This is a genomic window from Fluviicola sp. (genome assembly GCF_039596355.1).
Taxonomy (GTDB): Bacteria; Bacteroidota; Bacteroidia; order Flavobacteriales_D; family Crocinitomicaceae; genus Fluviicola.
This window is the reverse complement of record NZ_JBCNJW010000002.1, coordinates 576,715-627,948: the sequence shown is the minus strand read 5'-3', so window position 1 is coordinate 627,948 and position 51,234 is coordinate 576,715. Positions and strand designations below refer to the sequence as shown.

The following is a 51,234-nucleotide window of genomic DNA, read 5'->3' as shown; positions in this document are numbered from 1 at the left end:
GGCGCGCTCGTCTATTCTCCTTTGGCCTATGGAACCGGAAGCGTTTCTCCGAGCGTGATTGCGCAGGGAAGCGTTGATTTCTATGGTGCGGCAGTGAAAGTAAGTTCTGAGAACGTCCTGATCTGTGGTGCCGGCGGACGCATCCAGGAACAGTTTGGAGCCATGGCGCTGATCAACCAGAATGTATTTATCCCGGGAATTGCAGACATACATTTCAAAGACGCTTCATCGGCTACGCTGATTGCGAAAAACTTTGTGGTGCGCTCCACTACGAATGCCGGCGGAAGCTGGAACCTGGTGAAGCCTGCCGGAACAACCATCCCGGCGGCAACTTACAGTAAAGCCTGGACACTTGCCGGAGGGAAATCCCTCTTGTTCGGATCGGGAAATACCCTGCTATACAACGCCAATACGGATCTGACTGTTACTGCTTTTACGGCGAGTGATGTCAAAGCCCTTGCAGCAGGAACCAACGATCAGAATATCTTTTTCGTGGACGGGAACCTGGTGCGCAAAGTCAACCTGACTTCGTTGATTCCCTCAACCGTACACACGCTTTCCGGTTCCAATCCGGTGAATGCCATGCAGGTATTTGCCAACGGAGACCACATTCTGGTGGGAGACGGTGGTTTGTACAAGCACTACACGGCTTCCGGAACGCTGTTGAGTTATTCCACGGGACTTCCTTCGGCCGATTTCAAGGCACTGGCCTTTTTAGACAACCTGAACGGGATCATCGTGGGGAACGGCGGGGTGTATTACAAAAGTACCAACGCAACGATTTCCACTTCCGGTTACCTGGAATCGGCAACCTGGGAAGTGCGTAACGTGGCTTCCAGTGATCCGATGGGTGTATCGGGAGCGAATATCTATGCGCTTGCAGTGACTTCTCCGACCGGCGTGCTGATCGGTGGTGAAAACCCGGTGTCCGGAAGTGCGACCACTCCGTATGTGCGTAGTATTTACGATGCCGGCGGACGTTATTCGAACCGTTTCTGGTATGACCGCCTGGGCCGTTTAGTGGTAAGCAGAAACTCCCGCCAGGAATTGGAAAACAAATACAGCTATATGCGCTATGATGCACTTGGAAGAGTGTACGAAGCAGGGGAAAAAACAGAAAACCCGGATACCGAATTGCAATTTGCAGGAATCTTTGGAACCGCGGTGAGCGGGTATTTCTCCCCTTCTACGATAGACGATGCACGCCTAATAAACTGGATTACTTCCAGTGGAGCACGGAAAGAAATGACCTATTCCTATTATGACAACGTAGCGATCAATGGCATTCCTGGCTTTACTTCTGATCCGCTTACTCAGCGCCTGCGAGTTGTGCATACGACTTATGAGGAAACATACGACGGCGATGACCAGACTTATGATCACGCAACCCATTACAGCTATGACATCCACGGAAATGTGAAAACACTGGTCCAGGACAACCAGAAAATGGCAACCGATTTTGCATCGCTGACTGGAGAACGTTTCAAACGACTGGATTATTCCTACGACCTGTTGAGCGGAAACGTGCACCGCATGAGTGTGCAGGCTGGGAAGGTCGATCAGTGGCACCATGCCTACGTGTATGATGCAGACAACCGCCTGCGCCGTGTATATACGAATACGCACGAGCCTCTTACCCCGATCGGCAGGTTGACGCAGAACAAGGAAAACGAACTGATCGCCAATTCGGATTGGCAGCGTGATGCACAGTACTATTTCTACGACCACGGTCCGATGGCACGCGTAGAGATTGGGCAGAACAACCTGCAGGGCTCAGACTATGTATACAACCTTTTGGGCTGGCTGAAAAGTGTAAACGGCTCCGATTTAAAAGACAACATCACAGATCCCGGAAAAGACAGTGACCCAACCGGAGTAAATGCTTTGTTTGCCAAAGATGTTTACCATTTTGGCTTACATTATTACGAAGGCGATTACACGGCTATTTCCGGTGAGGTTCCATTGGCTCCGGTAAATATCGGAAGTGTTGCGGCAGGCAATAGTTCCAACTTGTACAACAGTAATATCCGCTACATGGAAACCCGGATAACTAACCCAGAAACCCGTGAAGCTATGCCGATGCTCAATGCATATATCTACGATCAGCTGAACAGATTGAAAGAAAGTCGCAGCTTTGAAACAGGGTACACTTCAAACGAATGGAACCCGGATAACTACAAAAATGAATATTTCAACGCGTTTACCTATGATGCAATGGGTAACATCCTTACCCAACAGCGACATAAACGGAACGGAAACCAGATCGAACAACTACGCTACCAGTACCAGCGGGACGATAACGACCGCTTGTTGCGCAACCGCCTGTATCATGTGAACGATGACATCAGTGAGGGTGTCGATAGCACCGATATTGACGACATGGGAACATTTGATTACACGCCGCAGGGTATCAACCTAAACAATAACTATCAATATGATGGCGAAGGGCGTTTGGTGAAAGATCGACAGGAAGAGATCGATTCCATTATCTGGACTGTTAAGGGTAAGGTAAAGGAGATTTTCAGGACACCTGGTTCCGAAAAAAAGAGTATGTCATTCGACTATAATTCAAATGGACAGCGAATTGCAAAACACGTATTTAACAACCAGACATTGATCTTGGAAAAATCAACGTACTACGTTTTGGATCCGCAGGGAACCCAGCTCGCAGTATACGAACAGATAGTTGAAGAAGGAACATCCAAGTATTATCTTGCCGAAAGAAATATCGTTGGTCAACAGCGCCTGGGCACCCTTTCCGATACGATCGATTTAGGTCAAAATTCGCCAAACCCGTCTTATGGATTTTTAGGAAACCGTATGTACGAGTTGGGAAATCATTTGGGGAACGTGCTGACGGTTATTTCCGATATTGTATATCCCATCAGCTCCAACAATACCACAATCGACATGTACTTTGTGGGCATCGAGCAAGTGTCTGATTACAGTCCTTTCGGGGTCCAATTGGATGGCAGGACAGGTGAAGGTGGAGTATCTGCACGTCGATACCGCTATGGTTTCCAGGCACAGGAAAAGGATGATGAGATCAAGGGCGAAGGAAACTCAATGAACTACGAGTTCCGTATGCATGATACTAGACTGGGAAGGTTCTTTGCAGTTGATCCGCTAACGGACAAATTTCCACAATGGTCTCCTTATCAGTTCTCAGGAAACCAGGTGATTTCCACAAAAGAGTTGGAAGGAATGGAACCTGAACAATCGGCGAATGAGGCCGATGAAAATGAAACCCAATATGCAAAGGCTAATACGGCAACAAATGGCAATCGAATATTCGCTTGGACGGTCAACGTATCATCAACCGGATCAAAAATATGGGTACAAGGAGCCGAATATACCGGCCCTTCATTCTCGGAAGCTGCACTGATTACCGAGCACGTTTACAGTATCGATAAACCAGGTGTGGGTCCAGGGGCCGACGATGAAGCCGGAGGATCGGGCGAATGGCGGATTGTGAATGAATATATTGACATCAGATCTGGCTACAAAGCTGCACTGTACAAGAGAACGATCGATAATGTAAACTTCTATGTTTTCGCAACTGCAGGCACCGACGATGTCTTTGATGGCATTGCCGATCTCAAGAATGGGCTAGGTATGCTCGATGAACAAATGAAATATTCCCTTCGCGATGCTAGACACGTATCTGAGTATGTTGCTGGTCTAAAATATGGGAATTATCTTACATTTGTCGGGCATTCTCTTGGTGGTGGTTTGGCAGCGGCAAATGCCAGGGCAACGGGGCACTCTGCAAAGACTTTTAATGCAATGGGACTAAACAAGGTTTGGCGCGAAATCTTGCCCAAATTGCCGGAAACAGAAAAAATTGATGCGTATGTAATCTATGGCGAAATTCTGGATAATTTGCAGAGAACTGTCGGAATGAAATCAGAGGGAGACATACACTATTTCATTTCGCCGGTTAAGGTAATGTCAAAGCAGCAATATGTTAACCAATCGGACAGTCCTAGCAGAAGGGCATTCCTACTTTGGAATTATGCTCATTACGTATTAGGAGAAAGCGGGAAAAAACATATGATGTCCAATTTTCTTAAATTGTTAAAATAACTATCTTATGAAAAACATATTGATTCTATCACTTGCAGTACTCATATTTAGCTGTGGAGTAAATTCCGATTGCAAGAGAAAGTTGTTGACCTCAAGGGAAAAAAACTGGTTCAAAAATTATCAAAATGGAGAGTTGAGGCTTTATAGAAACCAATTTGGGAAGATTGATACCTTCACGGTTGCAATTGGCCCCTCTGAATTCTCCATCTGTAATAAGATCGAACTCAGTGAATACATTTATGAACGACAGTATTTGAAGCTTCGTGCAAAGAATTGCTACAAACAGGTTGCTTCTGACTGCGGGTTCAGTATATCTTTCTTCGTAGATGCAAGGGGGGTAACTGAAAAGGAATGTGCAAAGAAATTCAGACTCTTTGACTTAACAAGTAGTGAGATCACGGATCTATCAAAGTTGAAAGAAAAAAAGGACACTATGTTGCACTTTGGTGAAAGCATAAGCAGTTATCACTTTGACAGCTTCAATGCCAGGGATGCCTATTATGGCTATACCCAGTTCCGCTCATTTGATGTCTCTAAGAAGTATGGCCTGATAAGGTACGAACTGAAAAATGGGGAGCGCTTTGAACTGTGGAAAATTTCATGATCGCTGAGTTCGATACGGTAACATAGACTTGTCTTTTGATCGATCAGGCTTCCAAAAAGGGAGGTAGCAGAATATGCTACCTCCCTTTCTTTTTTTGTCACATTTTTACTTGGTAGACCTCAGTACCTTTAGCTTTTCACTAAGGTCGATCAGGCCCGCTTTTTCGAGAAATTCCCTTGCAACCGCCCTGAGTTCCTCCAGCGCCTCCTTGCCGACGTTCGCTAGTATGCCTCCATCTATTTCGTCGGCATTCGGAGCAAGTCCACGATCAATCACATTGCTCAACAGCAATGCATTCTTCCTCGTGATCCTTAGATCAATCCTAACTGTCTCAACCATTCCAGGGATGCTCAAAATCGTCTCGAGCACCTGGGCAATCACATTTGTTTCCGCCATCACTTTACAATTAAAATTAAACATTGATTATCGATACAAAATTAGTTTAACTCATTGTTTTTGAAGGCTATAGAATTTTTAGGTGTGCTATGGATCCCATACCGCTTCTGTAACTTTGTTTCGTGAAGGCCGCTGGAATTCGGATGGTACTGTCCGATAAATGTCCTGGATACCTTCGTGAGCGATTGGGATGGGAGTTTCCCTGCTTCGGCCGGAAACGGCAAGATGTTGATTTGTTAAACAAATCGATCTTGCCCCCTGATAGCCTCGGAACTCGGCGGGGGGATTGTTAAGATGAATATTGAACTGTTTAGACGGTTTTTGACTTGGCAGTTTTTTATTGGATTTGAGTGTTTGTGAATTGTGAAAAGGAGAAAAGTGATGGAAGAGAACAGACAACAGGGACGCACCCGTATGATCGGCGTTCGCCTTACTCCACAGGAATATTTGGGGATAGAAAAAAAGTGGAAACAGACCACCTTTGGGAAGCTGAGCGACTACCTGCGCAGTGTCATTTTTGGGAAGCCCGTTACCACCCTTTACCGCAACCAGTCGGCAGATGATCTGCTTGCTGAAATGGCGTTGCTCCGCCAGGAGCTGAACCGCATCGGCGTGAACTTTAACCAGTCGGTAAAGAAACTGCATGTACTGCATGAAACGCCCCAATTTATGCGCTGGCTGACCACCCACGAGGTGGAGAAACGCACCATGCTGAACAAGCTGGATGAGATCAATAACCGTATCCACAAATTTTCCGAAAGGTTATGGTCGCAAGGATAAGCCAAAGTAGTTCGATGTACCGCATGCTCAACTACAATGAGGACAAAGTTGACAAGGGCATTGCCATGTGCATTGCATCCGGCAATTATCCCTTTCAGCCGGAACAAATGGGCATTGGCACAAAGCTGGGGTACATGAACAGGCTCATGGAATTGAACCACCGTGCGGAGCTGAAAGCAATGCATATTTCGCTGAATTTTTCACCTTCGGAAACCGATCTTACCAAAGAGAGGCTCACCGCAATTGCCGACGCTTTCATGCAGGGCATTGGTTTTGGAAAACAGCCGTATCTGGTGTACCAGCATTACGATGCCGGACACCCGCACGTGCACATCGTAACCACTACCGTTCGGCGAGACGGAAGCCATATCAACACCTACATGATCGGTAAGAAAAAGTCCGAACCGATCCGCAAAAACATCGAGCAGGAATTTGGATTGGTACGGGCCGAAAAACAGGACAAAACGCAACAGTATCGTCCGGAACCTGTGTCTCCCTCAAAGGTGCAGTATGGCAGGTCAGAAACCAAAACGGCAATCCAGAACGTGCTTGGTCATGTGCTTTCCAAATACAGATATTCCAGCCTTTCCGAATTGAATGCGGTACTGGGATTGTACAATGTGCGGGCAGAGCAGGGTGAAGAAAGTTCGCGTGTATTACAGCACGGCGGACTGCTCTACAGAATACTTGATCCTACCGGAAAACCCACAGGTGTTCCTATAAAGGCAAGTTTGATCTATAATACTCCGACACTGAAAAAACTGGAAGAGAATTTCAATAAAAATGCCGAAAGATCTCCTTCACACCAGGCACGTGTGCGCAGTGCAGTCTATACCGTATTGAAAGGCCGGGGAATTGATCTGAAGAAATTTGCTGAAGAACTTTCGAGCAAGGGAATTGACCTGGTTATCCGCAAGAACGAACAGGGTTTCGTTTACGGGCTTACCTATGTAGACCATATTACGAGGAACGTCTTCAATGGAAGTTCGCTCGGCAAACGGTACAGTGCCAAAGCGGTTCAGGAACGCTGTATGCTTTCGCAACTCGAAAGCAAAGGTATTGGAGCTAGAGAGGTTCAGATGCTTTCGCCTAAAATATCCCATGGTACAAATAGTACAGACACGACCTTGTTACAAAAAAGCTGGACTTCTGACCATACTTCAAGCTCACTGTTTTCTGACCTGCTCGATTGCCTTTTCACCACCGAATACACCCCTGAATACATCCCCTACGAACTTCGACAGCAGAAGAAAAAGAAGAAAAAGAAAAGAAGTATTCACCATTAATATTTCAAGTTATGTCAATGAATTCGTCTGAAAATCAGCAGGCGCTTGGCAAGATATTGGATATGACACGGTTCATAGCCATTGCCATTCTCGTACTGCATTTTTATTATTACTGCTATGGGGCTTTCCAGACCTGGGGCCTTACCGTACAACTAACCGATAGGCTCATGAACAATATCGAACGCACGGGGCTTTTCAACAGCTTTGTCCGTTCAAAATTGGTCGCCCTGGGCTTCCTCACCATCTCGCTTGTAGGTGCAAAGGGGAAAAAGGACGGAAAGCTCGGTTACAAGACAGCCTTTGCCTATATCATCTGCGGATTGGTTGTATACTTTGCCAGCTACCTGTGCCTATTGGCTTCGCTGGAACCGATGTATTTGGCAGGGTTTTACATTGCGACAACTTCGGTAGGTTTTTTACTTGTACTTTCTGGCGGAACGCTGCTTTCCCGCATCATCCGCGACAAGCTCGATGATGACATTTTCAATGATGAACAGGAGACCTTTCCTCAGGAGGAAAGATGTTTGGAGAACGAATACTCCGTCAACCTTCCTGCACGCTATAGGTTGAAGAATAAGTATAGGCAAAGTTATATCAATCTGATAAATCCGCATCGCGGGTCGCTCGTAGTCGGGACCCCGGGCGCCGGGAAAAGTTATTTCGTCATCCGGCATTTTATTACCCAACACATCGGCAAGGGACATACGATGTTCGTCTACGATTTCAAGTTCGACGATCTTACTCGGATAGCGTACAACACTTGGCTAAAAAGCAAAGGCGCATTCAAAAAAGTACCAAGGTTTTTCTACATCAATTTCGACGACCTGAACCGTTCGCACCGTGGCAACGCCCTCGATCCGGCAGCAATGGTTGACATTACCGATGCGGCAGAAAGTGCTAGGACAATATTGCTCGGACTCAACAAACAGTGGATCTCCAAAACCGGGGATTTCTTCGTGGAGTCGCCAATTAACTTCGTAACCGCCATCATTTGGTACCTACGCAATTACAACGACGGCCAGTTTTGTACCCTGCCGCACGTAATAGAACTGATGCAGGTGGATTACGACAGTTTGTTTACGTTGCTTCGCTCGGAAAAGGAAATAGAAGTATTGATCAACCCATTTGTAAACGCCTACCTGAACGATGTAATGGAACAATTGGAGGGCCAGATCGCATCTGCAAAGATCGCTATGGCACGATTGGCATCACCCCAATTGTACTATGTGCTTTCGGGCAATGATTTTACATTGGATCTAAATAATCCCGACGACCCCAAGATCATCTGCATGGGGAACAATCCGCAGAAGATACAGACCTACGGCGCAGTGATTTCCCTGTACGTCAACCGCTTGGTGAAGCTCGTGAACCAGAAGGGAAAATTAAAATCTTCACTGATATTCGATGAGTTCCCGACACTGTACCTCAACGGCATCGATTCGCTCATAGCAACGGCACGGAGCAATCTGGTTAGTACCTGTTTGGGCGTGCAGGATTTTAGCCAATTGCGAAAGGATTACGGACGGGAACAGGCCGATGTGATCGTGAACATCACAGGTAATATCATTAGCGGTCAGGTGGTCGGCGATACGGCAAGATCACTCTCGGAACGTTTCGGCAAAATCATGCAGGATCGCGTAAGCTATTCCATCAACAGCGGGGACACTTCGATCAGCAGATCTAAGCAGTTGGAAAGTGCCATTCCAGCATCCAAGATTTCAGGACTGAGCAGTGGTGAGTTTGTGGGCATGGTAGCCGATAACCCCACCGAAAAAATTGAACTGAAGACGTTCCATTGTGAAATCGTGAACGACCATGACGCGATAAAAAAGGAAGAGGAAAGCTACGTTCCGATACCTGAAGTTAGGAACGTAACGCCCGCAATGGTGCAGCGCAACTACATGCAGATCAAACAGGACATCGAGGACATTATACATTCCGAAATGGAACGTTTGCTCAACGATCCGACACTTGCACATCTGGTAATAAGAAAGGAAAATTAAAGATAGAGGAGAATATGATGGAAAACAGGTTTAATGACATTGTAGGGCTGATAAGGCAATCAAGGGAAAAAGCGATCAGGGTGGTAAACTCAGAACTGATAGACCTTTACTGGAATATTGGAAAGTACATTGCGGGCAAAGTTGAAACTGCGGAATGGGGACAGGGAATTGTAAGGGAGCTGGCAGTTCATATCAAACAGACTGAACCGGCGCTCAAGGGTTTTTCGCACTCTAACCTCTGGCGGATGAAACAGTTTTATGAGATGTATACCAACCACCCAAAACTCTCGGCACTGCTGCGAGAAATTAGCTGGTCAAACAATATGATCATTATGGGCGGTACAGGTTCTAACGAGGAACGTGAATTTTATATCAGGATGTCTATTAGAGAAAGATATAGTACTAGGGAACTGGAAAGGCAGATTGGCAGTTCGCTTTTTGAACGTACCATGCTTGGAGGTGCAAAACTCTCGGCACTGCCGCGAGAAATGGAAAACAACATTGCATCTGCATTTAGGGACAGCTATATTTTTGAATTTCTGAACCTCTCCGAACCGTATAGCGAAATGGATCTGCAACAGAACCTGATCAAAAAGATGAAGGATTTCATCGTGGAGTTGGGCAAGGATTTTCTTTTTGTTGGCGAACAGTACAGGGTGCAGGTGGGAATGTCCGATTTTTTTATCGATCTGCTGTTCTTTCACCGTGGCTTGCAGTGCCTGGTCGCATTTGAACTAAAGGCTGATAGGTTCCGACCGGAACATTTGGGGCAACTGAACTTCTATCTCGAAGCTCTCGACCGTGACGTGAAGCGTCCGAACGAGAACCCGTCCATAGGTATTCTGCTCTGCAAGAACCGCGATCATGAAGTGGTGGAGTATGCAATGAGCCGGAGTCTTTCGCCAACAATGGTTGCCGAATACAGGATGCAGCTACCCGATAAGAAAGTGCTACAGCGGAAACTGCACGAACTGCTGGACGGTACAGAGGGCGATTAAGCTATTTTTTTCTGACATTGCGCGCACCTTTTTTTGATTTGGGTATATCGCGTTCAGCTGTATATCGTTTAGAAACCGATAGTTGTTTCCCATCCATCGAAGTTACCCTAAGATGTTTATGGACCGGGGCAACTGTGAGCTTTGCAGAACTATTATCGGCTTCGATAGCGACCTCTTTACCATCGTAAAGTTTGGAGATCACTGCACCGACGATATCGCTGTCTGGAACTAATTTTCCGACCTGTCTACTTAGGTCAAAATCTGGAAACCTGTTGACCACATAGTTTGTTGGATGTTCGAAACCTTGGAGATACTTGTTGCCGACCTCCCCTAAATTAAGTTCCTGGTTTGTCCTGGAAAGATCCAGTTGTAGCCAGCATCCCTGTGCTTCATCGAAAATTGCCCTGCCGCACAATAAGTTGGCCGCCCGTTCCCTGGTGATGGGTTCTTTTGGCACATCTGCCATAAACGGATCGTTATAGATTACGGGGAAAATCTGCGCAATTGACTGTCCGGCAATTTCAATACTAAAACGATACTCCCTTATGGCATAGTGCAGGTCGTTCTTTGGACGAACCAACATAAACACTGCGTAATATTCCTGTTCTTCAATGTGCCCGTCCACACGCCAAAATATTCTTCGTTCATCACTCTCCATCAACACTTTAAGCTCGGATTTTTCTTCGTTCGTAGGTTCAAACCCCAATTGCCGCAAATCCGCCAAGATCTTTTCATAGTTTTCAATCAGCATACCTATTTTTTTCTCGATCACCACACATCCATATCCCAGTTTCGGGTTTTGTCAGTGCGTCAATATCCTATGATAAGGGAGAAGATAGGGCTTTTTTTGTCGAAAAGCAAGCTCTTTTAGGCTCATACACTTCTTCCTTTCACACCAGGGACACCGTAGCGTCTGTTGATGTTCCAAAGCGTCACCAACTTTCATGGACGTGAGCACCTTCTACCTTTAGTCCATACCCATCAATGGTGCAGATCTATAGTTCAAATAAGATAGATATTGTTTAAGGAATGATGAATTACGTTTGATCTCCATTTCCCGTTCCCAATGCGGTTTTCACCGCTTCCCTTTCTTGCCGCCCAAAAAACCGTAGTGCTACGTGTTTCATTTCGGTGAGCAAAGTGATTTCCGCTTCCCGACAGCCCCAAGGCCAAGACAAGTTTTTGAAAAAATCTCCACCCCTCCGGGGTAGTATTTTTTCAAAAAGCCTTGTGTCAATCGGTATAGCGGAATTGGAAGTGGCTCACGAAACGAACACAGCATACTCCGGCTCTTTGGACGAAAAAAAAAATGTCAGTCATGAAAACACAATGCATTGGAAACGGGAAAAGGGAGAACGAAACAGCACCTCCTCTCATTACCAAAAAAAATCGGTATTGGAAAATGGGGGTACGGAGGAATTGGGGCTTATGTCGTACGTGGCAACGGTTCGGCACGACAGCGGAACGGTTCGGCTTACGGGGGTCACTATGTCGGGACATAGGGGAGCGGTACTTCAGGTCATGGCAATCGAGGGATGTCCGGAATGTGCCATCATCGGCATAGAGTTAAAAGAAATGGAAATATAAATCACAAAAATTAGAAATCATGAAACACAACTTTGAAGAGCGCAAGCAAAACAGGATTGACTACGCTCAGGAACAGGCACGAAAAAATCAGGCGAAATCGGAAGCTTTGTCCAAGTCCGCGAGTGAAATGGCCTCGCACATACCCTTTGGTCAGCCCATTCTGGTGGGACACCATTCGGAAAAACGTGATAGGAACTACAGGGCGAAGATCGGCAACACCTTCCAAAGGTCGGTAGATGCCGGTAACAAGGCAAGCCATTACAGGAATAAGGTAAAGACCATAAAAAACAACAGGGCTATTTCTTCGGATGATCCAGAAGCACTGGAGAAGATTGATGAAAAGATTGCACAACTTGAAAAGCTACAGTCTTTTATGAAACAGGCAAATGTTTTTGTCAGAAAGGGGAACAAAGAGGGATTTCTGAAACTGGAATGGGCTACCGAAGAAACTTGGGAGCAGTTGAACAAACCGGATTGTTTTGGTGGATTGGGCTTTGCTTCCTATAAACTCACGAACAACAGTGCCAATATTAGACGGTTGAAGCAACGCAGGGAGCAGCTTGCCAAATTGACAAAGGTCGAAACCAAGACGGTAGAAATCGAAGGGGTTAAACTGGTACATAACGTTGAAGCCAACCGGGTACAGTTGGTATTTGAAGGAATACCTTCCGAAGAGGTAAGGAGCCAGCTCAAAAAAAGGTTTCACTTCCGTTGGTGCAGATCGGAAGGTGCTTGGCAGAGACACCTGAACAATGCGGGAATTTACAGTGCCAAAGATTTTTTGGCGTGGTACGGAGAACATAGAGGTTGAACAATACGGGCAACAGCACAGCGGTTGCCCATAAATGTCGAAAGATGGGAAAACCGTTCTCGCCAGAAAGGTTGGCAAACATCCGCAGGATGCGGAAAGCCAGAAGGCTCTTCAAAAAAATGCCCTTGTTTGCCTTCGAACTGATGAAACAGGAATTTTCAGGATACCGCTATGAACAGTTTTTGGACGATCTGCGCTTTCGCACTCCGCCAAGGAAACGAAAGGGAAAATCCGGGCTTGCACGGTTTGGAAGATACGGACGGATGGAGCAGTTAAGGGCGCAGTACCTGATTACGGGAAATCTTGATTTTGCTATACAGGCAAAACGGTTGCGTGAAAGGATGTCCAAACCCTACAGGGTACGGTTTCGGCAAGAGGGACAGGTTTACGAATATCATTTTTCAGCCCTGATCCCGATAGGACGAATAGAAAAATTAGTAACAGAACTGGCGGAATGCCAGAGTTTGGAAAATGCCGAAAAGATCATTCGGGAATTTACCGCCAGTTCACATATCAACTAAAAAAAATATCATGAAAGCATTAAATGAATTGACAAATGAAATGAAGGGACGGTTGATTATCGACCTTTTCCCAGAGGTAAAAAAGTCCGTTTTGGAAACGGCCGAAGCGGTGGCTCAGTATGCCGTCGATAACGGAGAGGAACTGGCCAAAAATTGGAGAAACCCTCTAATATCCGTTCGTGAATGGCAGATTCTGGCGGGGGATATATTGAAAGCGATGAAATACAGGAAAGATATGTTGCGGAGCAATGCCCAGTTCTGCCACCTGATGTTTTTAGGCTATCGGGGGATTTTTACGGCTGACTGCTTTATGCGGGTAGCAAGTTCCGACCGGCATGGTAAGGATTTCCAAGCGGTCACGTTTGCACTTTTCGGTATGGAGCAATGCTATGATCTGATTTCTAAAACGGGCTATGAAACAAAGGACTAGCGTCATGAAGATCGGTGTAATCAGGTATCGCAGATATGAGGAAAGGGTGTTGCTGAATGAACACTTCGTAATGGACGACCTGTTCCGCATCATCATGAACGATGCAGATTTTATGTGGTTCAGTATCATCGATGAAAAAGAAAAAATCCTGCTTTCCACATGGTTTCCCGATACAGAGAGCGGAGCGCTGTTCGTAAAGGTCGCGCCCGCTCCCGTAAGGGAGACCGAAATATTGGGGACGGAATATGATGCCTACCGTAATCCCCAGTACCGTTATCGGAAAAAGGTTACTTGGAAAGTGGGAAGTTATACGTTCAGCCATAAAAGAAAGGCGGTCGGTTACGTCTTTCAGACCAACCGAAGGGCAAGGCATATTATTAATTTTTTTTTGGAAAGGGAAAATAGAAATGAAAGCAACAGATAAGGTAACGGAGTATATGCTTGTGAGAGCATTTTACGAAATCTTGGACGGGATTAGGGACACTGAATGGACGTTCATAGAACTTGATGAGCGGGAACTGGAAAGTTTGGTCGCTCCCGAAAGCCTATTGGATTGCCACATGTTTGTTCTACATAGTTCGGGCATGGCTAACTATAAGGCCTACGGTAAGCATACAAACGATCATTACTGGACTGCTGGTTTCCCATTGGTGAAGTTGACAGGATGGAAGTAGTAATTGTTGATCTGAATGGCTTTGAGATCAAGGTCACCGATCTGGACGGGGCAATAGAACAGTCGGAAATCATGAAGGAGTTCCGGCATGATCCACCAAGATTGCACGACGAGCGTAAGCATGCCTATTGGCTTGACCTTTACCAAAAATTGATACAACTAAAATCAGAGAGAAATGGCTATGTGATCGATCAGGTAACTGGCAAACTGATTAAGCTCACCCCGATGATTTCGGGATCAGGTGAAATAAAACGATTTAATTATGGAGGAGACTAAATTTTTCGAACAAATTGCAGATATAGAATTTGAAGGAAATATCTGCATGGCTATTGCCAAGGATGGTGAAGGTGGTATGGTGGTGTCCATCATGCTTCAAAATGAACAATGTAGGGACAAGGCGAAGAAAAAGCTGATACCGCTCCTTTTCAAAGGCTCGCCCCAAGAGATCGACGAAGCTTTTTTCGACAGGATCAAAGCCCCTATCGAAAAGACTTCTACCATGCTCAATAATATGGCGGAATACATGAAAAGTGTTGAGGTGGTCGGCAATCAGTCGGCAATGTCAAAGGGCAGGACAGAAAAGCAAAAGTCCCAAAAGTCCGATAGGATCAGCGGGTTCGAGGAAGCAATGGCAAAGGCGGATGAACTGGATAGGGATAATAAACCAAAAGATGCATGGATGTTATTGGACAGGCTCAAGGGCTATCCCGAACATGCCGAAACTATCCGACAGCGAAAAAGGGAATTGTCGGACAAGTTTTCCCCGCCTGATCTTTTTAATGCTCCGGTGCACAAAGATTCGCCAGAATCCAGTGGCACAGCTCCCGCAGTTAGTGGGAGAGAACAAGATGATCACCTGATTGTCGGGGACGAAGAGGAATTGGAAGAAGAGTTTTAACACTATACAATATTATCATGTTACTAGCAATGCAGTTGGAAAGGGTATTCATCATCAAGTCAAAAGATGGCGAACTTAGGTTGCCAGACCCCAACCCCGGTTGGGAGCCGGAGACAGTAAAGGAATTTCTGGCCAATACCTACCCCGAATTGGTAACGGCAAATGTTTCCGCACCTAAGATCGTAAATGATACCTATGAAATCCGCTTCGAGAGCGTATTGGGTACAAAAGGTTGAACCAAAATTTTATGTGATGTATGAAGAAGGAAAATTTGGCATTGGGAACGATCGTGCTTCCCAAGAAAAAAGAAAAGAAAACAATGTACTACAAGTTGGGGGAGTTCGCAGATTGGATGGAACGAACAAGGGATGCGGGAGAGGTCAGAAGGGACAGGCCAAGATCAGCACCGGAGGAAATGTTGCCGATGGGTTTCTGAGGGCTTCCTTTCCTTCGAAATTGGCTGAGACGGATGCCCTGACCGATGCCAGGGCAATGCCGAAATTGGAGGAAGGTTTTTGGATTGATCTGTGCGCCATGTGCGAAGAGATGGGTTTGAATGTTGAAGTGCAAAACGGCGTTGGCTTTCCCTATAATATTTCTCGGACGGTGTGTGCTGTTCGGGACGGACTGAGGGAAATGGGGGAGAGTGATTGGAAGTCGATCAGGATTGTGGAACACCAAGGACAGGTTTTTCCTGCACGGCATATTGTTTATGATACTGCAATGACCTTGTTCTATATTCCGGTTGAGCCGTTGTACAAGATGTTGCAGGACAAGGAACGTAGGGAAACCGCACAACTGATGGTTTCTGTGTTCGCCTATCTCTACCAGATTGCCGACATTCCCTATTACCGTCAGGAGGACAGCTACCTATGGACAATTTACGATATGTTACAGCAGTGTAAGCAACAGGACGGGGAGGACGAATCCGAATGTGAACTTGCCGAACAGATGGGCGATCATATTGAAAACCAGATTGCGGACGGCCATAACCTTAAAGCCTTCGGAGATCGGTTGCGGAACTTTTCCCCAAAGGACGGTTTCGATGAAAGTTGCCTTGAGGTTGCAAATGGATTTTGGGAACTCTACAAGCAATATCCTAGCTCACCTATCCACCGGAATATCGAACGTATACCGGAAGATGTTCTTGATGAGGACGGGGCGGTAGAATGGTACAATTATGTTTCCTTCTGTGCATCCCATGAAGGTGGCCTGTTCGATTCGATGATGGAAATTGTTAATAGCGAACTACGGGAGAAGAGCGAAATAAACGAACCTGTGATGTACAAACTATATAACGGCAGGGCGATTGAAGGTAACGACCTGCATTTTGAAGAGGGAATTTTTCGGCTGATCGATGAACTGTCCTGTGTACTGAACGAATATAATAAGTAAGATGAAGGATTTGACAAATGATTTTACGGCAGTTTTCAGACCGAAATCTGCACTTCTGATCTATCAGAGAAAAGGTAGTAACGATGATTTCTATGTAGAGCATTATGATGTTGATGGAAAAGGAAACCCGATCAATGCACATCCGCTCACGGTCAACGAGGGCCTGAAGCTTGCTAAGGCTTTGCAAAGTGGTAAGTCGGGTAAACGTGCATTGGTTCCCAAGGGGCTTATTGGGGCAAATATACTCTATACCGACCAGTTAAGGGACAGGGTCGTATGGTATACTAAGGGCGAAAAGCGAATGCTTCACTTCGCTGGTACACTGGGAATTCCCAGCGGTATGGCCTATGTGCCACCAATGCTGTGGTCTGCCGACCGAGAACAGCTTTCAGTCTTTGCGCTTGCGAGCAACAGGAGGCCGAAAGCAGGAACAAGGATGTATTATGCACCGTTCTTCAATGTGTATGAAAGCGGAAATGTCTGCATGGGGAATGTAGATACCTCGATCAGCGAAAGCGCATCGCTGGAGGAATTCACCAGTGCATGGGAGAACTTTTTCTTCGGGTCTAGGTTCACTCATTTAAATGGTGGGCATAACCCCGTTAAGGGGAACTGTGTGGTACTTTGGCGGAAACTGGTGGATAGCTCGGAAAGGTTTCCCTTGAATGAACTTGTACAAAGTAGGACAAAAATCAAAGACTTGATAAGATGAAAGCAAAAATGGAAACGGTGCATTTCTTTGACATGCAATTGATAAATGCGACAAACCCGGTAACGGTGAACCTGATCGGGGCAGGTGGAACTGGTTCGGTAGTCCTTTGGAAACTCGGGGCAATGAACCAAAGCATGCTGGCACTTGGACACCCGGGACTCAGCGTGCGCCTATGGGATGATGATCTCGTATCTGAAGCAAACCTCGGAAGGCAGAATTTCGCTTCTTCGCAGGTGGGGCTTTATAAATCGGTCGCCCTTATCAATAACATAAATCGATGGGAGGGAACAAACTGGAAGGCGGAAACAACCAGGTATTGCGGGACTGCTGGAAATGCCAGTGCGAGTATTGTGATCTCCTGCGTGGATAATGTGGCGACACGTTTCGAGATAGCCAAATCGCTAAAGGGACTTGAAAGAAGGTATATTTACAGGGACTGTCCTAGGTACTGGATGGATTTCGGGAATAGTAAACAGATTGGACAGGTAGTACTGTCTAGTGTGGGGGACATCAAACAGCCCCAGTCCGACAGGTATATCACGAGGGAAAACCTCCCTTTTGTAACGGATGAATTTGGGGAACTCCTGAAGAGGTCGGAAGAAGTTGACGACACCCCTAGCTGTTCGCTTGCCGAAGCACTTGAACGGCAGGACTTGTACATTAATTCGACCCTTGCACATCTGGGGTGTTCTTTGCTGTGGAAAATGTTCCGATATGGGATGGCAAGGGAAAGGGGAGTTTTTCTTAATCTTGATACCTTCAGTACGAAATCCCTTAAGGTAGGTTGATAGCCCGATCCCGGGCGGCAAAAACGGCAGTTCCGTCCCTCCGGGCGGAACCGCCGTTTTTGCGTTTAAGCGGTGCTGACAGATGCACCCCGGCACGACCTCCGGCCGTGCCAGACCGCATCCCTCAGCGCCCTTGCTTATTGCTGCCGCCAAGTCAGCCAATCAGCGTAAAGGAATTTTAAAAAGATAGGGTAACAATTTCCTGGGCCAACTTATTTACACCTGATAAATATTGTTCACTTAAATTTTAAGAATTATGAAAGTATCGTTTTTGAAGAATGTGACAGCAGTGATCATAGCATTATCTTTTGCGGCAGATGCCAGGTCACAGGATGGTAGTTCCCTTAAAATTGGCGGTTACACAGGAAAAAGTATTCCGCTTGGAGAATACAGGGAAGGAATTTCGAGGGCCAGGAACGGCTACAGCTATGGCTTCTTCTCTGATTACACTTTTGATAGTGGGTTGGGGATAGGTGTGGATATCAGGTACGGCAGGAATCCCCACCAGTCGCCGGATACGGTATATAACAATTCTATGTTTGCTACTTCGAATACCGCGAACACCTATTCCTCACCACAGCGATTCTCCAATTTGGGCATCCTGTTGGGTCCGAGCTACCAGATAGGTGGGGGACGGTTGAACATAGACCTTTATGCAAGGGCAGGATTGCTGATAGAGCGATTCCCGACGTACGTTCAAAGGGAGAAAAAGATAACCAGCTATCCCGGTCCCTATACAACCCCGATAGAGCAGACGACGGAATTGTCGAGGGCTGATGTAGACCGTAAAAATGGATGGGCAGCACTATTTGGTGTTCGTTTAGATCTGGAGATATTTCCCAGCGTAGGGCTATTTCTGTATGGCGATTATCAGGCACCGATCGGAACCGATGCCGGGTTTACGGCAAAGGATCTGCAAAGCGGTCAGACATCCCAGCCTATAGGTGCGAAAGTGGCGGGCTTTGGTGGTGGAATTCGGGTGCTGTTTGGAGCTGGATACGGTTCCGGGATGCTACGGCAAAATTGATTAAAGGGGCTGGGAACAGCCCCTTTTGCTGTTCTAACTATATCGTCCCCAATGCCGAAAGTATCTCGATGCTATCGGTAACGTCACCTACACGCTTAGCTATCAGGAAATCGTTGGGGTATTCGATCAATGCTTCCCTTCGGTATATGTACGGAAGAGTAGTGTCAGTCCATAGTCCCATAGTTTCTCTGGTCAGGAAAGCGGGCATGCGGCCATTCTTATCTCCAACAATATTATGGATTTCCTTCATAAGGTCATTTCCCTCCATTGTGATGATTGTGCAGCTATGAAGCAACGATCCGTCGGTGGGGTTTTTCCATTCGTCCCAAAGTCCCGCCATGACCGTCAGCGGCTCTGTTGTCCGGATCACGTATGGTATTTTTTTCGTTTTCCTGTCCATGGGATCGACCTGCTGCCATTCATAGAAACCTTTTGTAAAGATCGCACATGGCTGGGTTTCCTTCAGCCTGAACCACATGCTCTTGGGATCTTCGAATTTTTCGAGCCTGGCGTTGGAGGTATCCCAAGCCATTTTTTTCGTTTTTGACCATTTGGGGATCAGAGGCCACGAGAACATTTCGAATTCGGTTCCAGAACGGAACACTGGAACACTGGCACCACTTGGGGGGACGTTGATGGCGGTATCGGCTTCTGGGCCGGATAGTCCATATTTGTCCTTGATTTCACCGCTAGATGGGGATATTACTCTTCCGCACATGATTGAAAGGTTATATGCTAATATACGGTTAACCGATGGGATTACCTATTTTCCTACCCTGAACCTGCCGAGCAGGCCTTCCACTTTTCCGATCTCTTCCTGTGGCACTCTGTGGAGGTCGGCCAGCACGAGCAGGTCGATACTGATGCCGTAGTGTTTTGCAATGCGCGTAAGGATCGCCAGGGGAGGTTCGGATGTTCCTTCCTCATATTTTGAGTATCGGCCGCGTCCGATAATGAGCTGTCTTGCCACTTCCCTCTGGGACAGCCTGCTGAGTGAGCGCAGATAGCGGAGGTTTTCTGAAAGGACAGACATTTTGCTAATATTTTTAGCAACAAATGTAAAGATTTTAATCAAATTCCAACATACCTTTGTTGAAAACTACAACATAATTAAACATGGCGAGCGATGGGAAGAGCGGTGGCGCACTTGGATCTCGATACATTCTTTGTATCATGCGAGAGGCTGAATAATTCAAAATTTAACAATCTGCCCCTTATCGTGGGGGGCGGTAACCGTGGTGTCGTGGCCTCCTGTTCTTACGAGGCGAGGAAGTTTGGCGTGCGTTCGGCCATGCCCATGAAGATGGCACTCCGCCTTTGTCCGCAGGCGACGGTCGTAAAGGGGGATATGGAACTGTATTCTAAGAAATCGCGTGAGGTCACGGAGATACTGACCGAAAGGTCGCCGATATTGGAAAAGGCCAGTATCGACGAATTTTATCTCGACCTGACCGGAATGGACAGGTTCTTCGGTTCCTACAAATGGACAAGCGAAGTGGCATCCTACATCGCCAGGGAGACGGGACTTCCCTTGAGCTTCGCCCTTTCGGTCAACAAGACGGTCTCAAAGATTGCCACAGGCGAGGGAAAGCCCCTTGGACGTTTGGAAGTTCCTGAACTGATGGTCAGGCCCTTCCTTGATCCTTTATCTGTGCGCAAGATACCGATGGTCGGTGAAAGCACCTATAAACTGCTCTCGCGGATTGGGGTAAGACAGATACGAACACTGTCGGAAATGCCGATGGAGACCCTTCAGGCACTGCTGGGGAAGAACGGTGCGGATATCTGGAAAAAGGCCAACGGGATTGACAATGCCCCGGTGCTGCCCTATCAGGAGAGGAAATCTATCTCTACGGAGCAGACCTTCTTCCAGGACACGATGGAAATGGCAAAGCTCCGGGGACTGCTCACCGGGATGGTCGAAAAGCTCTGTTACCAGATGAGATCGGAACAGCTGCTGACATCGTGTATCACGGTGAAACTGCGCTATACAAATTTCGATACGGAGACCAGGCAGAAAAGGATCGCCTATACCTCGGCAGACCACGTGATCGGAAAAATAGTTTCTGAACTTTTCGATGGGCTTTATCAACGCAGGATGAGGTTGAGACTGGTAGGTATAAGCTTCAGCGGGCTGGTGCACGGGAACTATCAGATCGATTGTTTTGAGGACACCCGTGGGCTTATGAACCTGTATCAGGCGATGGACAGTATAAAGCACAGGTTCGGAACCGATGCCGTAAGGCGCTGTGGTGGGATGTCCCTAAAGAATCCGAAAACTTAAAATAGGGAATATGATTTTGAATTCACACTCATACCATAGTCTGCGGTTTGGAACCATACCCCTGCGGGAGCTTGTCCAACAGGCAGTTTCTTTGGGGCATACCTCGATTGCACTAACGGATATAAATACTGTAACCGGAATATATGATTTCGTACGTGCCTGTCTGGAAAGCTCGGTAAAGCCTCTCGTGGGGTTAGATTTCCGGACGGGTGCAAGGCAACACTTCATCGGGATTGCCCGTAACCAGAAGGGACTTGCCGAAATGAACGCGTTCCTGACCGAGATTAACCTCCGGGGGATCCCCTTGCCAGATCGTGCACCTCGTTTTTCGGAGGTTTTGGTAATCTATCCATTAGCGGGATTTGAGGGGGAGCTGGGGGATCGTGAATTTATCGGCATCCGGTCTGACCAGCTGAACCTGCTGTACCAGGAAAAATGGAAGCGGTTTCTGCCAAGGATGGTGATACTGCATCATGTGACCATATCCGGGGAAGAGGATTACAAGCTCCACCAGGTGCTCAGGGCGATCGACAACAATACCCTGCTGTCCAAGCTGTCACCCGTTGACTGCTGTAGGGTTGGCGACCAGATGCCAAATGCCGATAGGCTTCTGTGGCAGTTTGCGGACTATCCCCAGATTATCGAAAATACCCGAAAGTTTGTTGGCGATTGTGATTTTTCGTTTGACTTCGGAACGCCGAGGAACAAACGCTATTTTACAGGCGATAGGAAGACTGATCTCGAATTGTTGAGCAGACTTGCTTTTGAGGGCATGCAACGCAGATATGGTAGCAATGCCGAAGCTGAAAGACGGATTAAAAAGGAGCTGAAGGTAATCGATGAGCTGGGATTTTCCGGATATTTCCTGATAACCTGGGACATCGTAAGATATTCCGATAGTCTGGGGCTGATGCACGTGGGGCGCGGAAGCGGAGCGAACAGTATCGTGAGCTACTGTATCGGGATCACCGATGTGTGTCCCATCGAGCTTGATCTTTATTTCGAGCGCTTCCTCAACGTGAACCGGAAAAGCCCGCCGGATTTTGACATAGATTGGAGCTGGCGCGACCGTGATACGATCCTGCGCTACATCTTTGACAAGTATGGCGCCGATCACGTTGCCTTTTGCGGGACAAACGTCGAGTTCAAATACCGTTCGATCTTCCGGGAGGTGGGCAAAGCCTTTGGTCTGGCCAAGGAGGAACTCGACCAATTGGCCAAAAATCCAATGTCCGCACATGACGATAACGAGGTTGTCCGTGAGGTACAGCATTACGGGATGATGCTCGAACGCTACCCGAACCAGAGGTCTATGCATGCCTGTGGCATACTAATCTCGGAGGAACCGATCACAAACTTCACGGCATTGGAGCTTCCGCCAAAGGGATTTCCAATCGTACAGTTCGATATGCACACGGCAGAGGACATCGGTTTCGAGAAGTTCGACATATTGAGCCAGCGTGGACTGGGTACCATCAGGGAGGCAGTTGAGCTTGTCCGTAGGAACAGGGGAGTTGATGTCGATATCCGGAATACTGTTCCCCTGAAGCGGGATTCCCAGTGCAACAATTACCTTGCCCAAGGGAGGACAATAGGGTGTTTTTATATTGAAAGCCCTGCGATGCGGGGACTCTTACGAAGATTGGAGTGCGACAATTACAGGACGCTTGTCGCCGCTTCGTCGATCATCCGGCCAGGAGTGGCGCAATCAGGTATGATGCGGGAATATGTCTGGCGGCACAACAATCCGGGAAAGTTCGAATATCTCCACGAAGTGCTGGAACAGCAGCTTGGAGAAACCTATGGCATAATGGTATACCAGGAAGACGTGATCAAGATAGCGATACATTATGGAGGGCTGGAACCTGCCGATGGTGATATTCTGCGAAGGGCGATGAGTGGAAAGGGGCGTTCGCTATCGGCATTGCAGAAGGTGAGGGACAATTTCTTTGCTTCCTGTCTTAGATTGGGCCGTCCGGAAAAACTGAGTGCGGAAATCTACAGGCAGATAGAAAGCTTTGCAGGCTACTCATTTTGCAAGGCACATTCCGCTTCCTATGCAGAGGAAAGCTACCAGAGCCTTTTCCTTAAGGTATACTATCCGGTGGAATTCATGGTCGCCGCGATCAATAACGGGGGCGGTTTCTACCGGACGGAGATTTATGTCCATGAGGCCCGTATGTCGGGGGGACGGATCAACAACCCCTGTGTGAATCGTAGCCAGGTCGCTACCGTCCTTTTCGGCAATGAGATCTATTTGGGCTTTTCGCTCCTTCAGGGTCTTCCCTCCGAAATCGCCGATCTGATCGTGGTCGAAAGGGAAAGGGCGGGCAATTACGCTTCGCTGGAAGATTTTATCAGGCGTGTGCCGATCGGCATAGAGACCATCCAGACGCTGATCTTCATCGGGGCTTTCCGTTTCACAGGAAAGGAAAAGAACGAACTTCTGGTCGGGGCGAGGATGATGTTGGTCAACTTTAGGCCGGAGCATCGGATGGCAACCCTTTTCGAGCAGCCCGCCAAGGAATACCTTCTGCCACAGCTCCGCCGTTCGCTATTCGAGGACGCCTTTGATGAGATCGAGCTTATTGGGTTCACGGTTTCCTGTACACCATTTGATCTGCTGGAGACCTCTTTCAGGGGTAATGTTATGGCCAGGGAACTGAATGCTTTCCACAAGAAGCAGGTCAGGATGCTTGCCTACCTCGTTTCCAGGAAGCACGTTCCCACCAAACGCGGGGATATGTACTTTGGTACCTGGATCGATCACGAGGGAACATTTTTCGACACCGCACATTTCCCCGATAGCCTGAAGGTTTATAACTTCGCTGGTGGAGGCTGCTACCTTCTGTACGGCACGGTCGAAGTGGATTTTCATTTCCCGACGATCACCATCCACAAGATGGCAAAGATGCCAATGATTGCGGACCCAAGATATGCCTACGACGATGAAAAAAGGTTCGACGTACAATCTAGGGTAAAAGAAGATGTCAGCATGACCCATCGCGCACCCTATCCGCAGGAGCATGAAATTGGATTGCCAAGGAATAAAATTCAGGGCACCCCCTAGTATTGGATTTAGATTTTAAAGTTCAGATCAACAGAGAAAACTCTGGAAATCCTTGTCCAGCTATTCCGCCATTCATACTTGGCCTGAGTGATGTCCGAGTACACTTTAAAGCCCTTAAGTTCGGAAAATGACTTGACGAATCTATTAATTCGAAATTTCTTGGCGTCATCTATATATGGACTGACTACCATGAAATAGTTTTTCCCACCATATCCAGATTTTATGAGCGATATCAACCTGTTTAGTGAGAAGAATTCTATATCTAGGATATTTGAAAATAAGTGGATGTTCACTCCCGCACCCACCTCAATATCATCTTCGGATAGGTCATCCAGTCCCTTATTGACAGTCACGATATTGCAGTCGAGATATTTTTTAACGTGTAGTGCGCCTCTTTGAAGGGCAATTGTTGACGGTTCGATTAGTACAACCGTCTCAATCTCGAGATCAATGTGATTTTCGTTACAGTAGTCCAGAAAACACATTGTTCCCATTGCCTGACCACACCCCCAGTCAATTATGTTAATTTTTTTTGTGTACAATTGGAGCGGAAGTTCAATAAATGCACTTACAAGCTTTTGTCGGTGCATCGGACCGAAACCTGTCATATAGGCAAAAAGCTGTGGTTCTTGTTCCGGTATTCTTACTCCTCGGTGAAGGGAGTCAAAAATCCCTTGGTTTCCTAACGTATTGTGTTTATCAACAGACAATTGCCTGATAGCAAAAAAATCTTTCTCTACTTGCTCTAATTCGTTTGCATATTGCGTAGCAGATTCTATAATAAATCCCTCTTTTACAGTACCCTTGAAATGGCCTCTTCTTAGATATTGATCCAATAGGGATCTTATGTGCAAATGAGCAACTCGAAAGTCGGAGAGATCGGTTTTGAGTATTTCAAAGATCAATGGATGGGCTAGAACGGAATATTCATTAGTTTTGATCCTGAGACTGATTTTTTTCGCAATTTCCTGTGCGACCTGGATATTGAAATTACCAAAGTCAAGGATCGCCTTCGAATAGTAATTAGTTATCGTTGTAAGAACTTTGTCCGCATTATCCTCTTCATTAAGATAGGATTCCTGCAAAAGCTCATACATTTGATCGAAAGCATCTATTAATAAATCACCGCTTCTTACATTAATCATGTAGTACGAAGCGGCTGTCAGCCTGCTACCTACATTATAGCCATTTGTCTGTAAATGAAGGTAAAGAAATCTGAATCCGTGGATCAGTCCTAGTCTCTCACACGTATCTAGCAAAACTGCTAAAAAAGATAGATTCTCTTCCGTCAGCGGCAGTTCCAATAAGGTCTTTCGCTTTTTCGTGATGTAGGTCTGGAACTTATTTATATTTAATTCAAGATCTTGGTCAGTGCTCCAGGCGAAGTAGTCGCGAAGTTCATCAAAATGGTCAGATATAAATTCCTCCAACGTATTAACATCAGAAGATGCGGAAATCAGGTCATCAAGCATTTCTTATCTTTTTTCTATGCATAACAATTTTTTCGATCGCCTTTGCTTCCTCTCCTTTTTTAAGTTTTGAAAGCCCTGGAATGCCCTCTTTTTGTGCGATTTTTTTTAAATCAGCGATCTGTTTGCCCTGCAAATCTTTATTTCCGTCTTGGTCATCAAACAGCGATGGGATCTGATTTTGAATATTTTGTTCAATTTTTATATTTTTCTCAGCTTTCGACTCAGCTAAACGGTTTTTGAGTGAAGTTTCAAGTTCCTCGATTTTTTGCTGTTGATTGGCGATTTGTTTCAGATACTTCCTTTCTGCCTCACTCCGTCCATAATCCTGCGCCTCGCGTTGGATTTCGGTAATGTAGCTCAAAATATCTTTTTCCAAAATTTGTCCAAAGTAGGAAGCTGCTCTCGTAACGTCTAGGGTCATAAATGGATGGTTAATACGTTGCTGCTCATTAACGATCTTTCTTATTAGAGTATTGATTAACGGTTTTGCACTAATGGTTTTATCCCTTGTCTTTTCATCCTCTTTTCCACGGATGTATACGGGCGTTCCTAGTATTTCAAAATCCGCGTTTCGATCTTTTTGGGCATTATCAAATCTGCTGACTACTGGCGAAAGGTAAGGGAATGTTGAATTCTTCCGGTTTATATTAAAAACAGTTTGATATATACTCTCGATCGTATAATAATCGAGTTTAGAATTAAGTTCAAACTTTACCGCAAAATGTTTCTCTCCGAGTTGATATTCATTTCGCAATCTTGTATAACCGTGACGTAGACCGACCAGTAGGGCAATCTGTTCAATTTTTCCCTCCGGTAATTTTGACCTATGGAGGTATGATAAAAGATCATCCAAGCTCTTTGGTTTGTTATTACCATACGTAGCAAGAAGCGCTAGGTCAAAGATGATACTGTCGTGATCCAACTCATCAAGTTGAAGTAGTCCATATTTTGAACTGATTTTCACGCCTTGGCTAAAAGCGATTGACTCGATTTCCTTCGAAGGGATGTCGTTGTAAATGTATTTAAGCCATTTTGTCCATTCGCTCTCACCACGTGAAAAAAGACCTCCGTATTTTTTTGAAAAAGCCAGTCCATTCGTTTTACTAGCTTCGATTAGTTCTTGTTCAATGGAAGCATTGAAAGAACTCAACGTTGAAAAGTAGTTTTTAGGATAACCGTCAGAGGAAAGTGTTCCTATTCTCATGAATGCCAAACCTCCTAAAACGATATCATATCTTTTTATCCTTTCTTCAAGTTCTGGAAGTGTTTTTTCCTTACGCACAAAATCACTTGGATTTGGCGCAGGTATATAATTAGGTTTCGTCACTTCCACAACAAAAAGATGTTGCGGTACAAATGCGGCACCTTGGTTTATATTCCATATGGAAACCTTCATTTGGGAATCATTGATAAAATGAATCTTTACAACCCTTGATAACGGGATGGGTTTATCTAATAATATAAAACTTTTGTACTTCGACGCTAATAAGATTTCTTCAGGTGTCAGGATGACCTCTATCGAGCAATTGCAGCTTCCTACCCATTTCTCAGAACTAATTAGGATGTTTTCTGGAAAGACATTTTGAATATCTTTAGGTTTTGATGGGAAAAATGCTGATGGCGTTATTAATGCTGACCCCAAATAATGGGCAACGCTGGCTGAATCTACTGGGACAAAGTACTTGGGAATGTCGGTCATAATATTGTTGTCTGGAATGTACTGGCATTGATGCCTGTTGGAACTTCAGCGCAAAGTAAATACAGATTACGCTTAGCCCTAGTCAAAGCTACGTAATAATCGTTTTCCTCACATATATCTAAAGTAGCTATATTATGTTTGTAATTTGAAAAATTTGGAATGATAACTGTGTCGAATTCGATTCCCTTAGAAGACTTAAATGTCGTTACATGTACATTTTCAATTGTTTCGAACGTATTGCGTTTGTAATGATACGACGAACATACTACGCCCTGTTGTTCAAGAAACGTGTGCATTTTATCGACATCCTTTGTCAACGGATATAGAATTCCGATATTGTGACGGTCCGATTTGAAGAGATTGATCACATTCAGAATTGCCGATTTTTCTTTTTTATCATGTCCACCTGTAACTATACATTGGGGTAACGTTCCGGTTGTTTTGTTAGCTTGAAGTTCGCTTAAGATTTTCTGGGAGATAAGATAATTTGGTAGCGTCGCGCTTACAAATCGCAGTATTTCGTATGAATTCCTAAAGTTTTGGTCCAGCTCGAATGGTTCATTGTCTGGGAATAATTCTCGCAGTTGTGCCTCGGTGGTTGCCTGGCTAGGGTACAAAATTTGTTGATCATCTGCACCATAGGATATTGAATCAGAATATTCCTTTAGTGTTGAGTAATGGTCACTCGTAAGATCCTGAGCCTCGTCAATGATTATTTCATCAAATGATGTCATGTATCCTTCTGTCCAGGACTTTGTTCTATGTACATTAATTCCTGCGGTTGTATTTTCTTTACTCGCCCAGGAAGAAAGACAATATTCCAATGTCTTAGTATAAGTCAATAACAAACTGGTTTTAGAGCCGAGTGAACTTGTTCTTATATGACGCCATAACGCGACAATACTTTTTCCTGTCCCGGGCCCGCCGTTGATTGCTACGGGATTCGGTTCGTCAAGTGTTGATTGTTGTACAGAGGTCATTTCAGTGATGAGCGGTAATTTAAAGTAGTAAGCCATTAATTTTTATTTTAATACTCGAAAGGTAAGATTAATTCTTTCTTTCACAATCTTGTTTGTTTTCGGTACCTGATGTTGCCAATAGTGTTGCATTTCACCTTCCATTATTAGTAGAGTTCCACTTTTCAGAACTATATCTATTTTTTCGTTCGTTTTTATGTGCCTAATCTGAAAGGTCCTAGTTTCACCAAAATTTACAGATGCGATGGTCGGATTAAATCCAAGCTCCTTTTCGCTATCCGAATGCCAGGATATAGAATCGTTACCATTTCTATAAAGATTTAGAAGTACGCTGTTGAAAGCTAGTCCTGCCACGGGTTCAATTTTTTCTTTGATGGCTTTCAGTTCGGTATTCCAACCATTTGGGTGCAGGGTAATACCTGAAAAAGTGTAGCTTTTATCATTATCCCCATACCATGCCGTAAGACGTGGGAACGGCATTTTTTTGCCATACATTTGCATCGATTCCTGTTTCCACAAAATATTATTACGCAAGCTGTCGAAGAATATTTTACTTTCTTCGGAATTAAAAAAGTTCGGATGTAAGTGGACTAGACCGTTAGGGATTTCATTTCGACCAGGTAAAATAATTCGTTTTACCGCCTCATTCATTTCTCCAAAAATATCCATTTGCCCCATAAAGCTAAGGTAAGAATAATAATATAGGGATACGGAATAACCGTGCCCAAATTTATTGTTTCCCTTTTTTAATCCATATTATATATTTAATTACCTTTATCCAAACCAAGTAGAAGAAATTCATACGCCCGTATGGCTGCGGGAATAGAACCCCCTTAAAGAGTATCAACGACTTTGGGGGGTTCGCTTTTTTTGCTAGTCTTTAATTCTTCCATTGATAATTTTGTTTTTGGGTTAATGAGAAAAGCAACGACTTAAGATGTATAAAATCTAAGTAGTTTTATTCTGGTAAATACCAATTGACAATACTTCGAATAAAATCTGATGTGTCGCGAATGGTTGGCAAGAAAGTTATTTTATTTTCATCAATCGTTTCAACGTGTTTAGCTATTTCTTTAATTATCTCTGGCGTAAATCCATATCTCAAAAGTAGGATGTGCTTTTTATTGTTAGTATTGTATCTTAGTAGCTCAACAAATTCAATTGCCCTGTTGTCTGAAGTGTACTCATGATAAATTTCGAAGGCTGCAATCAGTGTGTCAGATAAAGAGAACGATATTACCTGGTCCATGTAATCATATGTATCATAGACTATAGAGTCATAATTCACATCGCGATTTAGAGAACCGTTAGGAAACAAGCTGTATGCTTTTTCTAAACTGCTGTCAGGCAGCTTTTTTGCTGGTTGCGAAAAGTTCGCATATAGTTTGGAATCATTATCCCGATTAGTAATCGAGCTATATCTCAGTCCGACAATCTCACTGAAAGAGCGGCCCTGTGCTGCATGGAAAAAGATGTCTATAGCCATATTAAAAACATTTGTTTCCCCCTTGAAAAGCACTCGTCCTAAAGATGCTTCGTATATTTTTAGAAGAAGCGCTTTAGAGTTATCTCGATTAGTCCTGTTCAAATGCCCTCCAATGCTCGCACGAAGATCATTTGGAATTCTGTAAAATATGTCCAGGAATTGTTTTGAGTAATCCAGCACTTCGGGCTGCGATAGTCTCTGCACTTTGGACAGTGGTATGTTCTTGTCATCGTCGAAAGTGTTGTTCTGAATTGCATCGATCAACTCCCTTTGATCATTTTCATGTACGCCATTGGGAGGGTTTTCAATTACGGATTTCTCATTAAGAAGAAATGGTGTCTGAATACGCTCGCAGAAAAGCTTTGCCCCATTTGTAAAAACATAACCATAATCAAACACTTTTGATTCCGTAAGTCGCCCTGCTCTCCCAATCAAATTTTTGAATGCGAGCGCACGTTCGTTAATATTCCCCTCAAATCGTGTGTTTTCGAGCCAGACAATATCAAAAGGCATATTAATACCCTGCGCTAGCGTACTTGTGGCAAAGCAAAGAGACGAGTATTTTCCACGAATAAAATCTTCTATCAAAAACCTTACTTCGAGCGGGATGGAACCATGATGTATCACAACTCCTTTTTTTAGAAGTTCCACCATAGACGACACATGCCCAGGTTTATCAGCACCGACTATTTGCCGGATATTGTTTATTATTTCAAGTGCTTTTACATTGGTTACCAACGGTAGGTTTTCAATAAATTCTTCGAAGCCTTCTATAAATCGTTCGTTGTAAATAGAATTTTTTGAAACGTAAACGAGGATGGTATGATTACCATTCATTGCAAAGCTCTTAAAATCCCCATTAAACTCTAAATAGTTAGTTTTTTTATGGCCGCCCTCGATATAGGGTGAAAAGTAAAAATAACCTCCATCTTTTTTAACAATACATAATTTGCCGACGGAACCATGTGTATACGCGTGACCATATGTAGCATCATCTGAAAACTGGTGTTTCAAGAATTGTGCCTGAGGATTATCTATAAAAGGATGGGCAAAAATGATCTTTGCAAGAGGAAAATGTTTTTTTACCCTCCGGACTGAAACGTCAAAAGTCAGCCCCCTTTGGCTTTCTTCTGATATTTGGGCCTCGTCGAAAAAAAAGGTTTCAATATTTAGTTTCTCTTTAAATTTGTATAAGTCCTTTGAACGTTCTGGTGTTAGAACAAATACACGACGTAATTCACGTTCCGTATAAACTATATCGACAAATGACGAAATCATTACTCTCTTATTATGCTCGAACTTCCTATTTAAGGAATTAATATATTCAGCTATAAGTGCCCTTGAAGGCACGATTACTACGGCGTCGCCCTTTCCTTCAGCTAGGAAATCACGGATAGAATATGATTTTCCTGCACTTGTTGGGGCAGAAATAGATATATACTGTTTGTCATCAATTGCACGGCGAATGCTAGCCTGAACAGGCGTGAGCAAAGATCCATGTTTTACAAGATGTTCCTTCCCAAAACCCTGCATTAAAAATGAATATAGATTGTTTGGTGTCTTTATCTTATAAAAGAGTCCAAGTGCAGATATTATTCTTTCTTCAAATTCTTGAAAAATCTGTTGATGAAATTCTTTGAAATAACTGAGATCTTCTAGTAATGAAGGGTTGTTCGGTCCAACGCGATGTAACTTATCTAGCAGCTTAGTGAGATCCCCCTCGGGGTCTTTAGTGTTTTTAATCTGTATTAATTTCATAGCTGACCCCAACGATATAAATGTTTTTAGCTCTTTTTAGATTTTCGTAATTTGCACAATTATCCATCGCATTTTTAAGTATTTGTAAAGGATTCTTTGAGTTGATTGAGAAACCAAGAACAATCCCAAAAAGATCATTATCTAAATTGACAGCAGCTTCTTCACCTGCTAAGTGGCCTAAATGGATGTTGTCCATTAAATGCTTTTCATTCAGTATAAATCCGTCGGCTTGTCCACCTGCACCGGTTTTGTCTCCTGACACTCCACCGTAAGGATTTGATGAGCTTGAAAATTTCGCTTCACCAAAATTTATCATGTTTTTTAAACATACAGTATGAAAGTCAAACCCCTCGTTTCCTAAAAGTTTTGGCTTCCAAATTTCTGCTAAAGGAATACACCGATGTTTGAAAATAACCTCCAAAGTCTTCGAAGATCCCATAGAGACTAATAGTTCTCCGAACGCACTAGTAATTTCATCGTCGTCCGAGGTTGCTGTTTCAAATACTTTCACTAAAGACTTAGCTGTTTTGCTTGCCGTATTTTTATATGCTCTTTGTGCCCGAGTATCAAGATCAAAAATCCACGATTGGTCCATCACTCGCGCAGAAAGCTCTCCCGCAATTTTCTCTAAATCTGAGATACTTGCATGGCAGATGAAAATATTTCCCGTATCAGAAATGCAGGCAATTTGGTGAAATGTTGCCCCCCAAGCCTCTTCTGGAAAGCTTTGACTATAGGAAAGACTGGCACTCATTAATAAAGCTTGTTGACTTCGTTCTCAAAAAAGTAGGTTCCAAATGTGCGGCAGCTGCATAAAGATGCTGCCGGATTATAAAACGAAGTAAGTAGAGGAGAGGCTAAAAACATGTGTGCAAATTTAGATTTAATATTTTAGTAGTTATTTATAGCTAATATAAGATTTTATTAGATCGTAACCGATATAAGGTTGTTGGTTTTTAACTTGTTATCTAAAAAAAAGGCTTTTTCCCTTTAAAATTTCATCAAAAATAGCTAACTTTATATCAGAAATAGTTCGTTGAAATCAATCCATTCCGATTTAAAAAATATGTTTACCAATTCGTTTACCACTTTTGTTGGTGATGAAATGATAAAAATGGAAATGCGCATAAATAGTGGCTTGTAGAGGGCGAGAACGCAGATAATTCTAATCCCGTCCAGACCGCTACTGTTAAAAGCAAAAAGAGAAGCCCATATGGCTGTGGGATTAGAAAGCCCTGAGAAGTATCAAAATTCTCAGGGCTTTTGTTTTTTATGGAAATCGCTATTCATGGAAAACTACGTTGTCTACATCAATTATTCTGAAAAATTTGACAAGTATTACATTGGTCAAACTCAAGATTTTCCTTCTCGCATTATTCTTCATAATCAAGGTTTGGTAAAATCAACAAGTCCGTATGTTCCGTGGACAAATGTGTTGTTGATTGAAAAATCGTCCAGATCAGAGGCTATGATCCTGGAGAAGAAATTGAAGAACCTGAATCGGGTTCGATTAATTGCGTTTATAGAAAAGTATAAATGATATATGGTCCCGACGTCTCGACATTTATCGTCGGGAGTCGGGATTCAGACATGTCCGACGTTAAAGTCGGCATCGTCTGAACTGTGGGATTAGAAAGCCCTGAGAAGTATCAAAATTCTCAGGGCTTTTGTTTTTTGGACATATTCATACATGGGAGCCTACTACGTTTACATCATTTCAAATCCTGATGGTACTTACTACAAAGGATATACAACGATCTTACGCGAAGATTGGAAGAACACAATTCTCTTTTGGGAAAATATACATTAGAAAAAGGTCCTTGGTCTTTCATTTTTATTCATTCCTTTGGGGCAAATCTCCATTTGGACACCAAAATCCCCGGAACTTTTCTTTCTTTACACCGAAATAACAACTACCAATGAATCCACTCAGGTGTTTAGCCCAGTTTATTGCATTTCTTCATAGCAGAAGTTGGACCGGTAAATCATCCATCATTTACCAGTTTCTGCATTTCACCTTATTATTCGGATTGTTTTTTGCAGTGAGCGGAATCTACCTGGATCATTTTCAAATCTATTCCCTTCCCATTCAGCCAAAGACAGCGGTATGGATTCTTATTCCGACTGTGCTGGTCATCTGCATCTTCCTGTTGCTGTTAGGCCAAAGACCATATTTGAAATCGGAGTACAAAAACCAGCAGGTCGTGATTGGCGGAATTATTTGGGGACTTCTTTGGATGTATATCGTGCCGGTGCTCTTTTTACTGAAGGATTAGAATGAAGAGCAAGAATCACGCTAATTTTATACCTTTCCAATATGTATGATTATGTAGAAGTATACGGCAATGAAGATTACACGAAGTTTCTCCGGATAGAAGAATTCCAGGAGTTGTTTTCAGACAGACCTGATATCGAAAAATCTTCCCACGCATCATTTATCTGGACAATCGGCGACTTTGGGATCAGAATACAGGGAATTCATTGTGACAGGAACGGGAATTATAGTTTTAATAGCGATCATACCTTCTAACAGGTAAACCTAATTGAATTTTGCCTCCCTCAACATTCGGAATCGATTCATGATGCAGAAATCAGAGCGCTTGTTTCAGAAACGGCACAGAAAATTGGCTGGGAAATTCATTGGAGAGAATAAGTCGGTGCGCTTGTAAATGGCAGTTTGGGAATTCTCCTAGGCCTTCACACCTTGGCGTTTAAAATAACTTCTGGAAGTAAAGTATTGGTATTCCATTGAAACGACATTTACAGGCCATTTTTGATCATCATATTCTGTGACGATCAACAGATTCCAGGACATTGTGTATTTTTACAATTGGTTACAAATACAACAGCAATTGTTTCGACATACCGGTAAAAAACGCACCTTTCTGCACAATCTGAAACTGGCATCGATGTTGTCGGGAGTGGCAGGTTTGGTCAATATCACCGGAGTTCTCTCGTTGGGTACACTGACAACGAACATCACCGGGCATTTCGCTTTTTTTGCAGAACGGTTGTTTTTAAAAAGCTACGCGGAAACGTTGACCTACCTGTTCTACATTGTGTTTTTCCTGTTCGGGGCATTTTTTTCCAGCCTGCTGATTGAGTTAGTGGCAAAACGCCACAAGTTGTCTACCTATGTATTGCCCATCCTGGTGGAAATTTTGTTATTGACAACCGTCGGACTGGCAGATTCGTTCGTTTCGCAGTTTTCAGTCTTGTTGGCATGTCTGTTGTTATTTGCGATGGGCTTACAGAATGCGCTGGTGACCCGCGTATCACAATCAGTGGTGCGAACCACCCATCTTACGGGCTTGTTCACCGATTTGGGGATCGAGCTGTCACAACTGTTGTTTTACAGGGAGCCGAACGAACGTGCAAAATTGAAAAGAGCCATCTTTCTGAAGGTGATGATTATCACGTGTTTCTTTTCCGGAGGAATCATCGGTGGTTTTGTACATATCTACTTCGGGTTGAAAACCTTATTACTGGCGGCCCTGTTGCTGTTGTTTGCATTGTGGTATGACCGCTTACTGTTCCGTTATTATTACCTGAAACGGAAATTATCCGGACGGTATACCCATCCGTAAAAATGGAAAATGCTTCGGCAATTCAGGCATCAAATGGATGGATTTGAATTCCCGGTGTCCGGTGAACGTGTGGCAGGGATCAGATGTTCCGTCGCGCTTTTGACTACAACAAAAACGGATTTGGCTACATCTGCCCGTCAGGAAGAGCCGAACTTTGTGATATCAAAAAAAGGAACATGAAAGTATTTGTAACAGGAGCTTCCGGATTCATCGGCTCCGCAGTTGTAAAAGAATTGATCGGAGCAGGTCACCAGGTAATCGGTCTGGCGCGTTCCGAAGAATCAGCCAAAGCCATTCGGGATGCAGGAGCAGAAGCGTTGCTGGGTGGTTTGGAAGATCTGGACATCCTGAAACAGGGAGCATCTGCTGCAGACGGTGTCATTCATACAGCGTTTATCCACGATTTCACACAATATGCCAAAGCAAACGAGGTCGAAAAGACAGCTATCCGAACCTTGGGGGAAGCTTTGAAAGGAACTGCGAAACCAATCGTGGTGACGGCGGGAATTTTGTTCCTTCCGAAAACCGGAGGGGTAGTTACGGAAGACGATGCGTCACCGGCCGGCTCTATGCGGAGTTCGGAAACGGTGGCAATGAAATTGGCCGGGGAGGGAATCCATGCCTCCGTGGTTCGCCTTCCTCCGTCAGTTCACGGAAATGGTGATAAAGGTTTTGTTCCGTTCATCATTGCCATGGCGCGCAAAAACGGAGTATCTGCGTATCCGGGAGAAGGAACCAACCTCTGGCCGGCAGTGCACCGGCTGGATGCAGCGAAAGTATTCCGCCTGGCATTGGAGGAAGGAGCGGTAGGAGCACGCTACAATGCGGTAGGAGAAAAAGGAATCGAAATGAAAGCCATTGCAGGATTGATTGCTGAAAAACTCAACCTGCCCCTGCAATCCCTCACAGATGATGCGCTTTTGAAGCACTTTGAATGGATGAGCGGATTCATCGCTTCCGATAGTCCTGCGGTGAGCGACCGGACACGGGAAAAATTGGGCTGGACACCAACGAATCCGGGGTTGCTGGCGGATATGGAACAGCACTATTTCTGATTCATCTAAAAAGACCTTGATCTTGCACAGCTGTTTCGGGATTTTTCCACCGGTTGTGCAGGATTTATCCGGTAAAAGCGTACATTTCAAGAACTCCAATCAATACAAGTCATGGCAAAAGCAAGTCCGCTACGAATCAAGACGATCGGTGAATTTCACAAACTGCGCGGTTTGCCGGCACCGGAACATCCGTTGATCAGTTTGGTGGATTACGCCCAAACCAAGAGGTCGCCCGGAGAAGGTACTTCCGGATTGGTATTCGATTTCTACCTGGTTTCCGTGAAACGCGGTATGGCCGGAAGAATGAGTTACGGTCAGCAGGAGTATGATTTTGATGGTAACCACAACGAACGGGTCATGTTTTTCATGTCGCCCGGGCAATTGTTGAAACTGGACGCAGCTACTCACGATCCTGGCAAGCGCTCAGGCTGGATGCTGCTTATCCACCCGGATTTTCTGTGGAATACGTCACTGGCAAAAAACATCGGGAGATACGAATACTTCGACTACAAGGTGAATGAAGCCCTGTTCCTGTTCGAAAAAGAAGAAGCTGTGCTTCGGAGCATCGTGGAAAATATCCGGCAGGAATACCAGGGAAATATCGATTCCTTCAGTCAGAGCATCATGGTGTCGCAGATTGAAACCCTGCTCAACTATTCGGAACGTTTTTACCAGCGTCAATTCATTACCCGTAAAAAATCCAGCCACCAGGTGCTCGAACAAATGGAAAGCCTGCTGGATGCTTACTTCGATACAGATACAGTGTCTGAAAAAGGATTGCCTGCTGTTCATGATATTGCAGACCAATTGCATGTCTCAGTCAGTTATCTGGGGTCCCTGCTCAAATCACTGACAGGAATGAATACTCAGCAGCATATCCACGAAAAACTGATTCAAAAAGCCAAAGAAAAACTGTCGACCACCCGGCTGAGCGTCGGAGAAATTGCATACGAACTGGGATTCGAACACTCACAGTCGTTCAGTAAACTGTTTAAAAACAAGACCAGCATGTCGCCGCTTGAATTCCGGAACTCGTTTAATTAATTACGAATTACGAATTACGAATTACGAATATTTTTGCATTAGGCATTAGGCATTAGGCATTAGGCATTAGGCATTAGGCATTCGTAATTAATAATTGAACCGATCCACGCGGCTTTCATCATTCAGCTCCTTCACAAACAACCAGTGTTTTTCCGAACCGCCCTGAACCAGCCAGGCTCCTGTGTGTTCATCTCCGTCTTTTTCCAGTTTCGCGATCTTGTACTTGAGTTTGTATTTGGCAAGCGTGGCTTCGAGTTCTTCGACGGAATAATTCGCTCGGTTGAAACTCACGATGTACGTTACAGATTTATGCAACTGGTCGATTTTACTCTCAACAAAAGGCAGAACAACGAGAATCACGACGATGAAGAAAGAAGCACATGCCGCGGCAAAATAATACCCGGCTCCGATTCCCATTCCGACCGCAGAAACCGTCCAGATCGTGGCTGCAGTTGTGATCCCGTTGATTTTATTTCCACCATGCAGAATGACACCGGCGCCCAGGAAACCAATTCCCGTGACAATATTTGCCGCGATGCGGTCCGGGTTCGGACCTCCCAGCATGGACGAAACGAGCGTGAAGAAACAAGAACCGATCGAAATCAGGATGATGGTACGGAAACCGGCAGATTTGCTTCGGTATTCTCGTTCGATGCCGACAATTCCTCCCCAGAGAGCGGCCAGTAAAAAGCGGAGTGCAATTTCGTATTCCATCTGTTGATGCTAAATGTGTGTGATCCGGCAAGGGATATCCAAATCCTCCGAGAGGTAATAAATCGAACAAACGCGGTGATAGCCGTCTGCAATGATTAGTCTGTGCGACCGCACCAAAAGCACCGGAGATAATTTGGTTCCGGCCCTGACCTTCTCGATATTATCCTTGACATGCACATTATCCGGAGGAAGCAATGGCAGTTCGCTGGCCCTTAAAATATCCTTCGCTTTCTTGAGTACTGTTTCAGATTTCTTCAAACGCTGCACGATTTTCTTCGGTTTTTCACCCGAAAACAACAGGTCGAGATAATCCATTGCCGCGGGATAATTACTGTCGCGCGGATCTTTGAGCCAGATTTCCTGGTACGATTTGTTTTCTTCAGACATACAAACAAGGTTCGTGATACAATCAATCCATTACAAAAAAGTAAGCATATTTATTGATATTTAAGCAGGGAAACCGGTAAAAAAATGCACGATCGTGCCAGGCTTTGTCTTCCATCACTTTTTTTGTATTTTTCGCTTATGAATTTGGATGACGTATCATATTTGATTGAAGGAAGTTTGGCGGAACTGGGAGTTGAACCGGGATTGTGCCGCGGAGATAAGCCCGGGCAATGGAACATCACCTATAAAGGATCAACGGTATGGATTGATGTATTCAATTTTCCGCAGCATCCCGATAAATACTACTTTCAGGTCATGAGTCCGCTCACACGGATTCCGGATCGCAACCAGGAAGCGTTTTTCAAAAACTGCCTGGAGATCAACCATGGTTTGTACGGTTCCTGGATCAGCATTAAAGCCGATTGGGCTTACGTGCTTTCCCTGCGTGAGGCGGATAACCTCGACAAAAGCGAAATCGATGCGACATTGGATCGCGTAGCATTCTATTCCTCTGATTACTTCGGTAAACTGACCTTCAAATTTGAGGGGAGCTGGGATCCGAAACCCAACGATAAGCCGGTTAATTTCAACTGAGAAGCGAATCCGTGTTCTACGTTCCTGGAGTTGTATCAGTTGCAGCTCCTGAGTTGTTTTCTTCAATTTTTAGTGATAAGTTTGATAGAACCTTAAACTTTCAACTATGAGCACTGGAGCTTCAAAAGAGCATAAACCACCCGTTCAGGCCGATTTGCTGAAAAAAGACGGCGGTCTTGCAAGTGCTGTGCATCTGGATAATCGTCCGGAAGCATCTCAGCAGGCCGTGATGCAGCAGGCTGCTTTCAACAAGGAACGTACCAGCGGAATGAAAGCCTGTCAAAACATGGCCGACTGCAGTCCGGTGGGAGAAACGGTGAAACAGCTTCAGGCAAAAACAAATCAAACAGGTTTACCGGATCAATTGAAAAGCGGGGTCGAATCTCTTTCGGGAATGAGCCTGGATGCGGTCAAAGTTCATTACAATTCGTCGAAACCGGCACAAATGCAGGCACATGCCTACGCACAGGGAACAGCTATTCACGTTGCTCCGGGACAGGAAAAACACCTGCCGCACGAGGCCTGGCATGTGGTGCAGCAAGCTCAGGGACGTGTACAACCAACGACTCAATTGCAGGGAGTTGCTGTCAATGATGATTCCGGGCTGGAAAGCGAAGCCGATGTGATGGGAGCAAAAGCAATGAGTACTGCCTCCGTTTCAGAACAACCGACTCAGTTAAAGACTGTTTCAGGACTCAGTAACCAACCGGTCATTCAGCAATACAGTTACAATAGCGGTACGATACGAACAGTAAAAGTAACCGGGAACAATGGCGAAAATACGTTTGATGAATGTACGAAGAATACGGTTACTTATAACAAAGGAGAAGCCAAGCAGGATGGAACGATCACCGGTGAAGCTGATTGGGCAGGCTGGCTGGTCAACCAGGCGAATACAGCTAGAAATGCAACCCAGCTTCACGTCGTTAATAAACGTTGGGGAGGTAAGGGGGGAGCGAAAGATGGGAATATTGTTCCCGGATCACCTGCTGCCAATAGCTACCACCTGCACGATGCGGAAAAAGAATTTGATAAATGCTTTGATGGAAACGACAAGGCGAAAGAAAACTGTTCGTATGAATGCACGGCAACTCCGGCCTACGGACAGAATATCGACGTAAAAGGAGGAGTGAAGAATTTTAATGATCCGACGCTTCAGGTGAAAATAACCTACAACGGAAACACCGATACGTATGATCCCCGTTTAGGAGGTGGTATTCAATTCAAAGACGGAAGCTAGACGTTTTCTTCACAACAAAATGGTACGCTTACTGCGGGAAATACGCATTGATAAATAACACCATTTTCGTGACACAGTCCTGAGATTGTGCCGTATTCCAGTTGCCGTGTCCCGCACCCTGGTACATCGTGGCCTGGTTGTACACACCAGATGCATTCAATGAATCGTGCAAACGTCCCATCTGTGTTGTCGGAATCAATGGATCCTGGTCGCCATAGAACGAAATAGTGGGAGGCGCAGCAGCAGTGATATGATACACAGGACTCACTGCCTGGATCAGCGACATCGGAGCCGATTGTCCGACCAAAACCGGGTAAATCGAAGCATACAGCGGATTGTACAGGTAATTCGGATCGGTTAAATCTGTTGGCCCAACCGTGTTGCAAATGCCCTTCACGTGATGGTTGCCGTCAAACCCGTAAGCGTAGAGCAGTGAAAGATGTCCGCCGGCTGAGTTTCCGAACAGGAAAAACTGCGGCGAAACGTTGTATTTCGGAAGACTGATTTCATCCAAAGCCGCCTGGATATCGTTGATTTGTTTGGGGTATGCCGGACTCGCTTCTGTTGCCAGCCGGTAGTTGATATTGATAATGGCGTGGTTCGGATAATAGCTTTTCAGGGAGTTCATCATGTAGTTGAAATCGGCTTTATCTCCGGCTCCCCAGCCGCCACCGTGAATGAGTACAAATACTTTCGTGGTTCCAGCGCTCCGGTTTGCAGGCAGATAGATATCCATCTTTTGCTGGTTGTCGGTTCCATAGGAAATATCCTGCAGATTGTAAGCCTGGTTGGTCTCATACACCGGTTCCTGGTTGGAAGTGTTCTTTTTACAGGCAGTGATGAACAGGACGAACAGGAATCCGAGTACCGGAATTGCCATTTTGCTTGCTGCACGAAAATTCAAAGAGGTCATTTTGAAGTGTTTCCTGCTAATTTAACCGTTTTATCAGAATTTCCAATGATGTTTGGTAAAGGAGTTCGTCCATTTCTGTTCCACGACTTCCAGTTGTAGCCCGTTTTCGTTCTTTTCCAGGATGAGCATGCATCCCGCCGGAAGAATGCCGTTCGGCTCGAATTCCAATTCCCGGATCTTAACGGATCGGGTGATCCCGTTGCTGGCTATTTCCTCTTTGAACGGTTCCCCGGTGTGACCGTAGAAATGATACTCAAACAACACCTGGTCGAACAGTTCCCGGATTTCGGGCATACCATACCCTGGAGTGTTGTCTTCTTTATCGTGCGAAATCAGGATGTCAAAATGCGCTTTGCTTTTCGTTAATTTTCGTAATTCCTTCCGTTCGTATTCCTGGATAAAACGTGCTTCGGAACGTTGTTTCCGGTCACCGATCCGCCCGATTCCCGTAAAAGTCAGCGTTTCATCTCCTTCGGAGAGTGTTTGAATCCAGCCGGTTTTGCACATCCACACCTTTCCGTACACATCAATCGGAAAGCGGCCTTCCTGCGGGTATTTTTGTTCCAGCTCATCCAGGAATGCATGATCCTCATGGTTTCCCCGAACGCAGATCATCGGGATGTTGAGTGCTTCTAAAAAAGATTGAATCGCCGGGTTTACCGTGCAGAAATCGTCGTGAAAACCCAGTTCGTCCCGGTCATACTGTGCATGCTTGATCGTGGCTTTATCCAGTTGTTCCAGGTTGGGGTAAGCGCCCAAATCTCCACATTGCAAAATGAAATCGATTCTTTTTCCGCTTACGTTCTGGTAGTGGTCTGCCAGTTTGAACGGAAGCAGGATTTTGCCGTGGATATCTGAAAAAAGAGCGAGTCGCATAAATACAGGAACTAAAATCTGTTAGTAATGAATCTTTCCGATCACCCCGATGTGTGCATTGCCTTTGAGATCACCGTACAGTTCGTCAAATACCCGCAGTGGTACGGATAAACTTAAAAAAGTACTGTAGGCAAGATACATTTCATGTGCAGAAACCGGGAAAAAATAAGTCGGTTGTGGTTTATAATCGGCATCTGGTTTTAAGGGAACGACACCTCTGAACTTTCCATCGGTCGAATAATATGAAACATAGCTGCGCTCCAGTTTTTTCAAGGTGTAATTACCGATTTGTTTGGATGACACCGAATGATCGCTTGTACCGAAGGCGTACAAGGTTTGCCCGCTAACAGTTAAGCGCTGGTAACAAGAGGCTCCTTCCGTAACAGACCACAGGAATTTACCGGAATTCGAAAAGGCAGCCAGCACTGAATGCCTGTTTGCAGAGGTATCAGCCGTCACTTCAAATGGTTGAGGAATTGATTTCCCGTTTTGATAGGCAATGATGATCTGTTTGTCGGTTGCAACGGTTTGCTGGATGATGTTTTGTGCATCCGTCTGCTTCACCCAGCGGATTTTTCCGTCAGGATGATATGCTACCAGGTAGGTGCCGTAGCGGAGGCCGTTTTTATCTCCTTTTGCGGGACTTTCCAGTGTTTTTCCGTTTGAAAAGAGAACGGTTTTAGAGGCAGATCCTACCATATACACCGAACCATTCGGAGAAATACTGACGTGTTGTGCGTCGCTGTATGAGGAGCAACAGCCGGTTCCTTCGTAAGCAGCAAGGTCTCCCCACAGCCATTTGCCTTGCTGGTCATATACAAATACAAAGTCACCTCCGGCTTTTTTGGGAACGGCTTTAAAAGCTTCCATGTCCAGCTGATCGTCAAAATGACCGAAAATGACCAGTTTATCCTGTGCATTGACCAGGAAACCTTCCGGCTCGATTCCCAAATGTTCTTCAGGAGCAATTAAAATGCTGCGTTTCAGATGAATGGACTCATCCAGAACCAAGACATACAAACCGGCACGAACAAATTGATCCTTGGGTGAGAGCGGCTGAAACAGATCTAAATTCCCATAAGAGATTTCTTCTTCCTCCTGCTCATCTTCGTCGTTGTCGGATCCTGTGCGATATTCTCTTTCAAGGTTGGTTTGCTCCAGGTCGTATTCTCCTTCGACGTAGCACAGCATCAGGAACTCATTCTTGCTGTTTCGCTCCAATCCGTAAATCCGGAACCATTTGTTTTGAAATTCAATGAACTGATCAATTTTTCCATCGGCTGCATAGCTGATCAGGAAACTTATCCCGACCGGGTAGGTTTTTTTCGACGCAATTTCCACGATACTGCTGTCCTTTTTCTGGTTGGTAAAGATTTTTTGCGGACCGTTGATGTAATAGGGAGAACTTCCTTCAGCGACTACCAGCATTTTTCGGGAACTCGTGATAGTCGCATGGGTTACGTTCAATTCTACGTTTTTTCCGGATGATAACCAGTCGAACCGCTGTGCAGAAACGGCTGAAGCGCACAGGCAAAACAAGACAAACAGAAATCGTTGCGGCATACTTTAAGTGTTTAAGTTTCCTGTAAAAGTAGCCAATTTATATTATCCGTTGCACTGCTATTCGGAATGGTGGATGTTCCAACCAGCAGGTTGGTTACCGCAGCCAGCTTTCCCGCAATTTAAGCTGTTCCGGAGTACTGTTTTTCAATTCTGAAATCTTCCCGTCCTCGAACTTCAAACCGGCTTTTAGCAAGATTTCTTCCAGCGGCAAAGGTTCGGCTCCTTCGATATAGCTGGCAATAAATGCCCGAAGTTCCGGAAAACCGCTTAATTGAACCATGTCTGCAAACAACTGATTGTCTTCAAAAGGTTTTCCGGGGCCGTAGCGTTCCGTCAATTGCAATACCAAATCTTTTACGCCATACGTTCCGCCGGATAATTCGCGGAGTTTCAAATCCAGGCACATATTGAGCAAAGCACCTTTGAGGTAAACGTTGTAATATTCATCCTGCATTTCTATCGGGTGGAGGCTCAATTCCGTCATGGGCAGGTTGGGATCGAACTGTTGCATCATGCTGGCTTTCTCTTCGATGGTGCGGAAAAACTCCTGCTCACTTTGCAATCCGGTTTTCACAGGCATGTGCATGGTGAAATACTCCGTCATGCCTTCGTAAAGCCACAAGTGTTTGGAGAATTTCGGATTGTTGTAATCATACTGTTCGATCTCTTTTGAATGTAATCCGAGAGGCATGAGCGTATGAAAAAACTCGTGGCTGGCAATTCCGTACACATTTTGCTTAATGGTTTCGATATCCAGGGGCATATACAGCAAGATGAGCGTCGAATTGGAATGTTCCAGTCCGTCGCCGATGTAACTGCCGCTGTTTTTAGATAGATGGTGGTAAATGATAAAGGTGTATCGGTCAACCGGAAGTTTGTTGTTCAGGTATTTTGCCTGGGCCAGCAGGAGCGGACGAATGTAAGCTGCAATGTCTTTGGAAATCGATTTTCCCGAAGTTGAATAACAGGCTACTTCAACTGAAATTCCAGGAAGCTGGAGGATGGTGGTGTCCGGAATTGCATATAAAATGGGGTTATCGACCAAACGGTGGTAGTTGGCTGCAAAGAAACGGTCTTGTTTTGCCCCGGTTGTTTTCTTCAGGCTGGTTGCCGGATATAGCTTCTTTTCTTTTCGAATACTCACTTCAAATGGATGATCGATGTGTCCGCGGAAATACCCGAAGAGGCAATTGGGCGTAATAACGAGTGCACTGTCGCTGAACGAACTGGCTGCTGAACGGTAAAAACCGTTTTCCAGGTGTTCGTCAAAAGCTTCCCAGGAATCGTCGACCAGGTAGGAGAGACGGGCAATTTTTCGGGTACCATAGATTTTCCAGGAGTTCACATCCGTTTGTTCAATTTGGAGCTTTTTCCCTTTTTTGTCAAAGACTTCAAATCCTGAAATGTACTGTCCGAAATTCATAGCTCCGTAAATTCCCGGAACAATCTTCGGGAAGCAATACGTAAGTGTGTCTTCCGAAAAACCACTGATTTTTAGGTTTACGCGGAGCTGGTCGTTTGACAGTTTCCCGATGGTCGTTTCATAGCGGTACGTGATTGTTTGTGCCTGGATTCCGGCCATGCATCCTGCAAAAAGCAGAAGCAGAAAAAAGGCTTTTTTCATAAGTTGTGTTTGACGTCTTGTTGCTAAGACGATGCAAAGCTGCAAAAGTTACATTTCCATTCTGAAAGAGATCAAACCGTTTTCACCGTTAAGAAATCACGGATTGGGACGTTTTTCTCAGATCGGAAGGGCGCGAATGTGTGAAGGTGTAAAACGTATTGCTGAAAGCTCCAAGCGTATCATATCCCACAGAGTAGGCAATCTCACTGATCGATTTGTTGGTTTTCAGCAGCATTTCCAGTGCTTTGATAATCCGCAGGGTTTTCAGGTACTGGAGAAAAGACATGTGGAGATTGGCCTGGAAGAGGCGCGATAAGGTACGTTCACTGATATTGAAAACGGCACTTACGGTCGACAAGCTGATCGGTTCTGACAGATTCTGCTCCATGTAACGGATAATTTTCAGCATCCGTTCGTCCTCCGTAATCGGCAAAATCATGGGAAGCGCCGTGTTATTGAGTTGTGGAAGCAGGTTTTTGAGTGCAACCAGGAATTCGAAGTTTTTGGTTTCCGGTCCCACGTTTTTCCCGTCCCAGATTTCCGTGTGGTTGATCATCTGGATCAGCAGTTCACTGGCCGGATAAATGCCGAGTGTGTTGTAGAACGGATGGTTTGCATCATCGTGGGAGTAGAAATACAGGGAACGCAGCACGGTTGCTGAATAACCGATCCGGAGAATGTGCGGAAGTCCCTGCGGAATCCAGAAATAATGTCTGGCCGGAACCACGTAGGTTTTGTAATCAACGGTGATGTAGGCAATACCGCCTTCCACGTAACTCAATTGTCCTTTGGTATGTGTGTGCAAAGGAATCAGCTTTTCCGATTTTTCATGCATGACAAACACCGAGTTCCGGTCTACGTCAATTTCAGGTAATGAAGCAATTAGTCCCATTTTGATAAGCTAAAATAAAGCGTTGGACAAAGGTACGATTTTCTTGTCCGGAATGAATAAATGATTGACTGTTTAAAGAAAATGGGAGCTTGGTTTATTCCTCAATTTTGCATCAGATAAAACAAGATGAATAACAGGAAAAAAGTGCTTGTTCTCAGTATCTGGATCATAGCACCGTTTGGAAAATTAGCAGGGCAAGTGGTTGCCGGACAAAAAGATACATTGACCCTTTCACTGAATGAAGTGTGGACGAAAGCAGAAGCATTCAGCCGGAAAGTGGAAATCAGCCGGCAGGAAGTTGCCGTTCGGAAAGAAAACTATGCAGATGCCAAAATGGAACGCTACCCGGACATTGGAATCAAAGGAACGGCTGAAAAAGCAACCAACATTCCGATTTACGACCACGGACTTTTTCATACGCCTTCCCAGCACGATGTGATTCACAATTTATACCGGGTCAGCAGCGATTTCTACCTGAATATCTACAACGGGAACAAACTGAATCTGAAAATCCGCGAAGACCGGACCTTACATGAATTGGCACTGATTGAAAAAGATCAGACCATTGCGGAAGTCCGTTACGAATCGGCACAGCTCTACCTGGATCTTCAAAAGTCGTTCATTTTCCTGGATTTGGTACAAAAGGACATCCTCGACCAGGAAAAACAACTGGAAGAAATCCGCTCGCTCTACAAAAACGGCGTGATTCTGAAAAGCGATGTGCTCCGGGTAGAACTGGATTTATCCAAACGCAAAATGCTGGAAGTGGAAATCAGGAACGACATCCTGATTGCGACCCAGAAATTGAATATCCTCATCGGTGAACCGGACGACCGGATCATTCTCCCAACTGGCCTGGCGAATTTGTCGTTGAATCATTTGGAGAGTTATGAGGCGTGCCTGCAGCAGGCTTTGAGTCATTCGTTTGATTACCAGGTGTCGGAAGAAATGACCAAACTGAGCGCACTTCATTTGAAACAGGTGCAGGCAAATGTGCGGCCTCAAATCGGGTTGTACGGTGAATACTATTTCATGAATCCGCAGATTTTCCTCTATCCCTACAATCCGTATTGGTATTCGCTCGGCATCGCCGGACTGCGGGTTTCGTTCCCGGTTTCATCCCTCTATCACAACATTCATAAGAAAAGAGGTGCACAGATGGAACTCGAAAAGGAGGAGGAAGCACACAAAGAAACCGAGGATCTGGTAAGACAACAGGTTCGGGAAGCATACCTCAGATACGAAGAAGCATTGGTGCGGATCCAGGTATCGGAAGTAAATGTGGCGCAGGCCATGGAAAATGCCCGCATCATTAAGGAAACCTATTTCAAACAAACTTCCCTGGTAACGGACTTGCTGGATGCGGATATCCAGGTGTTGCAGACACGTTTTGAACTGGAAGCTGCTAAAATGGAGGCACAAACGAAATACTACTTTTTGAAAAATGTCATCGGAACCATTTAGAATGAATGCTTTTGTATAAGGAGTAAAAGTTCATGCTTCGACAAGCTCTGTATGTTTAGTTCAAAAGTTCAAAATGGACTTTATACGCTTTGAACCGTTTTAACCTTTTGAACTCTTTCAACAACGTGAGCGCTTGATTCAATTCGATAAATCACCTCGATCATTTAATACGGCAACAAAATAGATTACGAAATAAACATGAAAAAAAGGAAATATACGGTCACTGACCGCTTGATCACCAAAATTACGGGCTGGATAGCCGGAGCAGCACTCTTCGTTTTATGTATCTGGGGAATCCGGAGCTGGTGGGACTTTGAGCATTACGAACAAACCAACGACGCACAGGTCGAAGAATACATCAACCCGGTAATTTCACGCGCAGGAGGGTTCATCGTAGCCGTGAAATTTGAAGAGAATCAATACGTGAAGCAAGGTGATACATTGCTGGTGATTGATAACCGGGAATACCTCATCCAGCAGGAACAAACCGAAGCCGCAATTCTGAAAGAAGAAGCCGAATTGAATGTGTTGGAAAGCACGATTCATACGCTGGAGAATACTTCCGGTTCGGCAAAAGCCCAGGTTCAGTCAAATAGAGCCAGAATGCACAAACAGCAATTGGATTATGACCGCTATGCCCAGTTGTATCAGGAAGAATCTGCTACCCGCCAGCAACTGGAAGACATGGAAGCAAAACTGGATGTGAATAAAAGTGATTACGAGTCGGCAGTTGATAATTACGATGCCTCATTGTCGCGAATTGAAGACGTGCAGGCAGAAAAAACAGTGGTGAAAGCAGAGATTAAGCGCTTGAAAGCTTTGTTGGAACGTCACAAACTGGATGTGAGTTATACCGTGATTACCGCGTCATACAACGGCCGGATGGGAAAACGGATCATTGAAGTGGGGCAGATGATTGATGCCGGTGAAGTGCTTGCATTCATTGTGAACGATGAAACCGATAAATGGATTGTTGCCAATTACAAGGAAACCCAGATCGGGCATATGAAGCGGGGAGATGAGGTGTTTTTCACTGCAGATGCATACCCGGATAAAGAGTTCCGGGGAGAAATTATCTCGATGTCTCCGGCAACGGGTTCCAGTTTTTCGCTGCTTCCGCCAGATAACGCAACGGGAAACTATGTGAAAATTGTTCAGCGGATTCCGGTCCGGATTCGGGTCAAAGGAACGAAGCAGGAAATCAGTCTGCTGAAAGCCGGGATGAATGTGAATGTTTCGGTTCCTAAAAAACAGCACCGTGTTTAACCGTTTTCCGATTTTCAGGAAATGGGTTCCGGAATGGTTGATCCGGATCATTCTATTCAGTTTGTTCCTGCCGGGAATCATGCTGTTCTTCCTCCCGATGGCGAATATTCCTGCCGCTGCCGGTTATTACGGATGCGAACCTGCCGATGTTCAGTTCATGGTAGCCTTGTTCTACGTAGGCTACACCGGGTTTTATGCCCTGGAGCGTCGTTTCTTCTCCTTTTTTGCCGCGAAGGAATACTTCATGATCTATACCTGTCTGAACATTGCCCTGGCTTTTGTGTGCTACCGTACGACGGATCTGTTTGTGTTGTTCCCGGTTCGTTTCGTCCAGGGAATGTTGTTTGCAAGTACTGTTAATCTCTCGTTGTCGACCATGTTTACCCGCCTGAAAAGCGAACGTGCCCGGGAAATCAGCTTTTCCGTTTTCTTTGGTGTGCTGATTTGTGCGTTACCGTTCAATAACCTGATTACTGCTGATTTGATTGATGCATCTGATTTCAAGGTCGTATACAAACTGGCATTGTTTTCCTATGTTCCGGGTTTATTCCTGTTGCTTGTTTCCATGAATAACATCCGGCTGGTGAAGCCGTTTCCGCTCAAAAAGCTGGATTGGCCCGGATTTGTGTTGTATACGCTCATCTTGCTGCTGATCGGCTACTGCCTGATTTTCGGGCAGGAATACTATTGGATGACAGACCGGCGGATTCGTTACAGTGTTATTGCAATCGGAGGTTTGTCTGTGGTGTACGTTCTGCGCCAGAAACACATGAAACGACCTTATATTGATTTGTCGGTGTTCCGGTTCCGCAATTACCTGGTCGGAATCCTGCTGTTGTTCATCATGTACATCTGTCGTTTTGCGGTCGGGATCACCAACACGTATTTCCTCACTGTCCTGAAACTCGACCCGATTCACGTTTCCTACATCAATGGGTGGAATATGGCGGGATTGATTCTTGGGGTAGTGATTGCCTGCCTGCTCATTTTGCAGCACAAAAACATCCGTCTCATTTGGTTGGCGGGATTCGGAGCCTTACTCACGTATTATTGCTGGATGTTTTTCCTGTTTAATCCGGAAGCAGATGAAACTCAATTCCACCTGCCGCTTTTGATCCAGGGCTTCGGAGTGGGGTGGTTGATGGTTCCGACGATTGTTTTTGCCATTTCTTCCGTGCCGAAGGCTTTAGGAGTTGCTGCATCAGCTTATTGTCTGGCAACCCGCTACCTGGGATTTTGTGTCAGCATTGCACTGATCAATTATTATGAGTTATTCGGAAAGAGTAAACATTATAATGCATTCCAGGACCGTCTGACCTGGATGAACCCGGTGGTTAAAAAAATGCTTGCATCGAATGCACATAAACTCACTTCGCGGGGATTATCACCTGCTCAGATTACCAAAGGATCGGAGAAATTGCTGTTACAAGCGGTGAACAGGCAGAACCAGTTGCGTTTCGGGATGGATTATTACGAAATGATGTCCTGGATTCTGATCGGAACGATTTTCTTCATTGCATTTTTTCCTTATGTGAACCGGACGGCGGTGTATTTGAAGTCAAAGATTCTGACACCTGCCTGAAAGCCTCAGGAAATGGACTTTTTACACCATCTTATAAAATTGTAAATCGCTAAAATTGGCTGTCTCCCGAGTGATTAAACTAAAAAATCCGGCCTGAAGATTCAAGCCGGATTTTTCTATTGATGCATTATTATTGAACACTTACCGCCTGCTGTGACGTTCTGTTTTCAGAAGTCAAGCGGATGAAGTAAATTCCCGGTTGAACATCCAGGTTCATAGAAACCATGGTTTCACCCGGTAAAAGGGTTTGAGTTGCAATTTGTTTTCCTTGCACATCGATCACACTGATCTGGCTTTCTTCAGCTAAAGCATCAAAGGTAACCTGGAATGCTCCGTTGTTAGGAACCGGGTAAATCTGCATGGATTGGTTTGCCAGCTCATTCAATCCGGCAGTACATTGAATAACGGTTACATGTACGCTGTCTGTAAGCACACAGTTTGCATTGTCAACTACCGACAACACTACTTCTCCTGTAGCTTGTATCGGGAACGAGTTGAAGTTGTTGTTTACGCCGTTCCACGTATAGGAATTGTAACCGAATCCTCCCGGAATAATGTATAATCCGTCTTCGGAACATACAGTCGTATCTGCTCCTAAATCAAGTGTATTGAACATGAACGTGATTTTGTTCGGGCAACCGTAATTGGCAGCAGTTGCCGCTAAACGCGTTGCGCTGTCTGAAATCTGGAAG

The 51,234-nt window shown here is 45.0% G+C and carries 48 protein-coding genes (1 of these 48 only partly in view); 30 read left to right on the top strand and 18 right to left on the bottom strand.

The window, feature by feature from the left end; all coding sequences use genetic code 11:
- Positions 1 to 4,086 (top strand): hypothetical protein (locus ABDV94_RS07925; RefSeq protein WP_343606270.1); only part of this gene is annotated, 4,086 nt, incomplete at its 5' end.
- Positions 4,087 to 4,093: 7 nt separating this feature from the next.
- The gene (locus tag ABDV94_RS07920; protein WP_343606269.1) at positions 4,094 to 4,690 is read left to right on the top strand and encodes a hypothetical protein; all 597 of its coding nucleotides are present in this window, start codon (positions 4,094 to 4,096) and stop codon (positions 4,688 to 4,690) included.
- A 105-nt stretch (positions 4,691 to 4,795) separates the two neighbouring features.
- On the opposite strand, the gene ABDV94_RS07915 is transcribed toward ABDV94_RS07920, so the two are convergent.
- Complete coding sequence (locus ABDV94_RS07915; protein WP_343606268.1) at positions 4,796 to 5,086, bottom strand: hypothetical protein; 291 nt, start codon at positions 5,084 to 5,086, stop codon at positions 4,796 to 4,798.
- A gap of 381 nt (positions 5,087 to 5,467) precedes the next feature.
- Here ABDV94_RS07915 and ABDV94_RS07910 point away from each other — a divergent pair, with 381 nt between their 5' ends.
- Genes ABDV94_RS07910 through ABDV94_RS07895 form a run of 4 tightly spaced genes read left to right on the top strand, consistent with a single transcriptional unit; the run spans position 5,468 to position 10,153 of the window.
- On the top strand, positions 5,468 to 5,866 hold the full coding sequence (locus ABDV94_RS07910) for a plasmid mobilization relaxosome protein MobC (RefSeq protein ID WP_343606266.1): 399 nt from the start codon (positions 5,468 to 5,470) through the stop codon (positions 5,864 to 5,866).
- The gene (locus tag ABDV94_RS07905; protein WP_343606264.1) at positions 5,851 to 7,152 is read left to right on the top strand and encodes a relaxase/mobilization nuclease domain-containing protein; all 1,302 of its coding nucleotides are present in this window, start codon (positions 5,851 to 5,853) and stop codon (positions 7,150 to 7,152) included. The genes ABDV94_RS07910 and ABDV94_RS07905 overlap by 16 nt, the downstream gene beginning before the upstream one ends.
- A 17-nt stretch (positions 7,153 to 7,169) precedes the next feature.
- Positions 7,170 to 9,155, top strand: coding sequence for a conjugal transfer protein MobC (gene mobC / locus ABDV94_RS07900; RefSeq protein WP_343606262.1), 1,986 nt, complete (start codon positions 7,170 to 7,172; stop codon positions 9,153 to 9,155).
- A 14-nt stretch (positions 9,156 to 9,169) separates the two neighbouring features.
- Positions 9,170 to 10,153: a PDDEXK nuclease domain-containing protein gene (locus ABDV94_RS07895; RefSeq protein WP_343606260.1), complete on the top strand. Its 984-nt coding sequence runs from the start codon at positions 9,170 to 9,172 to the stop codon at positions 10,151 to 10,153.
- A gap of 1 nt (position 10,154) precedes the next feature.
- Here ABDV94_RS07895 and ABDV94_RS07890 read toward each other — a convergent pair whose 3' ends face one another.
- Positions 10,155 to 10,904, bottom strand: a complete 750-nt coding sequence (locus ABDV94_RS07890) for a hypothetical protein (RefSeq protein WP_343606258.1) — start codon at positions 10,902 to 10,904, stop codon at positions 10,155 to 10,157.
- Positions 10,905 to 11,383: 479 nt separating this feature from the next.
- On the opposite strand from ABDV94_RS07890, the gene ABDV94_RS07885 reads away from it, so the two are divergent.
- The 12 genes from ABDV94_RS07885 (at position 11,384) to ABDV94_RS07830 (ending at position 18,995) form a co-directional block, all read left to right on the top strand.
- A complete protein-coding gene (locus ABDV94_RS07885) occupies positions 11,384 to 11,740 on the top strand; it encodes a hypothetical protein (protein WP_343606256.1) in 357 nt (118 codons plus the stop codon).
- A gap of 19 nt (positions 11,741 to 11,759) precedes the next feature.
- On the top strand, positions 11,760 to 12,551 hold the full coding sequence (locus ABDV94_RS07880) for a DUF3560 domain-containing protein (RefSeq protein WP_343606254.1): 792 nt from the start codon (positions 11,760 to 11,762) through the stop codon (positions 12,549 to 12,551).
- 125 nt (positions 12,552 to 12,676) lie between these two features.
- Positions 12,677 to 13,072, top strand: a complete 396-nt coding sequence (locus ABDV94_RS07875; RefSeq protein WP_343606253.1) for a hypothetical protein — start codon at positions 12,677 to 12,679, stop codon at positions 13,070 to 13,072.
- 10 nt (positions 13,073 to 13,082) lie between these two features.
- On the top strand, positions 13,083 to 13,502 hold the full coding sequence (locus ABDV94_RS07870) for a hypothetical protein (protein ID WP_343606251.1): 420 nt from the start codon (positions 13,083 to 13,085) through the stop codon (positions 13,500 to 13,502).
- Between the two features lie 4 nt (positions 13,503 to 13,506).
- Positions 13,507 to 13,926 (top strand): hypothetical protein, encoded by a 420-nt coding sequence (locus tag ABDV94_RS07865; protein WP_343606249.1) that lies wholly within the window; start codon positions 13,507 to 13,509, stop codon positions 13,924 to 13,926.
- 240 nt (positions 13,927 to 14,166) lie between these two features.
- On the top strand, positions 14,167 to 14,451 hold the full coding sequence (locus tag ABDV94_RS07860; protein WP_343606247.1) for a hypothetical protein: 285 nt from the start codon (positions 14,167 to 14,169) through the stop codon (positions 14,449 to 14,451).
- A complete protein-coding gene (locus tag ABDV94_RS07855; protein WP_343606245.1) occupies positions 14,438 to 15,073 on the top strand; it encodes a prtrc system protein e in 636 nt (211 codons plus the stop codon). The genes ABDV94_RS07860 and ABDV94_RS07855 overlap by 14 nt, the downstream gene beginning before the upstream one ends.
- Positions 15,074 to 15,090: 17 nt before the next feature.
- A complete protein-coding gene (locus ABDV94_RS07850) occupies positions 15,091 to 15,309 on the top strand; it encodes a PRTRC system protein C (RefSeq protein WP_343606244.1) in 219 nt (72 codons plus the stop codon).
- 16 nt (positions 15,310 to 15,325) lie between these two features.
- Positions 15,326 to 16,468, top strand: coding sequence for a hypothetical protein (locus ABDV94_RS07845; RefSeq protein WP_343606242.1), 1,143 nt, complete (start codon positions 15,326 to 15,328; stop codon positions 16,466 to 16,468).
- 1 nt (position 16,469) lies between these two features.
- Entirely contained in the window at positions 16,470 to 17,180 is a 711-nt protein-coding gene (locus tag ABDV94_RS07840; RefSeq protein ID WP_343606240.1) for a PRTRC system protein B, read from the top strand.
- The gene (locus ABDV94_RS07835; RefSeq protein WP_343606238.1) at positions 17,177 to 17,968 is read left to right on the top strand and encodes a PRTRC system ThiF family protein; all 792 of its coding nucleotides are present in this window, start codon (positions 17,177 to 17,179) and stop codon (positions 17,966 to 17,968) included. Before ABDV94_RS07840 ends, ABDV94_RS07835 begins: the two co-directional genes overlap by 4 nt.
- Before the next feature lie 256 nt (positions 17,969 to 18,224).
- Positions 18,225 to 18,995, top strand: coding sequence for an outer membrane beta-barrel protein (locus tag ABDV94_RS07830; RefSeq protein WP_343606236.1), 771 nt, complete (start codon positions 18,225 to 18,227; stop codon positions 18,993 to 18,995).
- 37 nt (positions 18,996 to 19,032) lie between these two features.
- Here the strand turns inward: ABDV94_RS07830 and ABDV94_RS07825 are convergent, their stop codons facing one another.
- Both ABDV94_RS07825 and ABDV94_RS07820 read right to left on the bottom strand, forming a co-directional pair.
- Positions 19,033 to 19,713 (bottom strand): SOS response-associated peptidase, encoded by a 681-nt coding sequence (locus ABDV94_RS07825; RefSeq protein ID WP_343606234.1) that lies wholly within the window; start codon positions 19,711 to 19,713, stop codon positions 19,033 to 19,035.
- Positions 19,714 to 19,758: 45 nt separating this feature from the next.
- On the bottom strand, positions 19,759 to 20,028 hold the full coding sequence (locus tag ABDV94_RS07820) for a helix-turn-helix transcriptional regulator (protein ID WP_343606233.1): 270 nt from the start codon (positions 20,026 to 20,028) through the stop codon (positions 19,759 to 19,761).
- A gap of 93 nt (positions 20,029 to 20,121) precedes the next feature.
- On the opposite strand from ABDV94_RS07820, the gene dinB reads away from it, so the two are divergent.
- The gene (dinB, locus tag ABDV94_RS07815; RefSeq protein ID WP_343606231.1) at positions 20,122 to 21,279 is read left to right on the top strand and encodes a DNA polymerase IV; all 1,158 of its coding nucleotides are present in this window, start codon (positions 20,122 to 20,124) and stop codon (positions 21,277 to 21,279) included.
- 10 nt (positions 21,280 to 21,289) lie between these two features.
- Positions 21,290 to 24,349 carry a DNA polymerase III subunit alpha gene (dnaE, locus tag ABDV94_RS07810; RefSeq protein ID WP_343606230.1) on the top strand — a complete coding sequence of 1,020 codons (3,060 nt, stop codon included), beginning with the start codon at positions 21,290 to 21,292 and terminating at the stop codon, positions 24,347 to 24,349.
- 8 nt (positions 24,350 to 24,357) lie between these two features.
- On the opposite strand, the gene ABDV94_RS07805 is transcribed toward dnaE, so the two are convergent.
- The 6 genes from ABDV94_RS07805 to ABDV94_RS07780 all read right to left on the bottom strand — a co-directional run bounded on the left by ABDV94_RS07805 (position 24,358) and on the right by ABDV94_RS07780 (position 32,495).
- Positions 24,358 to 25,821, bottom strand: a complete 1,464-nt coding sequence (locus ABDV94_RS07805) for a hypothetical protein (protein WP_343606228.1) — start codon at positions 25,819 to 25,821, stop codon at positions 24,358 to 24,360.
- Positions 25,814 to 27,520, bottom strand: a complete 1,707-nt coding sequence (locus tag ABDV94_RS07800; protein ID WP_343606226.1) for a hypothetical protein — start codon at positions 27,518 to 27,520, stop codon at positions 25,814 to 25,816. The genes ABDV94_RS07805 and ABDV94_RS07800 overlap by 8 nt, the downstream gene beginning before the upstream one ends.
- Positions 27,517 to 28,536 (bottom strand): 3'-5' exonuclease, encoded by a 1,020-nt coding sequence (locus ABDV94_RS07795; protein ID WP_343606224.1) that lies wholly within the window; start codon positions 28,534 to 28,536, stop codon positions 27,517 to 27,519. Before ABDV94_RS07795 ends, ABDV94_RS07800 begins: the two co-directional genes overlap by 4 nt.
- 6 nt (positions 28,537 to 28,542) lie before the next feature.
- Positions 28,543 to 29,175 carry an alpha-ketoglutarate-dependent dioxygenase AlkB gene (locus ABDV94_RS07790; protein ID WP_343606222.1) on the bottom strand — a complete coding sequence of 211 codons (633 nt, stop codon included), beginning with the start codon at positions 29,173 to 29,175 and terminating at the stop codon, positions 28,543 to 28,545.
- Between the two features lie 280 nt (positions 29,176 to 29,455).
- Positions 29,456 to 31,741, bottom strand: a complete 2,286-nt coding sequence (locus ABDV94_RS07785) for a DEAD/DEAH box helicase (protein ID WP_343606220.1) — start codon at positions 31,739 to 31,741, stop codon at positions 29,456 to 29,458.
- Positions 31,722 to 32,495: a hypothetical protein gene (locus ABDV94_RS07780; protein ID WP_343606218.1), complete on the bottom strand. Its 774-nt coding sequence runs from the start codon at positions 32,493 to 32,495 to the stop codon at positions 31,722 to 31,724. The genes ABDV94_RS07785 and ABDV94_RS07780 overlap by 20 nt, the downstream gene beginning before the upstream one ends.
- Positions 32,496 to 32,954: 459 nt before the next feature.
- On the opposite strand from ABDV94_RS07780, the gene ABDV94_RS07775 reads away from it, so the two are divergent.
- The 5 genes from ABDV94_RS07775 (at position 32,955) to ABDV94_RS07755 (ending at position 37,427) form a co-directional block, all read left to right on the top strand.
- Positions 32,955 to 33,281 (top strand): GIY-YIG nuclease family protein, encoded by a 327-nt coding sequence (locus tag ABDV94_RS07775; protein ID WP_343606216.1) that lies wholly within the window; start codon positions 32,955 to 32,957, stop codon positions 33,279 to 33,281.
- A gap of 379 nt (positions 33,282 to 33,660) precedes the next feature.
- Positions 33,661 to 34,017 (top strand): hypothetical protein, encoded by a 357-nt coding sequence (locus tag ABDV94_RS07770; RefSeq protein ID WP_343606214.1) that lies wholly within the window; start codon positions 33,661 to 33,663, stop codon positions 34,015 to 34,017.
- Between the two features lie 576 nt (positions 34,018 to 34,593).
- Entirely contained in the window at positions 34,594 to 35,328 is a 735-nt protein-coding gene (locus ABDV94_RS07765; protein WP_343606212.1) for a YoaK family protein, read from the top strand.
- A 176-nt stretch (positions 35,329 to 35,504) separates the two neighbouring features.
- Positions 35,505 to 36,383 carry an SDR family oxidoreductase gene (locus tag ABDV94_RS07760; RefSeq protein ID WP_343606210.1) on the top strand — a complete coding sequence of 293 codons (879 nt, stop codon included), beginning with the start codon at positions 35,505 to 35,507 and terminating at the stop codon, positions 36,381 to 36,383.
- Between the two features lie 111 nt (positions 36,384 to 36,494).
- A complete protein-coding gene (locus ABDV94_RS07755) occupies positions 36,495 to 37,427 on the top strand; it encodes a helix-turn-helix transcriptional regulator (protein WP_343606208.1) in 933 nt (310 codons plus the stop codon).
- Between the two features lie 87 nt (positions 37,428 to 37,514).
- Here the strand turns inward: ABDV94_RS07755 and ABDV94_RS07750 are convergent, their stop codons facing one another.
- Together ABDV94_RS07750 and ABDV94_RS07745 are read right to left on the bottom strand one after the other, a co-directional pair.
- Positions 37,515 to 38,141 carry an MgtC/SapB family protein gene (locus tag ABDV94_RS07750; RefSeq protein WP_343606206.1) on the bottom strand — a complete coding sequence of 209 codons (627 nt, stop codon included), beginning with the start codon at positions 38,139 to 38,141 and terminating at the stop codon, positions 37,515 to 37,517.
- 9 nt (positions 38,142 to 38,150) lie between these two features.
- Positions 38,151 to 38,528, bottom strand: a complete 378-nt coding sequence (locus ABDV94_RS07745; protein ID WP_343606204.1) for a hypothetical protein — start codon at positions 38,526 to 38,528, stop codon at positions 38,151 to 38,153.
- 138 nt (positions 38,529 to 38,666) lie between these two features.
- Here ABDV94_RS07745 and ABDV94_RS07740 point away from each other — a divergent pair, with 138 nt between their 5' ends.
- Positions 38,667 to 39,122, top strand: a complete 456-nt coding sequence (locus ABDV94_RS07740; RefSeq protein ID WP_343606202.1) for a YbjN domain-containing protein — start codon at positions 38,667 to 38,669, stop codon at positions 39,120 to 39,122.
- 106 nt (positions 39,123 to 39,228) lie between these two features.
- Entirely contained in the window at positions 39,229 to 40,362 is a 1,134-nt protein-coding gene (locus tag ABDV94_RS07735; protein ID WP_343606200.1) for a DUF4157 domain-containing protein, read from the top strand.
- 28 nt (positions 40,363 to 40,390) lie between these two features.
- Here ABDV94_RS07735 and ABDV94_RS07730 read toward each other — a convergent pair whose 3' ends face one another.
- The 5 genes from ABDV94_RS07730 to ABDV94_RS07710 form a co-directional block, all read right to left on the bottom strand.
- Positions 40,391 to 41,266 carry an alpha/beta hydrolase gene (locus tag ABDV94_RS07730; protein WP_343606198.1) on the bottom strand — a complete coding sequence of 292 codons (876 nt, stop codon included), beginning with the start codon at positions 41,264 to 41,266 and terminating at the stop codon, positions 40,391 to 40,393.
- A 42-nt stretch (positions 41,267 to 41,308) separates the two neighbouring features.
- Positions 41,309 to 42,151 (bottom strand): metallophosphoesterase, encoded by an 843-nt coding sequence (locus tag ABDV94_RS07725; protein ID WP_343606196.1) that lies wholly within the window; start codon positions 42,149 to 42,151, stop codon positions 41,309 to 41,311.
- Between the two features lie 21 nt (positions 42,152 to 42,172).
- Complete coding sequence (locus ABDV94_RS07720) at positions 42,173 to 43,714, bottom strand: hypothetical protein (protein ID WP_343606194.1); 1,542 nt, start codon at positions 43,712 to 43,714, stop codon at positions 42,173 to 42,175.
- Between the two features lie 94 nt (positions 43,715 to 43,808).
- The gene (locus tag ABDV94_RS07715; RefSeq protein WP_343606192.1) at positions 43,809 to 45,338 is read right to left on the bottom strand and encodes a hypothetical protein; all 1,530 of its coding nucleotides are present in this window, start codon (positions 45,336 to 45,338) and stop codon (positions 43,809 to 43,811) included.
- An 88-nt stretch (positions 45,339 to 45,426) separates the two neighbouring features.
- The gene (locus tag ABDV94_RS07710; protein ID WP_343606190.1) at positions 45,427 to 46,230 is read right to left on the bottom strand and encodes an AraC family transcriptional regulator; all 804 of its coding nucleotides are present in this window, start codon (positions 46,228 to 46,230) and stop codon (positions 45,427 to 45,429) included.
- Between the two features lie 126 nt (positions 46,231 to 46,356).
- On the opposite strand from ABDV94_RS07710, the gene ABDV94_RS07705 reads away from it, so the two are divergent.
- The 3 genes from ABDV94_RS07705 to ABDV94_RS07695 all read left to right on the top strand — a co-directional run bounded on the left by ABDV94_RS07705 (position 46,357) and on the right by ABDV94_RS07695 (position 50,542).
- Complete coding sequence (locus ABDV94_RS07705; protein WP_343606188.1) at positions 46,357 to 47,694, top strand: TolC family protein; 1,338 nt, start codon at positions 46,357 to 46,359, stop codon at positions 47,692 to 47,694.
- Between the two features lie 198 nt (positions 47,695 to 47,892).
- Positions 47,893 to 48,960 (top strand): HlyD family secretion protein, encoded by a 1,068-nt coding sequence (locus tag ABDV94_RS07700; protein ID WP_343606186.1) that lies wholly within the window; start codon positions 47,893 to 47,895, stop codon positions 48,958 to 48,960.
- Positions 48,953 to 50,542 (top strand): MFS transporter, encoded by a 1,590-nt coding sequence (locus ABDV94_RS07695; RefSeq protein WP_343606184.1) that lies wholly within the window; start codon positions 48,953 to 48,955, stop codon positions 50,540 to 50,542. Before ABDV94_RS07700 ends, ABDV94_RS07695 begins: the two co-directional genes overlap by 8 nt.
- Positions 50,543 to 50,672: 130 nt before the next feature.
- Here the strand turns inward: ABDV94_RS07695 and ABDV94_RS07690 are convergent, their stop codons facing one another.
- Positions 50,673 to 51,234: the 3' end of a T9SS type A sorting domain-containing protein gene (locus ABDV94_RS07690; RefSeq protein WP_343606182.1), read on the bottom strand. It continues 1,616 nt past the right edge of the window; 562 of the gene's 2,178 nt are visible here — the last part of the coding sequence; its start codon lies off the right edge, out of view; its stop codon occupies positions 50,673 to 50,675.

Excerpts from the sequence above, each read along its gene's own strand:
- ABDV94_RS07705 (WP_343606188.1), top strand. The coding sequence starts at position 46,357 with ATGAATAACAGGAAAAAAGTGCTTGTTCTCAGTATCTGGATCATAGCA.
- ABDV94_RS07905 (WP_343606264.1), top strand. The coding sequence starts at position 5,851 with ATGGTCGCAAGGATAAGCCAAAGTAGTTCGATGTACCGCATGCTCAAC.
- ABDV94_RS07725 (WP_343606196.1), bottom strand. The coding sequence starts at position 42,151 with ATGCGACTCGCTCTTTTTTCAGATATCCACGGCAAAATCCTGCTTCCG.
- ABDV94_RS07840 (WP_343606240.1), top strand. The coding sequence starts at position 16,470 with ATGAAGGATTTGACAAATGATTTTACGGCAGTTTTCAGACCGAAATCT.
- ABDV94_RS07860 (WP_343606247.1), top strand. The coding sequence starts at position 14,167 with ATGGAAGTAGTAATTGTTGATCTGAATGGCTTTGAGATCAAGGTCACC.
- ABDV94_RS07920 (WP_343606269.1), top strand. The coding sequence starts at position 4,094 with ATGAAAAACATATTGATTCTATCACTTGCAGTACTCATATTTAGCTGT.
- ABDV94_RS07770 (WP_343606214.1), top strand. The coding sequence starts at position 33,661 with ATGAATCCACTCAGGTGTTTAGCCCAGTTTATTGCATTTCTTCATAGC.
- ABDV94_RS07870 (WP_343606251.1), top strand. The coding sequence starts at position 13,083 with ATGAAAGCATTAAATGAATTGACAAATGAAATGAAGGGACGGTTGATT.
- mobC (WP_343606262.1), top strand. The coding sequence starts at position 7,170 with ATGAATTCGTCTGAAAATCAGCAGGCGCTTGGCAAGATATTGGATATG.
- dnaE (WP_343606230.1), top strand. The coding sequence starts at position 21,290 with ATGATTTTGAATTCACACTCATACCATAGTCTGCGGTTTGGAACCATA.
- ABDV94_RS07835 (WP_343606238.1), top strand. The coding sequence starts at position 17,177 with ATGAAAGCAAAAATGGAAACGGTGCATTTCTTTGACATGCAATTGATA.
- ABDV94_RS07855 (WP_343606245.1), top strand. The coding sequence starts at position 14,438 with ATGGAGGAGACTAAATTTTTCGAACAAATTGCAGATATAGAATTTGAA.
- ABDV94_RS07825 (WP_343606234.1), bottom strand. The coding sequence starts at position 19,713 with ATGTGCGGAAGAGTAATATCCCCATCTAGCGGTGAAATCAAGGACAAA.
- ABDV94_RS07850 (WP_343606244.1), top strand. The coding sequence starts at position 15,091 with ATGTTACTAGCAATGCAGTTGGAAAGGGTATTCATCATCAAGTCAAAA.
- ABDV94_RS07910 (WP_343606266.1), top strand. The coding sequence starts at position 5,468 with ATGGAAGAGAACAGACAACAGGGACGCACCCGTATGATCGGCGTTCGC.
- ABDV94_RS07830 (WP_343606236.1), top strand. The coding sequence starts at position 18,225 with ATGAAAGTATCGTTTTTGAAGAATGTGACAGCAGTGATCATAGCATTA.
- dinB (WP_343606231.1), top strand. The coding sequence starts at position 20,122 with ATGGGAAGAGCGGTGGCGCACTTGGATCTCGATACATTCTTTGTATCA.
- ABDV94_RS07775 (WP_343606216.1), top strand. The coding sequence starts at position 32,955 with ATGGCTGTGGGATTAGAAAGCCCTGAGAAGTATCAAAATTCTCAGGGC.
- ABDV94_RS07745 (WP_343606204.1), bottom strand. The coding sequence starts at position 38,528 with ATGTCTGAAGAAAACAAATCGTACCAGGAAATCTGGCTCAAAGATCCG.
- ABDV94_RS07895 (WP_343606260.1), top strand. The coding sequence starts at position 9,170 with ATGATGGAAAACAGGTTTAATGACATTGTAGGGCTGATAAGGCAATCA.
- ABDV94_RS07750 (WP_343606206.1), bottom strand. The coding sequence starts at position 38,141 with ATGGAATACGAAATTGCACTCCGCTTTTTACTGGCCGCTCTCTGGGGA.
- ABDV94_RS07790 (WP_343606222.1), bottom strand. The coding sequence starts at position 29,175 with ATGGGGCAAATGGATATTTTTGGAGAAATGAATGAGGCGGTAAAACGA.
- ABDV94_RS07805 (WP_343606228.1), bottom strand. The coding sequence starts at position 25,821 with ATGCTTGATGACCTGATTTCCGCATCTTCTGATGTTAATACGTTGGAG.
- ABDV94_RS07865 (WP_343606249.1), top strand. The coding sequence starts at position 13,507 with ATGAAGATCGGTGTAATCAGGTATCGCAGATATGAGGAAAGGGTGTTG.
- ABDV94_RS07760 (WP_343606210.1), top strand. The coding sequence starts at position 35,505 with ATGAAAGTATTTGTAACAGGAGCTTCCGGATTCATCGGCTCCGCAGTT.
- ABDV94_RS07710 (WP_343606190.1), bottom strand. The coding sequence starts at position 46,230 with ATGGGACTAATTGCTTCATTACCTGAAATTGACGTAGACCGGAACTCG.
- ABDV94_RS07755 (WP_343606208.1), top strand. The coding sequence starts at position 36,495 with ATGGCAAAAGCAAGTCCGCTACGAATCAAGACGATCGGTGAATTTCAC.
- ABDV94_RS07715 (WP_343606192.1), bottom strand. The coding sequence starts at position 45,338 with ATGAAAAAAGCCTTTTTTCTGCTTCTGCTTTTTGCAGGATGCATGGCC.
- ABDV94_RS07740 (WP_343606202.1), top strand. The coding sequence starts at position 38,667 with ATGAATTTGGATGACGTATCATATTTGATTGAAGGAAGTTTGGCGGAA.
- ABDV94_RS07820 (WP_343606233.1), bottom strand. The coding sequence starts at position 20,028 with ATGTCTGTCCTTTCAGAAAACCTCCGCTATCTGCGCTCACTCAGCAGG.
- ABDV94_RS07720 (WP_343606194.1), bottom strand. The coding sequence starts at position 43,714 with ATGCCGCAACGATTTCTGTTTGTCTTGTTTTGCCTGTGCGCTTCAGCC.
- ABDV94_RS07915 (WP_343606268.1), bottom strand. The coding sequence starts at position 5,086 with ATGGCGGAAACAAATGTGATTGCCCAGGTGCTCGAGACGATTTTGAGC.
- ABDV94_RS07845 (WP_343606242.1), top strand. The coding sequence starts at position 15,326 with ATGTATGAAGAAGGAAAATTTGGCATTGGGAACGATCGTGCTTCCCAA.
- ABDV94_RS07735 (WP_343606200.1), top strand. The coding sequence starts at position 39,229 with ATGAGCACTGGAGCTTCAAAAGAGCATAAACCACCCGTTCAGGCCGAT.
- ABDV94_RS07795 (WP_343606224.1), bottom strand. The coding sequence starts at position 28,536 with ATGGCTTACTACTTTAAATTACCGCTCATCACTGAAATGACCTCTGTA.
- ABDV94_RS07780 (WP_343606218.1), bottom strand. The coding sequence starts at position 32,495 with ATGAGTGCCAGTCTTTCCTATAGTCAAAGCTTTCCAGAAGAGGCTTGG.
- ABDV94_RS07785 (WP_343606220.1), bottom strand. The coding sequence starts at position 31,741 with ATGAAATTAATACAGATTAAAAACACTAAAGACCCCGAGGGGGATCTC.
- ABDV94_RS07700 (WP_343606186.1), top strand. The coding sequence starts at position 47,893 with ATGAAAAAAAGGAAATATACGGTCACTGACCGCTTGATCACCAAAATT.
- ABDV94_RS07890 (WP_343606258.1), bottom strand. The coding sequence starts at position 10,904 with ATGCTGATTGAAAACTATGAAAAGATCTTGGCGGATTTGCGGCAATTG.
- ABDV94_RS07880 (WP_343606254.1), top strand. The coding sequence starts at position 11,760 with ATGAAACACAACTTTGAAGAGCGCAAGCAAAACAGGATTGACTACGCT.
- ABDV94_RS07800 (WP_343606226.1), bottom strand. The coding sequence starts at position 27,520 with ATGACCGACATTCCCAAGTACTTTGTCCCAGTAGATTCAGCCAGCGTT.